This is a genomic window from Nocardiopsis salina YIM 90010, from assembly GCF_000341025.1.
Classification (GTDB): Bacteria; Actinomycetota; Actinomycetes; order Streptosporangiales; family Streptosporangiaceae; genus Nocardiopsis; species Nocardiopsis salina.
On sequence record NZ_ANBF01000190.1, the window covers coordinates 1 to 56612 of the forward strand.

At 68.7% G+C, this 56612-nt stretch carries 54 protein-coding genes, 1 tRNA gene and 1 pseudogene; 31 read left to right on the forward strand and 25 right to left on the reverse strand.

The genetic code is table 11. The features are described from left to right. The first annotated feature begins 311 nt into the window (after window positions 1-311). The 14 genes from D474_RS0121780 (at window position 312) to der (ending at window position 14525) form a co-directional block, all read left to right on the forward strand. Window positions 312-1307 (forward strand): GNAT family N-acetyltransferase, encoded by a 996-nt coding sequence (locus tag D474_RS0121780; protein ID WP_017615610.1) that lies wholly within the window; start codon window positions 312-314, stop codon window positions 1305-1307. Between the two features lie 96 nt (window positions 1308-1403). Beyond that, the gene (locus tag D474_RS0121785; RefSeq protein WP_017615611.1) at window positions 1404-2327 is read left to right on the forward strand and encodes a hydroxymethylglutaryl-CoA lyase; all 924 of its coding nucleotides are present in this window, start codon (window positions 1404-1406) and stop codon (window positions 2325-2327) included. Between the two features lie 269 nt (window positions 2328-2596). Continuing rightward, the gene (locus D474_RS0121790) at window positions 2597-4237 is read left to right on the forward strand and encodes a CTP synthase (protein WP_017615612.1); all 1641 of its coding nucleotides are present in this window, start codon (window positions 2597-2599) and stop codon (window positions 4235-4237) included. A 42-nt stretch (window positions 4238-4279) separates the two neighbouring features. After that, window positions 4280-4948, forward strand: coding sequence for an NUDIX domain-containing protein (locus tag D474_RS0121795; protein WP_017615613.1), 669 nt, complete (start codon window positions 4280-4282; stop codon window positions 4946-4948). Continuing rightward, the gene (locus D474_RS0121800; RefSeq protein ID WP_017615614.1) at window positions 4945-5940 is read left to right on the forward strand and encodes a tyrosine recombinase; all 996 of its coding nucleotides are present in this window, start codon (window positions 4945-4947) and stop codon (window positions 5938-5940) included. Before D474_RS0121795 ends, D474_RS0121800 begins: the two co-directional genes overlap by 4 nt. Window positions 5941-6203: 263 nt before the next feature. Then, window positions 6204-7166, forward strand: a complete 963-nt coding sequence (locus tag D474_RS0121805; protein ID WP_017615615.1) for a ParA family protein — start codon at window positions 6204-6206, stop codon at window positions 7164-7166. Next, complete coding sequence (locus D474_RS0121810; protein WP_026118698.1) at window positions 7163-7555, forward strand: hypothetical protein; 393 nt, start codon at window positions 7163-7165, stop codon at window positions 7553-7555. Before D474_RS0121805 ends, D474_RS0121810 begins: the two co-directional genes overlap by 4 nt. 127 nt (window positions 7556-7682) lie before the next feature. Next, a complete protein-coding gene (locus tag D474_RS0121815) occupies window positions 7683-8513 on the forward strand; it encodes a segregation and condensation protein A (protein WP_017615617.1) in 831 nt (276 codons plus the stop codon). Then, on the forward strand, window positions 8510-9103 hold the full coding sequence (gene scpB, locus D474_RS0121820) for an SMC-Scp complex subunit ScpB (protein WP_017615618.1): 594 nt from the start codon (window positions 8510-8512) through the stop codon (window positions 9101-9103). The genes D474_RS0121815 and scpB overlap by 4 nt, the downstream gene beginning before the upstream one ends. A gap of 544 nt (window positions 9104-9647) precedes the next feature. Further along, window positions 9648-10304, forward strand: coding sequence for a pseudouridine synthase (locus D474_RS34460; RefSeq protein ID WP_449289365.1), 657 nt, complete (start codon window positions 9648-9650; stop codon window positions 10302-10304). A gap of 106 nt (window positions 10305-10410) precedes the next feature. Then, window positions 10411-10773 carry a chorismate mutase gene (gene aroH, locus D474_RS0121830; RefSeq protein ID WP_017615620.1) on the forward strand — a complete coding sequence of 121 codons (363 nt, stop codon included), beginning with the start codon at window positions 10411-10413 and terminating at the stop codon, window positions 10771-10773. Between the two features lie 189 nt (window positions 10774-10962). Then, window positions 10963-12081, forward strand: a complete 1119-nt coding sequence (locus D474_RS0121835) for a prephenate dehydrogenase (RefSeq protein ID WP_026118700.1) — start codon at window positions 10963-10965, stop codon at window positions 12079-12081. An 83-nt stretch (window positions 12082-12164) separates the two neighbouring features. Further along, window positions 12165-12872, forward strand: coding sequence for a (d)CMP kinase (gene cmk, locus D474_RS0121840; RefSeq protein ID WP_017615622.1), 708 nt, complete (start codon window positions 12165-12167; stop codon window positions 12870-12872). Window positions 12873-13079: 207 nt separating this feature from the next. Continuing rightward, the gene (der, locus tag D474_RS0121845; protein ID WP_017615623.1) at window positions 13080-14525 is read left to right on the forward strand and encodes a ribosome biogenesis GTPase Der; all 1446 of its coding nucleotides are present in this window, start codon (window positions 13080-13082) and stop codon (window positions 14523-14525) included. A gap of 116 nt (window positions 14526-14641) precedes the next feature. Here the strand turns inward: der and D474_RS0121850 are convergent, their stop codons facing one another. Then, window positions 14642-15805, reverse strand: a complete 1164-nt coding sequence (locus tag D474_RS0121850; protein WP_017615624.1) for a DUF418 domain-containing protein — start codon at window positions 15803-15805, stop codon at window positions 14642-14644. A gap of 140 nt (window positions 15806-15945) precedes the next feature. Between D474_RS0121850 and D474_RS0121855 the strand changes: the two genes are divergently transcribed. Then, the gene (locus D474_RS0121855) at window positions 15946-16242 is read left to right on the forward strand and encodes an AbrB/MazE/SpoVT family DNA-binding domain-containing protein (RefSeq protein WP_017615625.1); all 297 of its coding nucleotides are present in this window, start codon (window positions 15946-15948) and stop codon (window positions 16240-16242) included. A 78-nt stretch (window positions 16243-16320) separates the two neighbouring features. On the opposite strand, the gene D474_RS0121860 is transcribed toward D474_RS0121855, so the two are convergent. Further along, window positions 16321-17766, reverse strand: coding sequence for an MFS transporter (locus D474_RS0121860; RefSeq protein ID WP_017615626.1), 1446 nt, complete (start codon window positions 17764-17766; stop codon window positions 16321-16323). Window positions 17767-17903: 137 nt separating this feature from the next. Here D474_RS0121860 and D474_RS0121865 point away from each other — a divergent pair, with 137 nt between their 5' ends. After that, window positions 17904-18407: a DUF523 domain-containing protein gene (locus D474_RS0121865; protein WP_026118701.1), complete on the forward strand. Its 504-nt coding sequence runs from the start codon at window positions 17904-17906 to the stop codon at window positions 18405-18407. Window positions 18408-18411: 4 nt separating this feature from the next. On the opposite strand, the gene D474_RS0121870 is transcribed toward D474_RS0121865, so the two are convergent. The 4 genes from D474_RS0121870 to D474_RS33615 all read right to left on the reverse strand — a co-directional run bounded on the left by D474_RS0121870 (window position 18412) and on the right by D474_RS33615 (window position 20370). Then, window positions 18412-18948, reverse strand: coding sequence for a dihydrofolate reductase family protein (locus D474_RS0121870; protein ID WP_017615628.1), 537 nt, complete (start codon window positions 18946-18948; stop codon window positions 18412-18414). Continuing rightward, window positions 18945-19886 carry a helix-turn-helix transcriptional regulator gene (locus tag D474_RS0121875; protein ID WP_017615629.1) on the reverse strand — a complete coding sequence of 314 codons (942 nt, stop codon included), beginning with the start codon at window positions 19884-19886 and terminating at the stop codon, window positions 18945-18947. The genes D474_RS0121870 and D474_RS0121875 overlap by 4 nt, the downstream gene beginning before the upstream one ends. 116 nt (window positions 19887-20002) lie before the next feature. Next, window positions 20003-20128, reverse strand: a complete 126-nt coding sequence (locus tag D474_RS33940) for a hypothetical protein (RefSeq protein WP_017615630.1) — start codon at window positions 20126-20128, stop codon at window positions 20003-20005. Next, entirely contained in the window at window positions 20125-20370 is a 246-nt protein-coding gene (locus D474_RS33615) for a hypothetical protein (protein WP_239647145.1), read from the reverse strand. Before D474_RS33615 ends, D474_RS33940 begins: the two co-directional genes overlap by 4 nt. A 407-nt stretch (window positions 20371-20777) precedes the next feature. Here D474_RS33615 and D474_RS0121890 point away from each other — a divergent pair, with 407 nt between their 5' ends. The 3 genes from D474_RS0121890 to D474_RS0121900 all read left to right on the forward strand — a co-directional run bounded on the left by D474_RS0121890 (window position 20778) and on the right by D474_RS0121900 (window position 23122). After that, entirely contained in the window at window positions 20778-21908 is a 1131-nt protein-coding gene (locus D474_RS0121890; protein WP_017615632.1) for an NAD(P)-binding domain-containing protein, read from the forward strand. A gap of 40 nt (window positions 21909-21948) precedes the next feature. After that, window positions 21949-22022 (forward strand) — tRNA-Pro (locus tag D474_RS0121895). Between the two features lie 734 nt (window positions 22023-22756). Next, entirely contained in the window at window positions 22757-23122 is a 366-nt protein-coding gene (locus D474_RS0121900; protein ID WP_017615633.1) for a SpoIIAA family protein, read from the forward strand. 574 nt (window positions 23123-23696) lie between these two features. Here D474_RS0121900 and thpD read toward each other — a convergent pair. The 4 genes from thpD to D474_RS0121925 all read right to left on the reverse strand — a co-directional run bounded on the left by thpD (window position 23697) and on the right by D474_RS0121925 (window position 29251). Continuing rightward, on the reverse strand, window positions 23697-24605 hold the full coding sequence (gene thpD / locus D474_RS0121910) for an ectoine hydroxylase (RefSeq protein ID WP_017615635.1): 909 nt from the start codon (window positions 24603-24605) through the stop codon (window positions 23697-23699). 677 nt (window positions 24606-25282) lie between these two features. Next, complete coding sequence (locus D474_RS0121915; RefSeq protein WP_017615636.1) at window positions 25283-26383, reverse strand: NAD(P)-dependent alcohol dehydrogenase; 1101 nt, start codon at window positions 26381-26383, stop codon at window positions 25283-25285. A 22-nt stretch (window positions 26384-26405) separates the two neighbouring features. After that, complete coding sequence (locus tag D474_RS0121920) at window positions 26406-27857, reverse strand: aldehyde dehydrogenase (protein WP_017615637.1); 1452 nt, start codon at window positions 27855-27857, stop codon at window positions 26406-26408. A 5-nt stretch (window positions 27858-27862) separates the two neighbouring features. After that, complete coding sequence (locus D474_RS0121925; protein WP_017615638.1) at window positions 27863-29251, reverse strand: MFS transporter; 1389 nt, start codon at window positions 29249-29251, stop codon at window positions 27863-27865. A gap of 174 nt (window positions 29252-29425) precedes the next feature. Here D474_RS0121925 and D474_RS0121930 point away from each other — a divergent pair, with 174 nt between their 5' ends. The 8 genes from D474_RS0121930 to D474_RS0121965 all read left to right on the forward strand — a co-directional run bounded on the left by D474_RS0121930 (window position 29426) and on the right by D474_RS0121965 (window position 38680). Then, window positions 29426-29971: a PaaX family transcriptional regulator gene (locus D474_RS0121930; RefSeq protein WP_449289366.1), complete on the forward strand. Its 546-nt coding sequence runs from the start codon at window positions 29426-29428 to the stop codon at window positions 29969-29971. After that, entirely contained in the window at window positions 29928-30227 is a 300-nt protein-coding gene (locus tag D474_RS0121935; protein WP_017615640.1) for a PaaX family transcriptional regulator C-terminal domain-containing protein, read from the forward strand. The genes D474_RS0121930 and D474_RS0121935 overlap by 44 nt, the downstream gene beginning before the upstream one ends. Window positions 30228-30630: 403 nt before the next feature. Beyond that, complete coding sequence (locus D474_RS0121940; RefSeq protein WP_017615641.1) at window positions 30631-32160, forward strand: FAD-dependent monooxygenase; 1530 nt, start codon at window positions 30631-30633, stop codon at window positions 32158-32160. Beyond that, window positions 32157-34223, forward strand: a complete 2067-nt coding sequence (locus D474_RS0121945) for an acetate--CoA ligase family protein (protein WP_017615642.1) — start codon at window positions 32157-32159, stop codon at window positions 34221-34223. Before D474_RS0121940 ends, D474_RS0121945 begins: the two co-directional genes overlap by 4 nt. A 4-nt stretch (window positions 34224-34227) precedes the next feature. Further along, a complete protein-coding gene (locus tag D474_RS0121950) occupies window positions 34228-35895 on the forward strand; it encodes a (2,3-dihydroxybenzoyl)adenylate synthase (RefSeq protein ID WP_017615643.1) in 1668 nt (555 codons plus the stop codon). A gap of 69 nt (window positions 35896-35964) precedes the next feature. Then, complete coding sequence (locus D474_RS0121955) at window positions 35965-37116, forward strand: cupin domain-containing protein (protein WP_017615644.1); 1152 nt, start codon at window positions 35965-35967, stop codon at window positions 37114-37116. Continuing rightward, window positions 37113-37937: a fumarylacetoacetate hydrolase family protein gene (locus tag D474_RS0121960; RefSeq protein WP_017615645.1), complete on the forward strand. Its 825-nt coding sequence runs from the start codon at window positions 37113-37115 to the stop codon at window positions 37935-37937. Before D474_RS0121955 ends, D474_RS0121960 begins: the two co-directional genes overlap by 4 nt. 2 nt (window positions 37938-37939) lie before the next feature. Further along, the gene (locus tag D474_RS0121965) at window positions 37940-38680 is read left to right on the forward strand and encodes a maleylpyruvate isomerase family mycothiol-dependent enzyme (RefSeq protein WP_017615646.1); all 741 of its coding nucleotides are present in this window, start codon (window positions 37940-37942) and stop codon (window positions 38678-38680) included. A gap of 198 nt (window positions 38681-38878) precedes the next feature. Here the strand turns inward: D474_RS0121965 and D474_RS0121970 are convergent, their stop codons facing one another. The 14 genes and pseudogenes from D474_RS0121970 to D474_RS0122030 all read right to left on the reverse strand — a co-directional run bounded on the left by D474_RS0121970 (window position 38879) and on the right by D474_RS0122030 (window position 52350). After that, window positions 38879-39577 carry an SDR family oxidoreductase gene (locus D474_RS0121970; protein ID WP_017615647.1) on the reverse strand — a complete coding sequence of 233 codons (699 nt, stop codon included), beginning with the start codon at window positions 39575-39577 and terminating at the stop codon, window positions 38879-38881. Continuing rightward, window positions 39574-40620 (reverse strand): cyclase family protein, encoded by a 1047-nt coding sequence (locus D474_RS0121975; protein WP_017615648.1) that lies wholly within the window; start codon window positions 40618-40620, stop codon window positions 39574-39576. Before D474_RS0121975 ends, D474_RS0121970 begins: the two co-directional genes overlap by 4 nt. Before the next feature lie 95 nt (window positions 40621-40715). After that, on the reverse strand, window positions 40716-41822 hold the full coding sequence (locus tag D474_RS0121980; protein WP_017615649.1) for a mandelate racemase/muconate lactonizing enzyme family protein: 1107 nt from the start codon (window positions 41820-41822) through the stop codon (window positions 40716-40718). Between the two features lie 11 nt (window positions 41823-41833). After that, window positions 41834-42553: an SDR family NAD(P)-dependent oxidoreductase gene (locus D474_RS0121985; RefSeq protein WP_017615650.1), complete on the reverse strand. Its 720-nt coding sequence runs from the start codon at window positions 42551-42553 to the stop codon at window positions 41834-41836. Between the two features lie 4 nt (window positions 42554-42557). Further along, the gene (locus D474_RS0121990; protein ID WP_017615651.1) at window positions 42558-42998 is read right to left on the reverse strand and encodes a VOC family protein; all 441 of its coding nucleotides are present in this window, start codon (window positions 42996-42998) and stop codon (window positions 42558-42560) included. 27 nt (window positions 42999-43025) lie between these two features. Then, the gene (locus D474_RS0121995) at window positions 43026-44429 is read right to left on the reverse strand and encodes a TRAP transporter large permease (RefSeq protein ID WP_017615652.1); all 1404 of its coding nucleotides are present in this window, start codon (window positions 44427-44429) and stop codon (window positions 43026-43028) included. After that, entirely contained in the window at window positions 44422-45000 is a 579-nt protein-coding gene (locus D474_RS0122000; RefSeq protein WP_083931914.1) for a TRAP transporter small permease, read from the reverse strand. The genes D474_RS0121995 and D474_RS0122000 overlap by 8 nt, the downstream gene beginning before the upstream one ends. Next, entirely contained in the window at window positions 44985-46082 is a 1098-nt protein-coding gene (gene dctP / locus D474_RS0122005) for a TRAP transporter substrate-binding protein DctP (RefSeq protein WP_017615654.1), read from the reverse strand. The genes D474_RS0122000 and dctP overlap by 16 nt, the downstream gene beginning before the upstream one ends. A 10-nt stretch (window positions 46083-46092) precedes the next feature. Beyond that, window positions 46093-46986, reverse strand: a complete 894-nt coding sequence (locus tag D474_RS0122010) for a LysR family transcriptional regulator (RefSeq protein WP_017615655.1) — start codon at window positions 46984-46986, stop codon at window positions 46093-46095. A 365-nt stretch (window positions 46987-47351) separates the two neighbouring features. Continuing rightward, complete coding sequence (locus D474_RS0122015) at window positions 47352-48125, reverse strand: SDR family NAD(P)-dependent oxidoreductase (RefSeq protein WP_017615656.1); 774 nt, start codon at window positions 48123-48125, stop codon at window positions 47352-47354. Window positions 48126-48233: 108 nt separating this feature from the next. After that, on the reverse strand, window positions 48234-49283 hold the full coding sequence (locus D474_RS0122020; protein WP_017615657.1) for a 2,3-butanediol dehydrogenase: 1050 nt from the start codon (window positions 49281-49283) through the stop codon (window positions 48234-48236). A gap of 31 nt (window positions 49284-49314) precedes the next feature. After that, window positions 49315-49977, reverse strand: a complete 663-nt coding sequence (locus tag D474_RS33945) for an aldehyde dehydrogenase family protein (RefSeq protein ID WP_275040807.1) — start codon at window positions 49975-49977, stop codon at window positions 49315-49317. A 28-nt stretch (window positions 49978-50005) separates the two neighbouring features. Next, window positions 50006-50656: pseudogene (locus D474_RS33950) on the reverse strand (aldehyde dehydrogenase family protein); the annotation flags it as partial. Between the two features lie 50 nt (window positions 50657-50706). Continuing rightward, a complete protein-coding gene (locus D474_RS0122030; RefSeq protein ID WP_017615658.1) occupies window positions 50707-52350 on the reverse strand; it encodes a flavin-containing monooxygenase in 1644 nt (547 codons plus the stop codon). A gap of 245 nt (window positions 52351-52595) precedes the next feature. Here D474_RS0122030 and D474_RS30610 point away from each other — a divergent pair, with 245 nt between their 5' ends. Together D474_RS30610 and D474_RS29625 are read left to right on the forward strand one after the other, a co-directional pair. Continuing rightward, window positions 52596-53786, forward strand: coding sequence for a sigma-54-dependent transcriptional regulator family protein (locus tag D474_RS30610; protein ID WP_017615659.1), 1191 nt, complete (start codon window positions 52596-52598; stop codon window positions 53784-53786). Between the two features lie 134 nt (window positions 53787-53920). After that, window positions 53921-54322 carry a helix-turn-helix domain-containing protein gene (locus tag D474_RS29625; protein ID WP_017615660.1) on the forward strand — a complete coding sequence of 134 codons (402 nt, stop codon included), beginning with the start codon at window positions 53921-53923 and terminating at the stop codon, window positions 54320-54322. Between the two features lie 123 nt (window positions 54323-54445). Here D474_RS29625 and D474_RS0122045 read toward each other — a convergent pair whose 3' ends face one another. Continuing rightward, a complete protein-coding gene (locus tag D474_RS0122045) occupies window positions 54446-55024 on the reverse strand; it encodes a TetR/AcrR family transcriptional regulator (protein ID WP_026118704.1) in 579 nt (192 codons plus the stop codon). Window positions 55025-55192: 168 nt separating this feature from the next. Between D474_RS0122045 and D474_RS0122050 the strand changes: the two genes are divergently transcribed. Next, window positions 55193-56050: an NmrA family NAD(P)-binding protein gene (locus D474_RS0122050; protein WP_017615662.1), complete on the forward strand. Its 858-nt coding sequence runs from the start codon at window positions 55193-55195 to the stop codon at window positions 56048-56050. Window positions 56051-56165: 115 nt separating this feature from the next. Continuing rightward, window positions 56166-56561: a DUF6221 family protein gene (locus D474_RS0122055; protein WP_017615663.1), complete on the forward strand. Its 396-nt coding sequence runs from the start codon at window positions 56166-56168 to the stop codon at window positions 56559-56561. Window positions 56562-56612: the final 51 nt, after the last annotated feature.

A 56612-nucleotide genomic window follows, 5' to 3' on the forward strand; every position in this document is an offset into this window, starting at 1 on the left:
CGGGCTCCTTTGAACCAGACACAACTCCAAAAACCGCGAAACACGAGAGCGCCGATATTGGCTCTGGTAGCAAGATCCCCGTCCTCCGCCCGACGGCGCAGCAGCCGGACGGAGCGGCCGAAGGCCTCCGCCGAACAGGTCCTGTACGCCACAACCCCTGCCACCGCGAAGGACCCGTTCCTGTCGGGCCATCGCCCCGCCGCCCGAGTGACACCGGGTATCGGTTACGGTGGTGCGGTCCCTGTGCGTGGTTCGAGGCACATCCCGCACCGCGCACTCGACGGAGCAGACCCGCCGAAGGGGAGGGGTGGATGAGCGGTTATGTCGCGCGTGTGCGGCATGAGGGGACGCCCGGTGGCGACATCGGGCTCGACCCGCTGGTGCGCTCGGCCGCCCAGCGCTGGAGCGAGGCCGACCCTCTCCTGCCCGAACCCGTCGGTTTCGCTCCCGATTCCTACCCCCTGCTGACCGTCAGTGACGAGGACAGCCGTGCCGTAGCCGCCGGGAGCATGCACTACACCTGGTACCAGCCGGGTGAGGTCGGCCGTATCTGGGGCGTGCCCGACCAGCACTGGCTGACCCCCGTGGTGGGCGGCCCCGACCCCGGCAGGGCGTTGGACTCGCTGCTGACCAGCTGGCGTGACCAGCTCGAGGACCTGCCGACGGGGACCGGCCCGGAGTCTGCGGCCCTGGTGAGCTGGCCGGCCAGGGACGTGGCCGGAATCATCCCGCTGCAGCGCCACGGTCTGCAGCCCTACACGGTGTTGGCCGCGCGCCCGCGCCGCCGCGGGGTGCCCCCGTCGCTGCCGCCGCACGACGTGACGATCCGTCTGGCCGACCGGGGCGACCTGGCGCAGGTGGTTGCGCTGCTCATGGAGGAGCACCGCTACGAGCAGAACTTCGGCGGGGTGTTCCTGCAGCCCGACACCGCTGAGCAGACCCGCAGGGTGGCGGCGCGGGCGTTGAACCGGTCCCGGTCGTGGATCTGGTTGGCCGAACGCCGCGGCCGTGCGGTGGGACTGATCTGGGTGTCGCCGCCGGAGCGTTCCCGGTGGGCCAAGTCGTTGGTGCGGGCGCGGCCGATCGCCCACATCGGGTACGGGGTGGTGGCCGCCGACGAGCGCGGGAGCGGGATCGGTACCGCCCTGGTGGGGCAGGCGCACCAGGCGTTGGATTCCTACGGGGTGTCGGTCTCGGTGCTGAACTACGCGGCGATGAACCCGCTCTCCGGTCCTTTCTGGCACCGCATGGGGTACCGGCCGGTGTGGACGACATGGGAGGTCCGTCCCGCCCTGGCGCTGCGCTGATCCTTCTGTGCTCGCCGCGGCCCCGGTGTGGTCCGCTTCACGTACTGGTCGCTACGCTGGCCGCGGCCGAGCGAGCGGCAGGAGAGGTGAGGTGCGATGACCACCATGGACCGTGGCCCCGAGGGTGGCGAGCACGTGCAGATCGTCGAGGTGGGTCCGCGTGACGGGCTCCAGAACGAGGACCGCACGCTTGCCGTGCACGACCGAGTGGAGCTCGTCGAGCGGGCCGTTGCGTCCGGGGTGGAACGTATCGAGGCCGTGAGCTTCGTCAACCCCGAGCGGGTGCCGCAGATGGCGGGGGCGGAGGAGATCATGGCCTCGCTGTCGGCGGCGGCCCGGGACGCCTCGATCGGACTGGTGCTCAACCGCAAGGGCCTGGACCGGGCCGTGGAGGCGGGGGTCGCCGAGGTCAACGTGGCCGTTCCGGCCACCGACGGATTCAGCGTGCGCAACCAGGGCACGACCGTCGAGGCGATGCTGGAGTCCCTGGAGGGCATCGACCGCGCTCTGGAGGGCGCCGGGATCCCGTTGAGCGTGACCGTCTCGACCGCGTTCGGCTGCCCCTTCGACGGGGAGGTGCCCGCCGGGCAGGTGGTGGAGGTGGTGCGGCGCGTGGCCCAGACCTCCGCGGTGGAGATCGCGCTGGCCGACACCATCGGAGTAGGGGTACCGCGCCAGGTGACCGACCTGCTGGAGCGTACGGCGCAGGTAGCGGGAGGGCGCGCCCTGCGTTGCCATTTCCACAACACCCGCAACACCGGTTATGCCAACGCCCTGGCTGCGGTGGAGGCGGGGGTGCGGGTTCTCGACTCCAGCCTCGGCGGGTTCGGTGGCTGTCCCTTCGCGCCGGCAGCCACCGGAAACATCGGTACCGAGGATCTGCTGTACATGCTGCACCGCAGCGGGCTGCGCACCGGGGTGAGCCTGTCCGGTGCGATCGGGGTGGCCGAGTGGATGGGCGAGCGCCTCGACAAGACGCCGCAGGCGTACCTGAGTCGGGCCGGCGCCTTCCCCTCCTGAGGGGTTCGGCCGAGGGGCCGGGGGAGGGCTGTGTTCCACCCGACACCGGGTCCTGCGGCCCCCGGGTGCGGCGATTCGGCAGGTCAACGGAGGGAACAGGCCTCCCGGTCCCGACGTTGCCGCGTGTGGACCGATCGGGGCCTGTTATCCTGGTGCCCCGTGGAGTCCGGCGGCCCGAGCGCGCTTCAGCAGCTCGGAACCGGACCACCGCACGGCCGCTCAGTGCGACCCGAGCCCGCCGTAGCCACTCAACCCACGGGAGCAACACTTTGGCATCCGCCGCGAGTACCAAGCACATTTTCGTTACTGGCGGCGTCGCCTCCAGTCTGGGCAAGGGTCTGACCGCCTCCAGCCTGGGGCGGCTCCTCAAGTCGCGTGGGCTGCGGGTCACCATGCAGAAGCTCGACCCCTACCTCAACGTCGATCCCGGGACGATGAACCCCTTCCAGCACGGCGAGGTCTTCGTCACCGACGACGGGGCCGAGACCGACCTGGACGTCGGCCACTACGAGCGGTTCCTGGACACCGAGCTGTCCGCCTCGGCCAACGTCACCACCGGGCAGATCTACTCCAGCGTCATCGCCAAGGAGCGTCAGGGCGCCTACCTCGGTGACACCGTGCAGGTCATCCCGCACATCACCAACGAGATCAAGGCCAGCATCTACGCGATGGACGCTGGCGACGCCGACATCGTCATCACCGAGATCGGCGGCACCGTCGGCGACATCGAGTCGCAGCCCTTCCTCGAGGCCGTCCGGCAGATCAGGCACGAGATCGGCCGGGACAACTGCTTCTTCCTCCACGTCTCGCTGATCCCGTTCCTGGGCCCCTCCGGTGAGATGAAGACCAAGCCGACCCAGCACTCGGTCGCGCAGCTGCGCAGCATCGGTATCCAGCCGGACGCGATCGTCTGCCGCTCGGACCGGCCCATCACCCAGAGCCTGAAGTCCAAGATCAGCCTCATGTGCGACGTGGACGAGGCCGGTGTGGTCTCCACACCCGACGCCCCCTCGATCTACGACATCCCCAAGGTCCTGCACCGCGAGGGTCTGGACGCCTACGTCGTGCGTCGCCTGGGCATGCCCTTCCGCGACGTCGACTGGACCGAGTGGGACGAACTGCTGCGCCGCGTGCACCAGCCCGACCACGAGGTCACCATCGCCCTGGTCGGCAAGTACATCGACCTGCCCGACGCCTACCTTTCGGTCAGCGAGGCCCTGCGCGCCGGCGGCTTCGCCACCAACACCCACGTCAACCTGCGGTGGGTGGCCAGCGACAACTGCGCCAGCCCCTCGGGTGCGGCCGCCGAGCTCGACGGGGCCGACGGCGTGCTGATCCCCGGCGGGTTCGGAGTGCGCGGTATCGAGGGCAAGCTCGGTGCGATCCGTTACGCCCGTGAGAACGGGATCCCGCTGCTGGGCATCTGCCTGGGCCTGCAGGCGATGGTCATCGAGTACACCCGCAACGTCCTGGGCCTGGAAGGCGCCAACAGCATCGAGTTCGACGACAAGGCGGCCGAGCCGGTCATCGCGACCATGGCAGACCAGACCGACGTCGTGTCCGGTGACCGTGACATGGGCGGCACGATGCGCCTGGGCATGTACCCGGCGGCCCTGGGTGAGGGCACCCTGGTGCGCGAGCTCTACGACAACGAGGCGCAGGCCTCCGAGCGGCACCGCCACCGCTTCGAGGTCAACAACGCCTACCGCGGCAAGCTCGAGGACGCCGGGATGGTGTTCTCCGGGCTCTCGCCCGATGGCAAGCTGGTGGAGTACGTGGAGCTGCCCCGGGAGGCGCACCCGTTCTTCGTGGCCACCCAGGCGCACCCGGAGCTGCGCTCCCGTCCGACCAAGGCCAACCCGGTGTTCAAGGGGCTGATCAGCGCGGCCCTGCGGCACAAGGAGGGCTGAGCCCGGAGGTCGGGTGGGAGCGGTCGTCGATGAGAGGCACACATGGGCACTGATACCCACCCGAGCGCGCAGCAGGATGCGGGGGCGTCCGCGCAGGTCGCGGACGTCCCCGCGTCGTGGCCGGTGGAGAGCACGCAGGAGCGCTACAGCGGTCCGGTGTTCGCCCTGACCACCGACCGGGTGGAGATGCCCGACGGCCCCGACGGGGGCACCGTCGCGGCCGCGCGTGACTACCTGCGCCACCCCGGGGCCGCCACGGTGGTGGCCCTGGACGAGTGGGGCCGGGTGCTGTTGCAGCGCCAGTACCGGCACGCGGTCCGGCACAAGCTGTGGGAACTGCCCGCGGGGATGCTGGACGTGGAGGGAGAACCCCCGGTGGCCACCGCCCGGCGGGAACTCGTGGAGGAGGCCGGGCTGCGCGCCCGCACCTGGAACGAACTCCCGTCGATGCTGGCCAGCCCCGGTGTGTCCGACGAGGTCGTGCACCTGTATCTGGCGCGCGGCCTTTCGGCGGTGCCGGAGGAGGAGAACGGGTTCGTGCGCCGGCACGAGGAGGCCGACCTCGTCGGCGCTTGGGTCCCACTGGAGGAGGCGGTCGACCTGGTGATGGGCGGGCACGTACGCAACGGCATCACGATGGTCGGGATCCTGGCCGTGCAGACCGCGGCCCGCAACGGCTTCGCCGACCTGCCGGACGTGTCCGAGCGGTGAGCGGCTCGGACGGGGGACCCCTGGCCCGGTTGTGCGGCGCCTACCTGGACCACTTGGCGGCCGAACGTGCACTGGCCGACAACACCCTGCTGGCCTACCGGCGCGACCTGCGCCGCTACGACGTCTTCCTCGCCGACGACGGCGTCGCCGGGCCTGCGGGGGTGGGGCCGGCGCAGGTTCGGGCCTTCCTCACGGCGCTGCGCGAGGGCGACGAGGAGCACCGTCCGCTGAGCGCCGCCTCGGCCGGGCGGGCCCTGGCGGCCGTGCGCGGGCTGCACGCCTTCGCCCTGCGCGAGGGGTGGTGCCGCACCGATCCGGCCGCGGAGGTCGCCCCGCCCGTGCCGCCGATGCGCCTGCCCAAGGCGGTGCCGTTGGAGGCGGGCGAACGCATCCTGGATGCCGCGGGGCCGGCGTCCTCGCCCGCCTCCGGTGCGCGCGCCGATCTGCTCGCCCTGCGTGACCGGGCGCTGCTGGAGGTGCTCTACGGCACCGGCGCGCGCATCTCCGAGACGGTCGGGTTGGACGTGGACGACGTCGCCGAGGCGGTGGAGTCCGGTGACGGCGGGGTCGGCCTGGTGCAGTTCCGCGGTAAGGGCGGGCACGAGCGCCTCGTGCCGCTGGGGTCGTACGCGAGCCGCGCCCTGCAAGCCTACCTGGTGCGGGTGCGCCCGTCGCTGCTGGGACGGTCCGGCAAGGGCGGCCCTGCACTGTTCCTCAACGCCCGGGGCGGTCGCCTGACCCGTCAGGGCGGATGGGGCGTGCTGGGAGCGGTGGCCGCACGCGCCGGTGTGGAGGGCGTCTCTCCGCACACGCTGCGGCACTCCTTCGCGACCCATCTGCTCGACGGAGGCGCCGACATCAGGGTGGTCCAGGAACTCCTGGGACACAGTTCGGTGACGACCACACAGGTGTACACCCTGGTCACCGTCGATCACCTTCGCGAGGTGTACGCGGTCAGCCACCCGAGGGCCCGCTACGCGGCCGCTCGGTGAGTGGACCCGGGCCGGGAGAACCGGGTGAGGCACCCGCGCCCAGTGTGTACTCTTTCCCTACGAGAAATGATGGTACGGACGGCCCCCAGGGCGGTCCGGCCGTGGCGGGGATCCTCGCAGGATCATGTTGAAGTGCGTCGTGTCGTCGTTCTAGAGTCGCCGCACAGAGGTACCTTGCTGTCGACATATTGAGTTTCCGACGGCGGCCCCGGCCCAGAGGAGCACTCTGCGGCCCGGGCGGTCCGTGGGGGAGGTCAAGGGTTGTGAACTGGGCGGAGAACGACGTGGATGCGCACACCGCACCCGTCGGCGAGGGGGAGCTCGCCGACCCGGTGACCAACCCCTGGGGAACGACACGCGACACGGGGGCCGATCTGCACACCGCAAGACCTGAAACGCAGGACTTTCCGGAGCCGGCGCCGGTCCACGAGCACGGTCCGGCACGGATTGTAGCACTGTGTAACCAGAAGGGTGGGGTCGGGAAGACCACCACCACCATCAACCTCGGGGCGGCCATCGCCGAGTACGGCAGACGTGTGCTGCTGGTCGACTTCGACCCGCAGGGCGCGCTCTCGGTCGGGCTCGGCCGGCTGGACCCGCGCGAACTCGACCTGACCGTCTACAACCTGCTCATGCAGCGCGACGTGTCGGTCGAGGACGTTCTGCTCAAGACCGACGTCGAGGGCCTGGACCTGATCCCGAGCAACATCGACCTGTCGGCCGCAGAGGTCCAGCTGGTCGGAGAGGTCGCGCGCGAGCAGATGCTCGCCCGCGCCCTGCGCCCGGTGATCGACGACTACGACGTCGTACTCATCGACTGCCAACCCTCGCTCGGCCTGCTCACCGTCAACGCGCTCACTGCAGCCGACGGTGTCGTCGTCCCGCTGGAGTGCGAGTTCTTCGCGCTGCGCGGGGTGGCACTGCTCATGGACACCATCCAGAAGGTGCAGGAACGCCTCAACGAGCAGCTGGTCATCGACGGTTTCCTGGGCACCATGTACGACCCGCGCACGCTGCACGCCCGTGAGGTGTTGTCCACCATCGTCGACGGGTTCGGCGACAAGGTCTACGGAACGGTCATCAACCGGACCGTGCGCTTCCCGGACGCCACCGTGGCGGGCGAACCGATCACGAGGTTCGACTCGTCCTCGGCCGGGGCCAACGCCTATCGGGACCTGGCCAAGGAGGTGCTGGCTAGGTGGCCTCTCAGCGGTCACGGCGCGTGAACCTTCCTGGGGCGGACGAGATGTTCTTCCGCTCCGCAGGTTCCGAGGACACGCCGGACACGGAGACCGACAGCCAGTACGAAGCACCCAGGCAGCGCAACGGGGACGACAGCGGCACTGCGCCTGCACCACGACGGGGAAAGAAGGCCACGGAGATCTCCCGTGCGCCCAAACCCAGCGGGCGGCAGCGCCACGACGAGAAGATCACCGTCTACATCTCCAGCCCTGAGCTGTTGGCCCTGGAACAGACACGACTGTCCCTGCGGGCCGAGCACGGGCTCAGCGCCGATCGGGGCCGGCTCGTGCGCGAGGCGGTCGCCGTCCTGCTCGCCGACTTCGAGCAGAACGGTGCCTCCAGCATGCTGGTACGTCGGTTGACCGAAGAATAAGGGCGCCGTCCCGCCGCCGGGAAAGCGGAGGGACAGGTGCCGAACGACGAATCCACGAGGGTGCCGTCCGCCGCTCCCGGCGGGGGGGACCCNAGTGACGAGACGCGGGGGCGGTCGGGTGTCCGGTATGGCGGTTGAGGAACACGCGGCCGAGGAGGTCGACGAGAACGCCTTCCAGGTGCACCTGGACAACTTCGAGGGTCCCTTCGACCTTCTGCTCGGGCTGATCTCCAAGCACAAGCTCGACATCACCGAGGTGTCCCTGTCGAAGGTCACCGACGAGTTCATCGCGCACATCCGCGCGCACGAGGAAGGTTGGGACCTCGACCAGGCGAGCAACTTCCTGGTGGTCGCGGCGACCCTGCTCGACCTCAAGGCGGCCCGTCTGCTGCCGCGCGGTGACGTCGAGGACGAGGCCGACCTGGCGCTGCTGGAAGCCCGCGACCTGCTGTTCGCGCGCCTGTTGCAGTACCGTGCCTACAAGGAGGTCGCCGCGATCATGCGTGAGCGCATGGCCGCCCAGGGCCGCCGTTACCCGCGTGCGGTGCCGTTGGAGGACCAGTTCGCGGCGCTGCGCCCCGAGGTGCTGTTCAAGCTGGGTCCGCAGGAGTTCGCGGCGCTGGCCGGCAAGGTCTTCACCCCCGAGGAGCCCCCGAGCGTTCCGGTCACGCACATCCACCAGACCAAGACCTCGGTCAAGGAACAGGGCGAGTTGGTGGTGGCCGCCTTGCGCGAGCACGGCACCCTGACGTTCGCGGAACTGACCGCCGAGTGTGACGGTACCTTCGAGGTCGTCGCCCGGTTCCTTTCCCTGCTGGAGCTGTACCGGGCCGACAACGTGGCCTTCGACCAGCCCGATCCGCTCGGAGAACTCTCCGTCACCTGGACCGGAGGAGAGGGCCAGGTCGTGGTCGACAGCGAGTACGACGAGACCGAGCAGACGGGGGAGTCCGCATGACCGCCGAGTACACCGCCGGAGCCGATGTGGGAGATCTCTCCGGGCGCCCCGAGCTGTACCGCGACCTCGAGGCGGTTCTGATGGTGGTCGACCAGCCCGTGTCCGAGTACGACCTCGCCAAGGGCGTCGACGCTCCCGTCGACGAGGTGACCAGCGCCCTCGAATCGCTGTCGCGGGAATACACGGAGCAGGGCCGTGGTTTCGACCTGCGAGCGGTGGCCGAGGGGTGGCGTTTCTACACCCGACCCGAGTGCGCCGACGTCGTCGAGCACTTCCTCAAGGAAGGCCAGGAGGTGCGGCTGACCCAGGCCGCGCTGGAGACGTTGGCCGTGGTTGCCTACCGCCAACCGGTCTCACGCGGCAGGGTCTCGGGCGTACGCGGTGTCAACTGCGACGGCGTGATGCGTACCCTCGTACTGAGGGGACTGATCGAGGAAACCGGACACGATCCCGAGTCCGGTGCCCTGCTGTATCGGACCACGACCTACTTCCTGGAACGGCTTGGACTGCGCGGTCTCGACGAGCTGCCCGACCTCGCCCCGTTCCTCCCCGACGACATCGAAGGTCTAGACGACACCGGTGAGTACTGACAACGCCCCGCGCGGTGAGCGCGGCGACCACAGAGACGACCGCGGCCCCAAGGGCCGCAACCACGGACGGGGACGCGATTTCCGCGGCCGTGACGACAGAGACTTCCGCGGCGGCCGGGGCGACCGGCGCCGTGACGACCGCGATTCCCGGGGAGGCCGGGACGACCGACGTGGCGGGGACCGCGACGGACGGAGGGACGGGCGCGACCGGGGTGACCGGCGCGACGACCGTCGGCGTGACGACCGTGACCGCCGCGGCGGCAACCGGGAGGACCGCAAGCACCGCGGCAACCGTGACGACCGCCGTGGCGGGCGCCCCCCCCCCNCCGAGCAGCGCTCGAACCAGGGCGGGGGGGTCCGCAACGAGGCTCAGCTGTCCCGCGCCGCGCAGGAGCGCCTGCGCACCCTGCGCAAGGACTACGAGCCCAGTGACGAGGACCGTCGCGACAAGGACCGTGACACCTACAACGACGTCCCGGGCGGGATCCGGCTCCAGAAGGCCCTCGCCGCCGCTGGTGTCGCCAGCCGCCGCGCCAGCGAGGACATGATCGCCGCCGGTCGCGTCAGCGTCGACGGTGAGACTGTCCGTCGTTTCGGCGCCCGCGTGGACCCGGAGAAGTCCGAGATCCGCGTGGACGGTATGCGCGTGGTCACCGCACCCGACAAGCTGTACTTCGCCCTCAACAAGCCGCGGGGCGTGGTCAGCACCATGTGGGACCCGCAGGGGCGCCCGACCCTGGCCGACTACACCGGCCAGACCTCCGAGCGCATCTTCCACGTGGGCCGGCTGGACACCGAGACCGAGGGCCTGATCCTGCTGACCAACGACGGGGACCTCGCCAACCGGCTCACCCACCCGCGGTACAAGGTCGTCAAGACCTACATCGCCAAGGTGCCCGGCCCTGTGTCCCAGTCCGTGGTGCGGCGCCTGCGCAAGGGCGTCGAGCTCGACGACGGGCCCGTGGAGGTCGACTCCTTCCGCGTGGTCGACGACGCCGAACCCAAGTCCATGGTGGAGATCCGCCTGCACGAGGGGCGCAAGCACATCGTGCGCCGCCTCATGGAGGAGGTCGGCCACCCGGTCTCGGACCTGGCACGCACCCAGGTCGGCCCGATCGACCTCAAGGCCCTCAAACTGGGCACGATGCGCGCGCTGACCTCACGAGAGGTGAGCGAGCTCTACCGGGCCGCGGGCCTGTAGATACAGTTGACGGCGGTCACGGCCCGAACCCTTCGGCCGTGGCCGCCGTCGCTCGTTCCGGGTGACGGCCCCTCATTCCACAGCGACGTATAAGGCGGGATCGAACGTGGCGGTACGTGCCATCCGGGGTGCGGTTCAGGTCGACGCGGACGAACGCGAGCAGGTGTTGGAGGCCACGGCCGAGCTCGTCGCGGAGGTGATGCGGCGCAACGCGCTGACCACCGACGACGTGATCAGCGTGCTGTTCACCGCCACCCCCGACATCAACAGCGAGTTCCCGGCCCTGGCCGCGCGCAAGGTGGGCTTCTCCGACGTGCCGCTCATGTGCGCCACCGAGATCGACGTGCCGCACGCGCTTCCCCGCGTGGTGCGGCTCATGGCGCACGTGGAGACCGGACTGCCACGCTCCGAGGTCCAGCACGTGTACCTGCGCGGCGCCCAGGCCCTGCGCCTGGACATCGCGCAGTAGCCCGCTCCCCGGGCCCCTGGGCCTGCTCGGCGAACACCGGCCCACACCGTCACCCGCCACCGACCCTCGAACGACGCCTCACGGCGCAGTAGTCGGTCGAAGCGACGGAAGGCGTCCACCAAACAGGCCCTAAGCTGGGAGGACAACCGGGGTGGGCCGGGAGCAGGAAGTGCAGTACTGGAGGAGACGGTGACCACAGACCACGGGGGACGGCCGGACGTGGAACGTGTCGTGGTGCTCGGGACGGGCCTGATCGGCACCTCGATCGCGCTGGCCCTGCGCTCGCACGGGGTGGACGTGGCCCTGTCCGACCCCGACCCCGCCTCCCTGCGCATGGCCGCCGATCTGGACGCGGGACGTCCTCTGGAGGAGGGCACCCCGGCCGTTCCGGCGGACGTGGCCGTGGTGGCCGCACCCCCGGAGGCCGTGCCCGAGGTGTTGAAGGAGGCCCAGGACCGGGCACTGGCGCAGGTCTACACCGACGCTGCCAGCGTCAAGTCCAGTGTGGTCGCCGGTGCCGAGCGGCTCGGATGCGACCTGGCCACGTTCGTGCCCGGGCACCCCATGGGAGGCCGGGAGAAGAGCGGCCCCGGCGCGGCCCGCTCCGACCTGTTCCTGGGGCGTTCCTGGGCGCTGTGCCCCACCGGCAAGGCCGACGCGGGGGCCGTGACCGCGGTCTCGCAGGTCGCGCGCCTGTGCGGTGCCGACCCGCTGGTGCTGGAGCCCTCCGCACACGACCGTGCCGTGGCCCTGGTCTCCCACGCCCCCCACATGGCCGCATCCGCCATGGCCGCGCGGCTGTTGGAGGGCGACGCGTCCGCGTTGGCGCTGGCCGGTCAGGGCGTACGCGACGTCACCCGGGTGGCCGGCGGCGACCCCGGCATGTGGACCGCGATCCTGAGCCACAACGCCGCACCCGTGGCGGGTGTGCTGCGTGAGATGGCCCGGGACCTCACCGGCACCGCGCGTTCCCTCGAGCAGGCGCAGGGGCCCGACACCGACCTTGCGCCCGTCCGGGACGTGCTCGAACGCGGGCGCACCGGACAGGGGCGCCTGCCCGGCAAGCACGGAGCGGCGCGGCGTCCGTCCTGGGCCGTCCTGCCCGTGGTCGTCTCCGACGAGCCCGGTGTGCTGGGCCGCCTCTTCGCGGCCGCGGGTGAGGCCGGTGTCAACATCGAGGACGTGCGTATCGAGCACACCCCCGGGCTGCCCATGGGCACGGTGTCGCTGTCGGTGCTCCCCGAGGCCGAGGACACCCTCGTGCGGGCCCTGTCCGCGGCCGGGTGGTCGGTGCACCCGGGGCGCTGACCGGAACGTCCGGAGTGCCACCGCGTCGGGGGTACGCTGTGGCGGATCCGTTTTACACCTCCGGCGACCGGGAGTCGACAGCAGTGAACGCGCAGGGCAACACCGAGGGCATCGTCATCGCGATCGACGGTCCCTCCGGGTCGGGCAAGTCGAGCACCTCCCGTGGTGTGGCCAAGGCGCGCGACCTGCGGTACCTGGACACCGGGGCGATGTACCGGGCCCTGACGTGGTGGATGCTGGACCAGGGCGTGGACGTGGCCGACGCCGCCGCCGTGGCTGCGGTGGTCGACCGCCCCGAGCTGACCATGGGCACCGACCCGAGCGCTCCCACCGTCGCCGTCGACGGCCGCGACGTGGCCGCCGAGATCCGCGGCAAGGACGTCACCGGCAACGTCAGTGCCGTCTCGGCCGTGCCCGAGGCCCGCGAGCGCCTGGTGCGTACGCAGCGGGAGATCATCGCCGCTGCCCGCGCCGAGAGCGAGGGCATCGTCGTGGAGGGCCGCGACATCACGACCGTGGTCGCCCCCGACGCTCCGGTGAAGCTGTTCCTGACCGCTTCGGCCGAGGCACGTGCCTCGCGCCGCAGCAAGGAGGTGCGCACCACGGACGTGGCCGGCACCCAGGCCGACCTGGCGCGCCGCGACGCGCTGGACTCCAGCCGCAAGGACTCCCCGCTGACGCAGACCGCCGATGCCACCGAGCTCGACACCACCGGTCTGGATCTGGAGCAGGTCATCGCGCTGGTCGTCGGGTTGGCGGACGAGGCGCGCGCCGCCGTCACCGCCGAGTAGCACCACCGCCGCCTGCACCGACCAGCGGTTCCGCACCCGTGCGGGAACACAACAGCACCTGACGGGGTTGTTCCCCGTGGCCGCGGGGCGCCTGTCCGGGCGCCCTGCACGACCGTGCCCGGAGTTCTTCCTCCGGGCAGCGCAGTTTTCCATTGTCCTCGCGGCACGCATCCTGGGCGCGTGGGGACCGAGTACCGGGAGCAGTACATGAGTGAGTTCGACGTGACCGACGTGGTCGACGCACCAGAGGGCGAGGAGGAGACCCCGGTCCCCGTCGTCGCGGTGGTCGGCCGCCCCAACGTGGGCAAGTCCAGCCTGGTCAACCGGATCATCCGCCGCCGTGAGGCCGTGGTCGAGGACGTGCCCGGCGTGACCCGCGACCGGGTCGCCTACGACGCCGAGTGGCAGGGCATCCCCTTCACCCTCGTCGACACCGGCGGGTGGGAGACCAGCGTCAGCGGGCTGGCCGCCATGGTCGCCCGCCAGGCCGAGTACGCCGCCCGGACCGCAGACGTGGTCCTGTTCGTCGTCGATGCCACCGTGGGCATCACCGACGCCGACGCCGCCGTCACCCGTGTGCTGCGCAGAGCCGAGAAGCCGGTCGTCCTGGCCGCGAACAAGGTCGACGGGCAGATGCAGGAGTCCGACGCCCTCGAACTGTGGAACCTGGGTGTGGGCGAGCCCTACACCATCAGCGCCCTGCACGGCCGCGGCACGGGCGACCTGCTCGACGCCGTCGTGGAGTCCTTCCCCGAGAAGCCCGAGCCGGTCTTCGACCATGACGAGGAGGCGGGCCCGCCCCGCATCGCCCTGGTGGGCCGTCCCAACGTGGGCAAGTCCAGCCTGCTCAATCAGGTCGCCGAGGAGGACCGCGTCGTCGTGGACTCGGTGGCCGGCACCACCCGCGACTCCGTGGACGAGCTCATCGAGCTGGGTGGACAGACCTGGAAGTTCATCGACACCGCCGGTATCCGCCGCCGCTACCGGGCCCTCCAGGGCGCCGACTACTACGCCACGATGCGCACGGGCCAGGCGCTGGAGCGTGCCGAGGTCGCGGTCGTTCTCATGGACGTCAGCGAGCCGCTGGCCGAGCAGGACATCCGCGTCGTCGAACAGGTCGTGGAGGCCGGGCGCGGTCTGGTGCTGGCCTTCAACAAGTGGGACGTGCTCGACGACGAGCGCCGTTACTACCTGGAGAAGGAGATCGACCGCCAGCTCTCCCGCGTCTCATGGGCCCCCCGCGTGAACGTGTCCGCGCGCACCGGGCGCCACATGGAGAAGCTGGTCCCGGCGATCGAGACGAGCCTGGCCGGATGGAACCAGCGCATCTCCACCGGGCAGCTCAACAACTGGATCAAGGAGCTGGTCGCGGCCACGCCCCCGCCGGCGCGCGGCGGAAAGCAGCCCAAGATCCTGTTCGCGACACAGGCCGGTGCGCGCCCGCCGCACTTCATCCTGTTCACGACCGGGTTCCTCGAGGACAACTACCGGCGCTTCATCGAACGCAAGCTGCGTGAGGACTTCGGGTTCGAAGGCTCCCCGGTGCACATCAGTATGCGCATCCGGGAGAAGAAGAACGCCTCGGGTTCGCAGCTGCGCGCGTCGAAGGGCAGCCGGCGCAACGAAAGCAAGCCGCGGGGCGGACGCCGCTAGGAACCGCTCGCCGAAGGCTGCGGCCCGGGGCCAGGTCCGTGGTCGGAGAAGTACTGAGGGGGTGCTCCGCACGGGGCACCCCCTTCTTCGTGCGGTGGACGGGAACCGTTCCGCGGTCAGGCCTGGAACGGTGTCTGCTCCCGTGCCGCCGATGGTGCGCGGTCGGTGAGGCGGCGCAGAAGGATCTCCGCGGGGCCGCGATGGTTCCCGCGTCGCATCAGGTCGGCGGCCACGACCGAGACGGCCCAGATCGCGGCGGCCACCCCGAAGGACCCGGCCAGTCCCATGCGGTCCTGCAGACCCAGGGCCGGAGGAGAGAAGACCGCCACGAACACCGCGCTCTGCAGCAGGTAGAAGGTCAGTGAGCGCCGGCCCAGCGCCTGGATCGCGGTGGTCGCGGGGCCGGGTGAGCGTGCCGCACGGATCGCCACCAGGGCGATCAGCCCGGCCGTCCCGAAACCGCCGAAGTAGCCGGTCAGCGGTTGGAGCAGGGCCGTCCCCCACACGGCCGCCGCCGAGGAGGCCTCCCACAGGCCGGTCCGGGCGAGGATCGACGGCAGGGCACCGAGGGCGGAGACAGCCATGGTGAGCACGACGGCCCACACCAGGAAGGTCCGGTTGCGCTCGGGCTCCTCCAACAGGCGTCGCCGGGCCGCCCACAGACCCGCGATCACCCCCGGCACCACCATGATCGTCGCGACGGCCGCTCCGATGGGTGCGCCCGGTAGCCGTTGGAGGTGGAGGGCGCCCGGGTCCGTGCCGGCCGGAACGGCCAGGCTGCCGATGTCGAACGTGGACACGCCGTTGGACAGGGCCAGTACCAGCGGCACTCCGGAGAGCAGGGTGCCGGGGACCAGCGTGAGGCCGCCCACCCACAGCAGGGTCCGGTCACGTGCGCGCAGGAGCCCGAGGAGCAGGAGTGAGGCCAGCCCGTAGGCGGCGAGGATGTCGATGGGCACCAGCAGCGTGTGGACCAGTCCGAAGACCACGAGCCACAGGCCCCGCCGGCGCAGCAGGGAGCGGACGTCGGCCGGGTCGGCGCCGCGGGCGGTCCGCTGCTCCACGATCTGGACCAGGGCGTAGCCGAACAGGAACGCGAACATCGGCCGGGCGTGGTTGCCGACGAAGAGTTCGTGCAGCGCGAGGGAGATGTGGTTGGGGACGGCAGGACCGTGGTCGACGGCCAGGACGAACAGCGGGGCGTGGGCGCAGGCGATGGCCAGCAGCATGGCACCCCTGGCCAGGTCCGGTGCGAGTGCTCGCGGCGCGGTGGTGCTCACGTGTCCTCCTCCGATGGGGCAGCTCCCCGCATGCTACGACATGTAGATCATGTAAATCATGATCGAGGGATGCCGCCATCGGCTGCCGACATGATCTGCTTGATACGTTGTGTGAAACATGCGTGGAAGGCGGTGTCCAGGTGGACGATCGAGAGGACGGCGCACCTCACGGCCCCGGAGGCCGGGGTTTCTACGGTGCGGTGACGGTGAGTGAACGGGGTCAGATCTCGCTTCCGGCCCAGGCCCGTCGTGACCTGGGTATCTCTGCCGGCGACAAGCTGCTCGTCCTCGGCGACCCGGAGCAGGGGCTCGCCCTGATGAGGGTCGACCGGCTCCTGGCCAACATGGAGTTCTCCCCGGTCCTGAAATCCGCGGTGAAGGAGCGGATGGCCGAAGAGGAAGGCTCCGGGACCGCAGGCGGGGACGCGGCCGAGTGACCGCACGGTGGCACACGTGAGGGGCGCCCCGGAACCGGATCCGGGGCGCCCCTTTCTTGTGTGCGTCGGTCGGCGCGATCAGTCGGAGGGCAGGCGACGCACGTTGCTCGGGGGTACGTGGTCCCCGCTCTCGCCGGTCCTGCGCGGGTAGGGCAGGCCGCGTCCCTCGTTGCGGTCGGGGACCGGGATGGACGGGGCACCGGGCAGCGGTTCCCCGGCGGACTCCTTCATCCGCCAGACCACGATGAGCCCCACCACCCCGGCCAGCATGACCAGCAGCGCCGGAGCGTACAGGTTCTGGGTTGCCTGGATCAGCGACTCCGCGGCCAGCGGGGTGGTTCCGCCGAACAGCGCCACGGAGACGTTGAAGCTGATCGCCAGCGCGCCGTAACGAACCGCGGTGGGAAAGAACGCCGGCAGCGTCGACGGGACGGTGCCGGAGAAGTGCACCAGTGTGATCGCCAGGAGCACCACACCGAAGGCGACTGCGGCGGTGTTGCCCTGTTGCAGGAGCCAGAACGCCGGCAGGGCCAGCACGATCGCGAACAGGCTCCCCGAGGCCAGGACGGGACGGCGCCCCACCCGGTCGCTGAGTCGGCCGAAGAAGGTCACGCTCGCCAGCATCAGGACCATGGCCCCCAGAGTGAGGACCAGGCCCGTGGTCTCCGAGTAACCCAGTTCTGCGTCCAGGTAGGTCGGCATGTAGGCCGTGACCATGTAATTGTTGACGTTGAAGGCCAGCACCAGGCCGATGCACAGCAGGATCGGGCGCCACTGGTCGATGATGGTGGCACGGAACTGCCCCTTGCGCCGCTGCCCCTGGGTGTCCTTGGCGAAGCCCTCCGAGTTCTCCTGGAAGACCGGGGTGTCCTCGAGCCTGAGGCGCAGGTACAGACCGATGGCCCCCAGGGGCAGGGCGAGCAGGAACGGGATGCGCCAACCCCACTCGAGCATCGCGTCGCTGCCGACGAGCAGAGTCATGGCCGTGACGACCGAGGCTCCGCCGACGTAACCGGAGACGGTCCCGAACTCCAACCAGGAGGCCAGGAAACCGCGGCGCCTGTCCGGGGCGTACTCGGCGATGAAGGTGGTCGCACCGCCGTACTCGCCGCCGGTGGAGAAACCCTGCAGCATGCGGGCGAACAACAGCAGGACCGGTGCGGCGATCCCCAGGGTCTCCGCCGATGGGATGAGCCCGATGGAGAAGGTGCTCACCGCCATGAGCAGCATGGTGAGCGCCAGGACCTGTTTGCGGCCGATGCGGTCGCCGAGCGGCCCGAAGAACATGCCGCCCAGCGGACGGACGAGGAAGGCCGCGGCGAACGTGGTGAACGTTGCGATGAGTTGTACGGCCCCGGACTGCGCCGGATAGAACACCAGGCCGATGGTGACCGCGAGGTAACTGTAGACACCGAAGTCGTACCACTCGGTGGCGTTTCCGATCGCCGCTGCCGTGACGGCCTTGCGGGTCGTCCGGTGGCTGGTCTTCAGGGACGGGGCCGTCCCGGGATCTTTCTCGCTCACGTCTCCCCCTCAGTGGAACCACCCCAGTATCACCCAGAGGGGTCGAGCATGCGCTTTTAGTGACCATCTTCCGTGGTTCGCCACTCGGAAGGGCCGCTACCGTTGACAACAGTGGGCGTCGAGGGAAGGGGGTGGCCGTGCACAAGGTTCTGGTCAGCGCCTGCCTGCTCGGCAGCAGGGTGCGTTTCGACGGGCGTGCCAAGGAGGTCTCCGACGGCACCGTCGACCGGTGGTACCACGAGGGCCGTATCGTACGGCACTGTCCCGAGATCGCCGGGGGGCTGCCCGTGCCCCGGCCGCCCGCAGAGATCGAACCGGGGGCCGGGGCCGCCGACGTCCTGGCTGGGCGCGCCCGCATCCTCACACCCGACGGCCGCGACGTCACCGAGCACTTCGTCTCCGGGGCCCGTGCCGCCCTGGCCACCGCGCGGGCCACGGGGGCGGCGGTGGCCGTACTCAAGGAGTCCAGTCCCTCGTGCGGGCTCCGGCAGATCTACGACGGCACGTTCAGCGGAACCAAGGTCCCCGGCAGCGGTGTCACCGCGCAGCTGCTCACCGAGCACGGGATCGCCGTCTTCACCGAGGACGAGATCGCCCGGGCCGACGACCGCCTGCGCGCGGGCGAGCAGCAGGACGCGTGACGGCTCAGTCCTTGACGACCTCGTAGCGCAGCAGCGCGAAGTCGCCCGCGCGGACCACCTTCACCGGGCGCAGGTCGACCCGCCCCGCGAGCAGGGGAGCGCCGGCGCCCAGCGTGACCGGGGCCAGGGACACCTCCACGATGTCCAGCAGGCTCAGTCGGGCCAGATCCGCGGCGATCTGCCCACCTCCGACCAGCCACACGTCGCGTCCGTCGGCGGTCTCCACCAGGGTCCGGTGCAGCTCGCGCAGTTCCTCGTCGGTGTCGGCCGAGGCGAAGCGCACGTCGCCCTCGACGTGGGGCAGCTCCCGGTGGGTGAGCACCCACGTGGGGGCGGCGTAGGGCCACTTCTCCGGCTTCTCGTTGCGCATGACCCACTCATAGGTGGTCGCGCCCATCAGGAGCGCCCCGGCAGAGGCGACGAACTCCTCCGTCTCCTTCTCGGCCTCGCCCCCTTCGGCTGCGAACAGCCAGTCCAGGGACAGGTTCTCGTCGGCGATGAAACCGTCCACGCTCGTGGCCGTCATGTACACGGTGCTCATGGTGCCTCTCCTCGTTCGTGTCCTGCGTTGCGGACCTGCAGCCACTCGAGCGGATCGCCGTGGTCGGCCCCGGCCCCGCATGCGCGCAGCATGTGCCGCACCAGAAGGCGGCGGTGCGCGGCGTAGGTGAGCACGTGTGCGACGATCCCGCCCAGAAGGAAGCTCTCCGGCGGGTCGCAGATCGCGTCGACGATGCGGTCACCCCACGCGCCGCGGCGTTCGATGCCAGCGGTGGTCGCCACCCAGCGCTGCGCGGCCCGGGTGTGGCGTTCCCGTAGTTCCTGGAGGCCGTCGCCACCCGGGTCCGGAAGGTCGGCGCCCTCGATGGAAGCCAGCCAGACCTCCTTGGCCGCGACGAGGCGGTGCAGGCACGCCGCGATCGATCCCTCCTGCCCGTCCCACTCCAGTACGGTCAGGCCGGGGAACCACTCGTGCCGGTACTGTTCCTCCGACAGTTCGGCGGCCCGCCCGATCAGCGCCGCGGTGTCCTCCACGTCGTGGTGCACCTGGAGCGCGGTGACGTCCAAGCCCGTGTCCCTCCTCGGAGTCTGCTCCACCCACAGGTGGACCGGTGGGTGGAAGTGGATGCCGTTCGGTGCCGGCACCCACGTGGCGCTGCCCGGGCCGGTTGCGCTCGGCGGGTGGCCGAACGTGCGGGTGAAGGCCCGGGTGAACCCCTCCAACGACCCGTAACCCGCGCCGAAGGCCGCGTCGGTGACGCTCGTGCCGCGGGCGATCTGCCACGCCGCACGTTCCAACAGCACCCTGCGCCGCAGCGCCACCGGCGACTCGCCCGCCTGCCGAGACAGGGTTCGGGTGAAGTGGAACGGGGAGCTGAAGGCCCGGTCGGCCATGTCGGCCAGGGTGGCGTTGTCGTCGTCCAGGACCGCGTCCAGGAGTTCGCGGAGTCGATCGCGTCCGCTGTCCGCCTCGCTCATGGCACCAGTATGTGGCGCGGGGCGGTACGGGCGCTTGACCGTTCTTGCCCGGTCGGGGCTGCACACGAAAATGGCCCGGCTGTCCGGACCGGCCCTGCGGCCGGACCGGAGGATCGTCAGGGTCGGGGCGCGCCGGGCGGGGGTGTGGCGCGGACGTTCTCCTTGCGGCCGCGCAGGAACGTGCCCAGCGCCAGGCCCGCGGCGAGCAGGACGGCCACGGTGGGTACGCCGAGCGCGGTCACAGTCCAGATCTGTTGCCTGTTGTCGGCCGCGTCGACCGTCGTGGCCGACGGGGCGAGACCGCCCTCGATCCCGTCTGCACGCAGGCACCTTCGTAGTCGGGGGTGAACATGGCCACCTCGCCGAGCGGTTCGTCCCCTTCGACCTCCACCTCGATGATGTCGTCGTCGGTGACGTCGGCGACGATGTCCGGCTCGGGGTGGCCGATCCGGGCGCCGACGGCCATGACGACCACGACCATCACCAGGGCTACTGCCAGCGAGGCGAACGCGGCGAGGTAACCGGGGCGCAGGCGGCGCTGCTTCGGGGCTGCGCGGGCGAGGGAGGCTTCTGGGGGCCGGGGACAAAGTGTGCCGGCGGGGGAGTGTGGTCTGACATTGTGGCAGTTGTTGTCACTTTTCGTCGGCGGAACCCGGTCTCGTACCGCCCCGGAGAGCTCGGCCGGGCCCACGCCACGGGCGACAGCCGGTGCGACGGTGAACGCCGTTGCGGTCGTGTTCGCAGTGTCCGGGGCCTGCCCTTACCCGGCCCGTTGCGGAGCCCCGTGCGACACACCCGCGAGACGCATCACCCAGCGGTCAACGGAAAACGCGCGCGGCCCGCGTTGTTGTCATCGGGGAGCCACCGCCGAGGGCACACGAGGGAGAGCCCATGAGCACTGCGGAGACCGGGAGGAGGCTGCCCGAGTCCGTCGGAGTCACCGTCGTCGGGGCGGGTCAGGCCGGGCTCTCGGCCGCCTGGCACCTGCGTCGCCTCGGGCTGGTCCCCGGCTCCGACCTGCTCGTGCTCGACCGCGGGCCCGGCACCGGGGGTGCCTGGCAGTTCCGGTGGGAAGCGTTGCGCCTGGACCGGGCGCACAAGGTCGACGACCTCCCGGGCCTGGGCGAACTCGGCCTCAGTTTCTCCACCGCCGACCCTGCACGCCCCGCCCGCGACGTCGTGCGCGAGTACTACGACCGCTACGAACGCCACTTCGGGCTGGAGGTGCAGCGGCCCGTGCACGTCCACCGGGTCTCCGGCGGGGGAGGCGACGGCGACCCGTTCGAGGTGGAGACCGACCGCGGGACCGTGCGCACCACCGTGCTCGTCAACGCCACCGGGACCTGGGCGCGGCCTTTCCGCCCGCACGTGCCCGGCGCCGCGAACTTCGCCGGGGTCCAGATCTCCACGCCCGAGTACCGGGCCGCCGAGGACTTCGCCGGGCACAGGGTGCTCGTCGTGGGCGGGGGAACGTCGGCCGTCGGGTTCCTGCGCGAGCTCGAAGGCGTGGCCTCCGACACCCTGTGGGCAACGCGGCGGCCCGTCACCTTTGCGGACGTCCCCGATGCCGGGCGCCGAGCAGTGCGGCAGGCCGACGAAGCCGCGCGCGACGGAGCGCGCCTCCCCAGCATCGTCTCCGGTACCGGTCTGCCCGCCACCCCGGAGAACCTGGCCGCGCGGGACCGGGGGCTGCTGGTGGCGCGCCGCATGTTCAGTTCTGTTGAACCCGGCGGCGTGAGCTGGGACGACGGCACGTTCGAACCCGTGGACGCCATAATCTGGGCCACAGGGTTCCGCGCCGAACTCACCCACCTGGTGCCGCTGCGGTTGCGCGAGCCCGGCGGCGGCCTCCGGGTGAAGGACGGGCGTGCGGTACTCGAACCCCGCCTGTTCCTCGCCGGGTACGGGCCCCAGGCCAGTACCATCGGCGCGAACCGGGCCGGGCGCACCATCGCCCGCGGGGCCCTCCGCGAGTTGGAGCGCGCACGGCCCGATGCCCGCTCCGGCGCGGGAATGCGGTAAGGTCTCCTGCGTCGGCGACGCCAGGGGCGCGCTCGGCATACGGGACGTGGCGCAGTTTGGTAGCGCACTTGACTGGGGGTCAAGGGGTCGTGGGTTCAAATCCCGCCGTCCCGACACAGAAGCAGCAGGTCATCGAAGGGTCCACCGTCCGGTGGGCCCTTTTTCGCGGCCCAGGTGGGGTAAAAGTGGGGTAGAACCGGGGTCAGTGGGCCCTCAGCCCAGGTCGTGCAGGATCTCGTTCATCGCTGTCGCTGCGGAGCGGCGCACCGGCCGCAGCTGGCGGCGGTGGACACGTTCGGTGGTGTAGGGGCCTTGTGGCCGGCCGACAGGAGGTCGCTGCTCACGTCGTGGCAGTTCTCGTGCGGCCCATTCCTTGTCGTTGGAGCCCGCCTTCTCTCGATCGTGCGGACGCCCTCGACGCCGAGCGGAAGATGGTCGGTCGGCTCCTACGGTCCACACCTGCCCTACTCACGCACGGGAAACGTTCGTTCCGTGGCTCTGGTCGCTGTCACTTGAACTCTGATCTGCTAATGAAAACGCACCGAATGAGGTGACCTATTAGGCAAAGTCTCGGTGCAGGTCAAGATGAATGTGTGGAGCAGGGGTTCGCCATCCGGGGGTCAATGGCCTCGGATGGCCGTCACGAGGAAGGTTGGACTGAAGGAAAGGGAACGGACCCCTGGCGCGATAGCGTTGCGATGCGCTCCCGTGGCCCTCGGTCGTCGGCCAGGGGTCTCATTATCTGATCCTTCTCAACACGCCCAGAGGCAACCCATTCTGTTCGGCCCGATCCGCTAGGGTCCAAGCTGGAAGAACGATCGGATATGCCCACACGAGGGAGGTCTGGCATGCTCCAGGAGCTTTCAGTAGCTGATGGACTGGTTTCGATCGGTGTCAGGGGCAAGGTCGAAAAGCAGGAGTGGGAACAGGTCACAGGAACCGTGAATGAGGCTCTTTCTGAGTACGAACGAGTCTCCCTGTATGTCAACCTGTCCGGCCTTGAAGGAATGAGCGTCGGAGCAGTCCTCGAAGATGTACGTTTTTCGCTGAAGAATCTCAGCAACATGGACCAGCTGGAACGCGTGGCAGTCGTCACCGACTCGACGTGGATCGAGAAGGCCACTGACGCAAGCGCAAAAATCTTCTCCGACCTGGAAGCACGAGTCTTCAGCCAGGATGAGGAGGCCGAAGCCCGCCAGTGGGTGAAACCTTGACCTGCTTGCTCACCCAGTGAGGTGAACTCAGCGGGCAAGGGTGCGAACTCGCCTCACGAAGTCAGGTGGTCCCGTGCGTCGGTGTGGCCGGCCACCGTCGCACAGTGTGCGCAGCAGAAGACGCCTGTCCCGGCCTCGATGCCGTGGCCGACGACCCGGATGCCGCAGTTACCGCACACGGGCGCCAACCGGTGGATCGCACACTCGAAGCTGTCGAAAGTGTGGACCCGGCCTGCCATGTGTACTTCGAATGCGCGCAGGTATTCGTTTCCACAAACCTCGCAAGTAGCCATGGGTGCCTCCGTTGTAGCTGGTCATCACCTTGTGGTCACACCACCTGCCCGTGCCACTGGCTGAGCAAACGCATTCGGGCACGCTCGGCGTCACGATCGGCGGCCAGGGGCGATGCCGGTCCTGGTCCCTGAGATGGGACTGTTCGGCTTGCCCCCATGTCCCGCCCACGGAGCTCGAACGGGCCGTCCTCCATCGGCAGGAGCCCGGCTCGATCGAAGACGGCGCGTTGCTTCAGAGCCTCCGACGGGCAGGAAGGAGACCGTCGGCGCGCCGCCTGCGTTCAGGGGCGCAGTGGGGTGAAATCGCGGGCGGCGACGAACTCGGGTCGGGCTTCCCTGGCTGCGAAGGGCTCCACCAAGGCATTGTCCACTCTGTTGAACACGACGAAGATGTTCGAACGTGGGAACGGCGTGATGTTGTTGCCCGAGCCGTGCATGCTGTTGCAGTCGAACCACAGCGCGGAGCCGCTCGGACCGGTGAACTGCTCGATGCCGTGCCGACGTGCCAGCTCGGTGATGTCGTCCTCCTGCGGGACACCGACCTTCTGGGCCCGGAGCGAGGACTTGTAGTTCTCGTCCGGGGTCCGGCCCAGGCAGGGCACGAACGTCCGGTGCGCTCCCGGCATGAGCATCAGCCCTCCGTTGAAGGCGTAGTTGTCGGTCAACCCGATGGACAGGCTGACCGCGCCCATGTTCGCCATGCCGTCCTCAGCGTGCCACGTCTCGAAGTCCGAGTGCCAGTAGAAGCCGCCACCGCGGAAGCCGGGCATGAAGTTCACGCGGCTCTGGTGGACGTAGACGTCGCCGCCGAGGATCTGCCGTGCCCTGTCCAGGATGCGGGGCTGCCGGAGGAGCCGGGCGACGTGTTCGCTGAGCAGGTGGGCGTCGAAGACCGAACGTACCTCGTCGGACGCCGGCTCGGTGATCGTACGCTCGTCGGCGCGGATCTCCGGGTCTTCGGCCATGGCCTGGATCTCTCTCGAGCACGCGGCGACCTCCTCCTCGGACAGGAGATCACGTTGGACATGGAAGCCGTCGCGCGCGTGCGCAGTGAGCTCGTCGGGCTGCGCCGGCCCCTTCCGTGCTCGGAGGCCCACCGTCGGTTCCTCACGGGGGATCCACCCCCGGCCCCTCTCGGGTTCCACACGTGTGGGGTACCGGTCCTGGGTGCGTGCGTCAACGATGGTCATGGTCGACCGGTCCTTCCTCGATGCGCTCTGCCATGTGCTTGCAGGCCGCCGGTGGCCCGGTTCTCCGCACCGGTGTGCTGGGACGAGAGCCGTGGATGGATCGGTACAACAGCGGGCGGTGTCCGTCGGCCCACCACCGTGAACGGGCGGCCCCCGTGATCTCCCGTACTGCCGACGCTCTCGAAATCATCGGTGCAGTCGGTACCGGGCTCGGTCATCGTGGGCTCGCGTGCACGGGTCGCGGTGTCGACATCCGCTGGTCCCACGATTCGTCCTGTGGGATACGCACTGCCCCGCCGGAGGCATCGGTAATCAGGACCGGACTGTTCGGAGCGGAGAGGCGGCCGTCCGGGAACGAGAAGTTCGACGGTAGGAGTCGGTCCGTCCGCGGGTGGTCGGTAGACGGCCGTGCCCTGACACCGCATCCGAGGAGCGGGTGTATCCGGCATCCTCAGGATCGACGGGGCCACCGTCACCGCGTACCTCGGTGCCCGAGGTTCGTCCGGTTCGAGCTGGTGAGTGGTGAACGGGTCGCCGCTCGAGCGCAAGTGCGCCCGACGCTAGCGGCGTGGATCGGGAGGCGGCCCGCACCGTTCGAAGGGCACGAGCCGCCGGGAAGCGATTCAGCCGGGAGAAGTCCGGGGTCGGCGGCGCAGGAGGCCTTCTGCAGACCAGATCTAGTAGACGACCACAGGTTTGACGGTGGCGCTGGATTCCGAATCCCGGAAGCAATTGTTGATCTCGCCGAGGTCGTAATGACCGACCAGCTTGTCGAAGGGGAAGAGGCCCTGCTGCCACAGCCAGATCAGCCGCGGGATGAAGACCTGTGGGACAGACCCTCCCTGCACGATCGTCTTGAACGTCCAGCCCTTGACCAGTGACTTTCCGATCTCGAAGGGAACCTCGGTGCCGGGCGCGGCCGCACCCACGAGCCCGAACGTGCCCCGGTGCGCCAGGGCGTCGGCCCCTTGGCGCATGACTTCGGGGCGAGCGGTCGTGTCGAGGACGTGGTCGGCGCCGAGGCCGTCCGTGATCCGGAGGATTTCCTCGGTGAGGTCGGTCTCGCGTGTGTTGACAGTATCGGTGGCGCCGAACTCCCGTGCCATTTCCAGACGTTCACTGTGGATGTCCACGGCAATGATCTGTTCGCAGTGCGCCACTGCGCCCGCCATGACCGCTGCAGCCCCCACAGCGCCGGTCCCGATGACCACGAGCGAACTTCCGGGGTTCGGCCGGAGTTCGTTCAGGACGGCTCCTGCTCCCGTCTGGATTCCGCACCCCAGAGGTGCCGCAGTCTCCAACGGGACGTCAGGGGAAACCTTGACAAGGCTCTCCTCCACGACATTGGAGTACGACGAGAAGGAGGATTGTCCGAAAAAGTGCGACGAGATCGTTTCCGTGCCGGCGCTGAATGCGGTCGACCCGTCCGTGCGACGGCCACCGAAATCCGCAGCGAAGAGGTTCTCGCAATAGGCGACCTCGCCCGAACGGCACCTGCGGCACTTGCCGCAGAACGCCGCTGCCAGCAGGACGTGGTCACCTGTTTCAACGGTGGTCACGGCCGACCCGACGGCCTCGACGATCCCGGCCCCTTCGTGGCCGAGCACTGCCGGGAGCGGGGTCGGGTAGACCTGGTCCCTGACGAGCTGGTCGGTGTGGCAGACCCCTGAGGCCACCATTCGGACACGAACCTCGTTCGCCCGCACGTCGTCCAGGGTCACCTGTTCGATCGACAAATCCTGGTGAGGAGCCCGTGCCACCGCAGCAGTGACGTCCATGGGAACAGCCTTTCCATTCGGATCAAATCGGGTACTGCTGTCCAGAAGGCTCGACGGTGATCCACTTGAGCTCCGTGAATTCATTGATGACAGCCCTGCCGTCGAACCGTCCGTAACCGCTGGACTTCATTCCACCATAGGGAGCCTGTGCTTCGTTCTGGACAGTTGCACCGTTGACGTGCACGTGTCCGGCGTCGATACGAATTGCGGCCTGGAGGGCGCGGGTGCTGTCGCGTCCGAAGACTGCGGCAGCCAGACCGAACTCGGTGTCATTTGCTGTTCTGACTGCGTCCTCGAAACCGGACACACGGACAATGGTCGTGATCGGGCCGAAAGTCTCCTGATCGTAGATATCCATGTCAGGTCGGACATGGTCGATGATGGTCGGCTGCATGCTCGCGCCGTCAGCCCTGCCACCGGTCACGAGGGTCGCGCCCTTGGCGAGTGCGTCATCGATCAAGCGGTTGATCCGTTCACCCGACTCGGGCTCGTACATCGGCCCGATCACGCAGGAAGGGTCCTCCGCGGGGTCGCCGACGGGCAGTTGGGCGGCCCGCGCCGCGAAGGCGGAGACGAACTCCTCCGCAACGGCTTCGTCGACGACGAAGCGCTCGGTGGACATGCAGATCTGGCCTTGGTACATGTAAGCGCCGAAGACCGCCGCGTCGACGGCGTCGCTGATGCTCGCATCGTCCAGGACGACCATGGGCGCCTTCCCGCCGAGTTCCAGGAGGGCAGGTTTGAGGTGGCGCCCCGACTTCTCACCGATGATCCGACCGACGGTGGTCGAGCCCGTGAAGTTGACCCTGCGTACGGCAGGGTGGGCGATCAGCGACTCGATGAGCGCTGCCGAGTCCTCCGGGGCGTTGGTCAGGAAGTTGAGGGCGCCCGGAGGCAGGCCGGCCTCGTGCAGTACCTCGGCGATCAACTGGTGAGAACGCGGGCTTCCCTCCGAGGCGCGGAACACCACGGTGTTTCCGCACACCAGCGGATAGGCGATGGCGCGGGCCGCCAGAACGCCGGCACCGTTCCAGGGGGCGATGCTCAACATCACGCCCGCCGGCTGCCGGACGGTCATGGACAGGGCCCCGGGCTTGTCCGTGGGAACGGTCTCGCCCTGGATCTGTGTGGCGAGGCCCGCTGCCTCCCGGAAGAGCTGGGCCACCAGGTGGGTGTTGAATCCGGACCACAGAGGCGCGGCGCTGACCTCACGGGTCATGGTCTCGGTGAACTCTGCCGCCCTGTTCTCCATGATGTCCGCTGCCTTCAGGAGCACGGCTCGGCGCTCACTCGGGCCGGTCAGGGACCACGTCGCGAAAGCCGCATGGGCCGACTCGACCGCGGCGATCGCGTCGTCCGACGTGGCCGCCGAGCCCTCGGTGATGACCGCATCGGTCACTGGGTGCCGCCTGGTGAAAGTCCTGTCGGCACTGCTGTTCTTGGCTTCGTTGTCAACGATGAGGTGGGATTTCATTGCCTTCACTCTTTCGTTCGGTTCTTGTGGAGGTCGGGAGAGGAGGGGTCGGTGTTTCCTCTCATCGCGGGAACGGTCAGAACTGCGATGACGCCGACCAGAGCCGCTGCTGACCACACCGCGAAATTGTTGAAGTCGGAGAGCTCGGCGGCCACGAGTGCTCCACCGCCGGAGATCGCGATGACTGCACCGATTCGGCCGATTCCGAGTGTGACGCCGAGCGCGGTGGCCCTCGTGGTGTCGGTGTAGTACGTCGCCACGAAACCGTTGATGAGGATCTGAGCGCCGATCGAACCGAAGCCGACAATGGCGACGAGGACATACATGGCCCACAGGGGGAAGATTCCGGTCCCCATGAGCAGGAGCGCGGACCCCGAGAACACGAAGGAAACGGCAGTGACGTACCTGGGGCCGAAGGTGTCGGCCAGACGCGAAGAGAGCACTGCACCGATGACCGCGCCCATGTTGGTCGTCAGGAGGAAGCTCAGGGACGAGGTGAGGGAGTAGTCGGCCAGGACGAGCAGGGTGGGCATCCACGTGTTCAAGCCGTAGACCAGCGTCTGCCCTGCGATGCCCGCCAGGCAGAAGAGCACCGTGGCCAGGGCCCAGCGGCCTCTGAGGACCGCCTTGAACTGGTTGTCCTTCCTGGGCGTGCCCTCGGGAGGACCGGCCGCCCCCGCAGGTTCCGTCGCGGGGGAGAGGCCGTAGTCCTCGGTGATCCGGGCGGCCTCCTCGGGGCGGCCGCGTGCCCTCAGATAGGCGGGGGACTCCGGAAGGAGTATGTAGAGGAGCGGCACCACCGTGACGAGGGGCAGCCCCCCGATCGCCAGCAGGCCCCGGAAACCGATGGCCTCGAGGAGTGCCATCGCGCAGAGCGCGGAGAGGATGCCCCCTACCGCGTAGCCGGAGAACATGAGCGCGTTGTTCAGGTTGCGGCGCTGGGGACGGGAGAACTCGACGGTCACGGCGATCGCTGTGGGGATCACGCCGCCGAGCCCGAGGCCTGTCAGGAAGCGGAAGAGGCCGAAGAGCTCCGGTGTCGGCGCGTACGCGGTGGCGACCATGAGCAGGGAGAAGGAGGTGATGCTCCCGAGCATCACCTTGCGTCGGCCGATCACGTCGGTGAGGTAGCCCGCGACCAGAGCTCCGGCGAACATGCCGGCCAGCGCGTAGCTGCCGTAGGCCCCGGCCTGTACCGGGGTCAGGCCCCACGGCTCGTACTCCAGCAGGGAGGGGACGATCGCTCCGTAGATGACCAGGTCATAGCCGTCGAAGACGATGGCCACGAAGCACAGTGCGATGACCGCGGCGGCGGACTTCTTGGGAGACCGTGCGCCGTTGCCCGCGGAGTCGGGTCGCCGCTGAGCTGAGGGGCCGCTCGGTGTGGTGGCCATGATGCTCCTTGACGCACTCAATGTGTGACACTTGGTCGTCGATACACATGAAATATGTATGACTTGTGATGGAAGCACAGTGTGACCGGTAGCACAAGTAGTGCGCCGCGATAGATTTCCGTCGGTCACGTGAGCGAGTTGAGAGGGGTAGGTGTGCGTCCGAAAGACCTGGTGATGGACCTCTTCGGGGACTACGTCCGCTATATGGGCGGCAGCATCCGGCTGGGTCAGATCGTGGAGCTCCTGGCGCTCTTCGAAGTGGAGCCGGCAACCACTCGCGTGACCTTGTCCCGCATGCGCAAGGACGGGTGGGTGGCTGCTGAGCGGCAGGGCAGGGAGATGCTCTACTCGGCGACGCCGAAACTCCTGAAGGTGCTCGACGAGGGGCGGGAGAGGATCTTCTCGCCGTCGCGTTCGCCCTGGACGGGTCAGTGGACCATGGTGCTCTACCAGATCCCGGAAGCCCGCCGGCGCCAGCGTGAGCGGCTCAAGCGCACGCTCGCCTGGGAGGGGTTCGGCCAGTTGAACTCCACTACGTGGGTCTCGCCCCACAGCGTCCGGGAGCAGATGTACGAACTGCTGGGCTGCGAGAACGATCCGACGATCCACGTGGTCACGATGTCCACGGGAAGCTGGGCCCGTGACAAGGAACTGGCAGCGAAGTGCTGGGACCTGGATGAACTGGCGGTCGCCTACCGCCNAGGCGCAGCAGGTCAGTGACGAGGAGGCGTGGCGGCTCCGGGTGAAACTCGTCTGGGACTACCGCCACTTCCCCTTCCGCGATCCGAACCTCCCCCAGGGGATTCAACCCCCGGACTGGCCCGGGGACGAGGCCTACGCCCTGTTCGTCCGGGTGCATCAGCAGCTGACGGCCCAGGCGAACGCGCACATATCAGCTGTGGTCTTCGGCGGCGGGGCCCCGATGCCGACGCGCAGCGGGCAGGGTCCGACGGGGGACCCCTCGGGCAGGGCCTGACGCCCGGCCCGCTCCCGGTGCCGGGGCCCGCTGGTGCCGGGCGGGCCGCTCCGTGCAGCGCCGGTGTCCGCAGCCTCTCCGGTCTCCCGCCGCTGCGCACCCCTGGCGAGAGAGCGCTGTCACTCGTGTGCGGGCGCAGCCCGGGTCCGAACGTCGTCGAGCCCTGCTCCGACGGAGGGCCACGGGCAGTCGACCGAATGAGTCCCCCGGTTCCCTCTGCCGCTTCCCGCATGACCCTGCCTCTCGGAGAGCTGCTCGGGACGGCCCGTCAAGGGGGCGGCCTGTAACAGGGCCGGAACATGCAGCGATACAAGTGACAGTCTTTCTACGGATCACGTCAGAGTGTTACAGTTCGCGTGTAAGTGCGATCACACTGATCTTTCGAGCAAGGACGTGACCCACCATGAGCATTCGGATTGCGTGCATCGGAGGCGGTCCCGGAGGTCTGTTCTTCACCACCCTCGTCAAGCGGGCGCTGCCCAGCGCCGAGGTGGTCCTCTTCGAGAGGAACCAGGCCTCCGACGCCTTCGGGTTCGGGGTCGTCTTCTCGGATGCAACGCTCCGCCGCATCACCGAGGCCGACCCGGTCCTCCAAGAGGCGCTCGAGCGGCACGGTTGGCGCTGGGAGGCCATCCAGGTCCGGCTCAAGGGGCAGCGGCACGAGTTCCACGGCAACGGGATGTCGGCCGTCCACCGGCGCGTACTGCTCACCGAGCTCCAGGGGAAGGCGGCAGAAGCAGGCGTCGACATGCGTTTCGGAACGTTCGTGCGAGACCTGCACGAGCTGGACGGCTACGACTTGGTCGTGGCGGCCGACGGAGCCAACTCGAACACACGGCGCCAGGTGGGCGAGGACGTGCTCGGCCACGAGGTCGTCGAGGCCGGCGCGAAATTCATCTGGTTCGGTACCACGTACATGTTCGACGGCCTGACCTTCGTGCACCGCCGCAACGAGCACGGGAACTTCGCCGCCCATGCGTATCCCATCAGCACCGATCTCTCCACCTTCATCGTCGAGGCCGACGAGCAGACCTGGCGCAACGCCGGGTTGGACGAGTTCGACACTTCGCAGCCCGCAGGTGTTTCGGACATGAAGTCGAAGAAATACATCGAGGAGCTCTTCGCGGAGGACCTCGGGGGCCACGAGATCGTGGTCAACAACTCCCGTTGGGGCAACTTCCGGACGCGGAGCACCCGGCGCTGGCATGCCGGAAACGTCGCTCTGCTGGGGGACGCGATCCACACCGCCCACTTCTCCGTGGGGTCAGGAACGAAGATGGCCATGGAGGACGCGATCGTCCTGGCTCGCACGGTCGCTGCCGATCCGGAAGACCTGCCGGCAGCCCTCGGGGCGTACGAGCGAGAGCGCCGGCCCGAAGTCGAAAAGGTCCACAGCGCTGCAGGTCCTTCACTGAGCTGGTGGGAGAACTTCGGGAAGTACCACAACTCCCTGGACCCGTTGCAGTTCACACTGCATTTCTTCTCGCGCTCGATCGGCCTCGACAAGATTCGTCAACGGGACCCGGAACTGGTCGCAGCAGCCGAACGCGAATGGTACGCACGCCACGGAGCTCCCCCGCTGGAGGCTCCGCTGGCCATCGGAGAGTCCGAGTTCGCGCAGCGGATGCTCGCGTTCGGACCGGAAGGCCTGTCGGAAGATGGTCGCCCTCTTCCTCTGGACGCTCCTGGAATATCACTCGTGAAAGCCCCGGAAATGGAGGAAGAGATCGACGAGGCGGAGCGGAAGTTGCCGGATTCCGGGGCAGTTCTGATCCATTCGGGAAGCCCGCTGACCCGCAGGCTCCTGTGCGAGGAGGCGCGAATGGCCCGAGGACTGACCGCGATCCTGGTGGAGGACGCTGACCGGGATGCGGCCGAGACGGCCGTGTTGACCGGCCGCGCCGACGCCGTGGCAGTGGGGAGCGTCGCATGAGCGCCCTGGTGAACGAGTCCGGGCCCGGGACCGGTCTGGAACCGCTGTTCTCCCCCCGTGGGATCGCCGTCATCGGAGCCTCGTCGACACCCGGGAAACTGGGCGCGACGATGGCTGAAGCCCTCGCGACCCATGCAGCACCGGTCGCGCTGGTCAATCCGCGCGGTGAGGGCATGCACGCCTCGGTCGGAGAAGCGGCCCGGGCACTGGAGGGCGCCCTCGACCTGGCGGTCCTGTGCGTCCCGGCCGGCGCCACCGCAGAGTCCCTACGCTCCGCGGCGGAGTCGGGAGCACGGGCGGCACTTGTCTGCGCGGGTGGTTTCGCCGAAGCAGGAGAGGCCGGTTCTGAGTACCAGCGGCAAACGGAGAAGGTGCTCCGGGAGACCGGTATCAGACTGCTCGGCCCCAACACGTCGGGGTTCTTCGTGCCCCCAACGGGGCTCCACGCCAGTTTCGTGCCCGGTGTCGCGGACATCGGTGCCGGTTCCGTGGGTGTGGTCTCGTCGAGCGGCGGGGTGAACCACTCCGTCAGCTTCCGTCTCCGTAACGCCGGCGTCGGTGTGAGCCTGGGAGTCGGCCTCGGAGCCGGTATCGACGTCAGTCCCCCCGAGGTCGTGGACCATCTGGCCGACGACCCCAGCACGTCCGTCATCGCGCTGCACATCGAGACCGTGGCGGACGGTCCGCGCATGGCGGAGGCCCTTCGGCGGGCGTCGTTGCGCAAACCCGTGGTGGCACTGGTGGTGGGGCGGAACGACGTCTCGGAGTTCGCCCGGTCCCACACGGGATCCCTCGCAACGACCTGGAAGACCAGCCGCGCGGTACTGAGCCAGAACGGGGCCGTGTGCGTCGAGGACGAGACGGAACTCGTCGATGTCGCGGCGACCTTGGCCAGGGGCAGGATCCCCGCGAACCCGGACCCGGGCGTCGGGCTGATCACGGGGCAGGCAGGCCCCGGCCTGATCATGGCCGACCACCTGAGCGGGGCCGGTGTCGCTACGCCTGCCCTCGCGGACGGGACCACGGCCAGGCTCACGGAGCTGCTGCCGCCCCTGACCTATCAGAAGAACCCCGTGGACACCGGTCGCCCCGGGCCGGATTTCCCGGAAGTGGTCCGTGCCGTGGCCACGGATCCGGAGGTCGACGCCGTGGGTGTCTACGGGATCCTCGAGCCCGTCGTCGACCTCCCCGACGCCGTGGCCAAGGGACGCTCCGCGGGGGTGCCCGCCGTCATCGGCGTGGACGGCCTGAGCAGGGAGGCCTTCGACGTCGTGCTCGCGGGTGCCGATCATGATCTGCCCGTGTTGAGCGGCCCCACCGCCCTGGCGCGGGGTCTGACCGCCCTGGTGCGCGACTCGAGGAGCCAGCACGCGATGAGCCGGCCGGTGTGCTCGCCCGCCCCCGTGGTGGTCGGCGAAGGGCCCTGGGACGAGTACCGGGCCAAACAACTCCTCCGGGCCGCGGGGATCAGGGTGCCGACGAGCGTCAGGGCTGCGAGCCACGAGGAGGCACGAGCCGGCGCGGAACGGATGTCGGGCCCGCTGGCGGTCAAGCTCGTCGACGGCGCGGTGCTCCACAAGACCGAGATCGGCGGAGTACATCTCGGCATCAGCACGGATACCCAGCTGAGGGAGGCGCTGGCCGCCCTCGACCGGGCCGGGGCGACCGAATACCTCATCGAAGAGATGGCTCCCGACGGTATCGACCTGCTGGTGGGTGCCCACCGTGACCCCGTGTTCGGCCCCGTGGGGGTACTCGGACTCGGAGGTACGGCGGCGGAGGCACTGAGGGACGTCTCGATCCGGTCCGCCCCGATCCGTGAGGGCACGGCGGTGACGATGACCGACGAACTCCTGGGAGGCGCTCTGCTCCGTGGCTGGCGCGGAGGCCCTGCCGTGGACCCTGACGAACTGGATCATGTGCTCGCCGTGATGACGGCGACGCTGGAGAGCCAACCGCATGTCAGGGAGATGGAGATCAACCCCCTTCGACTGACCTCGGAGGGTCTTGTCGCCCTGGACGCCGTGATCGTTTCGAGCGGCAGCTCGGCTGAGGAGGACTGAGGACGTGGTCAAGCACAGCAGCGAAGGGATCGTTCCCTGGCCCGAGCAGGACGCGGAGCGCTACCGCGGGGCGGGCTACTGGGAGGACCGGCCGCTGGGGACACAGATCCTGGAGGCAGCAGACCGGGTTCCCGACCACATCGCGGTGGTCGACGCGGCCGACGGAACACGCATGTCCTATGCCGAGTTGGTCGACCGGGCGGACGCCGCAGCCGAGCGGATGCTGGCGATGGGGCTGCGGCGCGACGACAGGGTGATGGTCGTGCTTCCCAACGGGTGGCAGTTCATCGTGTTCACACTGGCCTGCCTGCGATCGGGGGTCATCCCCGTCATGGCGCTGCCGGCCCACCGTCAGTACGAGTTGCGTTTCCTGAGCAACCTGGCCGAGGCCAGGGCGTTCGTGGCGGCCGATGCCGTCAAGGGGTTCGACTACCAGGACCTGGCCGAAGAACTCAGGGCGGAAGTCCCGACGTTGGAATGGGCGGTGATCTCAGGGGCCGCCCGGGGCGGCAACCTCACGTTGGAAGAACTGCTCGCGCCCGGGGACGACCCCGAAGGGGCCAGGGCACGGCTCGACAGGGATCGGCCCGAGGGCGATGACCCCGCCCTCTTCCTCCTTTCCGGCGGGACCACAGGTCTGCCGAAGCTCATCGTCCGCACGCACAACGACTACGTCCACAACATCAAGGCCACTACCGCGGTATCGGCGCTGGACGAGGACTCCGTGTATCTGGTGGCGATGCCGGTGAGCCACAATTTCCCCCTGGCGTGCCCGGGTGTTCTAGGAGCGCTTCTGCTCGGAGCACGGGTGATCTCCGTGCCCAGCCCCAACCCGGCCAAGATCTTTCCCGTGATCGCCGCGGAGTCGGTCACGGACACCGCAGTGGTGCCCGCGGTGGCCCAGAAGTGGATCGAGTTCGAACAGGAACACCGGACCGGGAACCTCGAGAGCCTGCGAGCGGTCCAGGTCGGCGGCTCCCGCATGCCCGACGAGCTCGCACGGAAGGTCCGGTCCGTTCTGGGCTGCACGTTGCAGCAGGTGTTCGGTATGGCGGAAGGGCTGATCAACATGACCCGCCTGGACGATCCCGAAGAAGTGATCTGCACGACCCAGGGCCGTCCTGTCTCGGAGGCCGACGAGGTGAGGATCGTCGATCCGCTCATGGAGGATCTCCCGGACGGATCACCCGGTGCGATTCTGACTCGCGGTCCCTACACCCCGCGTGGGTACTATTCGGCGCCCGAGGCGAACGCCAAATCCTTCGCGCCCGGCGGTTGGTACTCGTCCGGAGACATCGTCGAGAGGCGGTCTGACGGCAACCTCGTCGTGCAGGGCCGGGACAAGGACATGATCAATCGCGGGGGAGAGAAGGTCTCCGCGGAGGAGATCGAGTCGCTGGTCCACCAGATCCCCGGGTTGGGCATTGTCGCGGCCGTTTCGATGCCCGACGAGGTCCTCGGGGAGAAGGTCTGTCTGTACGCCCAGGTACCCGCCGGTGGAACGTTGACCCTGGAACGGGTTCAGCGGCATTTGAAGGACATCGGTGTTGCTGAATACAAGATCCCCGAGAAGGTCGTCGTCGTCGAGGAAATCCCGAAAACAAAAGTCGGAAAGATCGACAAGAAGGCCCTGCGCGTCGACGTCGCAGAACGCATGTCCGACGAGTCATAGGGGCTTCCGCAACGACCGATGGCACGGAATGAAGGTCGACAGCAATGCTCGCGGCGATGGAGAGGACCGATGACCGACAAGGCGAACGTACCCGGGGGACCGGGGCCCGACGACCACGACCTGCCACGGGGAGCGGGAGAGGACGGCATGCTCCCACCGCCCCCCGACGAAGAGGAGCTCCGCAAGCTGTACGCCGACTTCGAGGCGGGGCACATGATCCCGCTCTGGACGGAGATCGGCGACCTCATGCCGCCGGAGCCGCGCCCTTCCGCGGTCCCCTACCTCTGGCGCTGGAGGGAGCTCCTCCCGCTCGCAGAACGCGCCGGCGACCTGGTCCCCGTGGGCCGGGGAGGGGAGCGCCGCGCGATCTCGCTGGCCAACCCCGGGCTCGGAGGGCGTCCCTACACGACACCGACGCTGTGGTGCGCGATCCAGTACCTGGGAGGCCACGAGGTCGCCCCCGAACACCGACATGCACAGAACGCGTTCCGCTTCGTCGTCGAGGGCGAGGGCGTGTGGACCGTTGTCAACGGTGACCCGGTGCGCATGTCCCGTGGCGACTTTCTGCTGACGCCCGGATGGAACTTCCACGGGCACCACAACGAGACCGATCAGCCGATGGCCTGGATCGACGGTCTGGACATTCCGTTCGTCCACTACACCGACACATCGTTCTTCGAGTTCGGCATCGACCGGGTCACCGATGACTCCACCCCGGACGTCTCCCGCGGGGAAAGGCTGTGGTGCAATCCCGGGCTGCGCCCGCTCTCGGGGCTGCGCAACACGGTCTCCTCGCCGATCGGGGCGTACCGCTGGGAACACACCGACCGTGCCCTGAGGGAGCAACTCCTGATCGAGGACGAGGGCCATCCGGCAACCGTCGGGCCGGGCCATGCCGCGGTGCGGTACGTCAACCCGACCAACGGCGGGGACGTGATGCCCACGATCCGGGCCCAGTTCCACCGTCTGCGCCCCGGGGCGGAGACGCGAACGACGCGAGAGGTCGGCTCCAGCGTCTACCAGGTCTTCCAGGGGCGCGGCCACGCGACCGTCGGGGACCGGCAGTACGACGTCGAGACGGGCGACATCTTCGTCGTCCCTTCCTGGGCCCCGTTCAAGCTGCAGGCCGAGACCGAGTTCGACCTGTTCCAGTTCGGCGACCACCCGATCATCGAGAAGCTGCACTTCCAGCGCACCCAAGTCGAAGGAGAGAACGAATGAAGCTTGCAACGCTGCGCCATCGCGGTGGGACCGCCCCGGCGCGCCGCAACGACCACACGTGGACCCTGATCGAGGGATACGCCGACCTCGGCGCGCTGCTCGCGCGGCCGAACTGGCGGGAGTTGGCGGAGAACGCCGACGGAGCCGAGGTGAAGGCCGAGGAAGCCGAACTCGAGACCGTCGTGCCCTCTCCCGGCAAGGTCGTCTGTGTGGGCCTGAACTACGCTTCGCACATCAAGGAGATGGGCCGCGACCTGCCGAGCCACCCCACGCTCTTCGCCAAGTACGCCGAGACCCTGACCGGTCCCTTCGACCCCGTCACCGCGGTCGCGGAGGACCCGGAACTGGACTGGGAGGGTGAGCTGGTCGCCGTGATCGGCGCCGAGGCGTACCGCGTCTCCGAGGAGGAAGCCGGTACGAGGATCGCCGGCTACACCTCGGCCAACGACATCTCCATGCGCGGGTGGCAGTTCCGTACCAAGGAATGGCTCCAGGGCAAGATGTGGGCCAGGTCGACCCCGGTGGGTCCCGTCATGGTCTCGGCCGACGAGTTCGATTACCGGTCCTCCACGCTGCGCACCCGGGTCAACGGCGAGATCATGCAGGAGCACTCGACCGCAGACCTGGTCTTCACACCCGAGCAGCTGGTCTCCTACATCTCCACGATGATCCCGCTGAAGCCGGGCGACATCGTCCTCACCGGAACCCCGGGCGGTGTGGGACGCGCGCGCGATCCGCAGGTCTTCCTGAAGCCCGGCGATGTCGTGGAGGTCGAGGTCGAGGGGATCGGTCCGATGCATTCGGACATCGTGGAGCCCTGAGCATGGTCGTCAGAACTGATCAGGCAACAGACCCGCAGCTCCTCGAGGCACTCCTGACCGTGCGTCGGGGTACCGCGTTCTGGCACCGCAAGGTGGAGGAACTCGGCGACACCGAACTCGACCGCCCCAGCCTGTTGGACGGATGGAGCCGTCGGCACCTCATCGCCCATGTCGGCTACAACGCCCGGGCGATCTCCCGTCTGGTGTTGTGGGCCAACACCGGGGTCGAGCATCCGATGTACTCGTCGCCGGAGGAGCGCGAGCGTGAGATCGAACTAGGGGCGACGATGCCCGCGCGCGCTCTGCGGCACCTGAACCACCACGCCGCCATTTCACTCGACGTCGAATGGCGGGACACCCCGGAAGACCGCTGGACCTATGAGGTCAGGACCGCCCAGGGCCGGACCGTGCCGCTGAGCGAGACGGTGTGGATGCGCACCCGCGAGGTGTGGCTGCACGCGGTGGACCTGGACAACGGGGCCCGGGTCTCGGACCTTCCGGAGGACGTCCTCGAGCGTCTGCTGGGGGACATCGCCGGAATGTGGGCCAAGCGGGGGACCGACCCGGGCTTTGCGATCGGCGTCGACGGCCGGGAGGATCTCGGGGTGCTGGGGGCAGGAGCGAAGGCGGCCCCCGCGGCAGTGGTCCGAGGCAGTCTTGCGGCCGTGGTCGCCTGGGCCTCCGGAAGAGGCGGTTCCGCACTCGCGCAGGGCAAGGACGTGACCGCGCCTCGGTGGCTCTGAAGCGGGGCCGGCACGCGGCCCGACAACGGTTCCGCGGGGCCGGCGCCCGTTCGCGTCCTCCGGACCAGGGCCGGGAGAAGTGTTCGCCGGCCCGAGCCGTACCGGTTTGCCGGGCGCCTGGTGCGCAGGCGCGCACCAGGCGCCCGTCCGGTCAAGCACCGTCGGGCGAACGGCCTGATCGGGGCGACCGCGCTCCTGTCATCCGCTCAGCCCCACGGTGATGCCTCCGCAGACGAACAGCGTCTGTCCGGTGACGAAGCCGCTGCGCTCGTCGAGGAGGTGGGCGGCACTGTGGGCGATGTCCTCCGGCCTACCCACCCTTCCCACGGGGACCGAGTCCAGGATGGCCCGGGTCCGCGCGCTGCCGGGCGGGTTGGCCTGTTCGAACAGTTCGGTCGCGATCGGGCCGGGCGCGATGGCGTTGACGGTGATGCCGTGCTTCCCCAGTTCCAGGGCCCACACCCGTGTCAACCCGATCTGGGCAGCTTTGGTGGCGGCATACGCCGTCCGCAGTTCCTTGCCGAGAGCGGCACGGGAGGAGATGTTCACGACGCGGCCGAAGCCTTCCGCCTTCATCCCGGGCAACAGGGGTTGCAAGCAGGTCAGGGCGGTCCGCACGTTCAGGTCCCAGGCTGCGGTCATCCGACCGTGGCTCTGCTCGTCGACCGGGCCGGGAAAGACCGCCCCGACGTTGTTGACGAGCCGGGTGATCGGCCCGTCCTCCAGACACTCGTGCAGCGCTCCGGTGGTGGCCTCGACGTCGGTCAGATCGACCTCGATGTCGCCTCCGAGACGGTCGGCCGTGATGACCTCCAGTCCCTCTCGGCGGCACCGTTCGGCGATGGCGGCACCGATACCGCCGGCCCCTCCGGTGATGAGGACTCGTTCGTTGATCACAGTGTTGCCACCGGTGTGAGAGGAGAGCCGACCGCGCCGGGCAGGCGCAGCGGCGGGGCGGTCAGGAAGAAGTGTGAGCGTCCCCGTTCGGCCAGCGCTGTGGCCAGCCCGTCCAGGTACCAGAGCTCGCCCAATGGGACGCCGAGGCGGAACAGGCAGTGCTCGTGGAGCGGGAGCATCGAAGAGGGCGGGAGCGAACCGGCCGCGGGGTGGTCCTCCACCGCGTAGTTGTCCGCGGCGATGGCCGCGATGCCCGAATCGGTGATCCACTCCTGAAGTCGGGTGTCCTTGCCGTCGAGGGCTGCACCGGCGGCGGCGAGGACGTCGGGGTCGGGCCGCCCGTCCATTTCCATCAGCCGTGTCGCGAACCCCGTGTGGAACAGGACCACGTCTCCGGCTTCCACGGTGATGCCGTCGCGGTCGAGGATGTCCTCCAGCACGTCGTGGGTGACGGTCACACGTTGTTCGCCCAGGTGGCGTTCGAGGTCGATCAGCACGCCCCGCCCCTGGACACCGTGCCCGGCCATACTGTCGATGCCCAGACGTCCGGCCGAGCTCGTGGATCCGTCCCCGGGACCGGGGGGTCCGGCCCCGTCCACCGACTCCGGGCCGACGACGTCCACACCCGCCCGGAACCCGTTGTAGTAGACGGCGACGGGCCGACCCGACCCGTCCACGTCGAACACGGACCCGACGTGCGCGAGCGAGTCCCACTGGGTCGAGTACTGCGTGTACAGCAACACCAGGTCGTCGCTGAGGACATCGGTCGTGTGCGGATCGAATTCGGACATGACACAGTTCATGTTGACCCGGCCCCGTCGCAGGTTCGGCCTGAGGACCGGCGGGTGGCGGTTCGGGTTGAGAACCGAGCCGCCCGGCAGGTCGAGCGGCAGGCTGAGAGGCAAGCTCAGTCCGTCCCGGATCTCTGCTGCGCCACGTCGGACCCGTGCCGGCGTGAGCAGATTGAGCCGTCCCAGGAAGTCGTCGGGACCGAAGTCGCCCCAGGTGGAGCCCTCGGGACGCACGGTCCAGCGCGGGGACACCGGTCACCACCTGCCTTTCTCGTCCGCCGGTGTTCCCCCGCCAACGGGTCGTCCTGGCTGCGCGGGCCCGCCGCGCGGACTCGAACCCCGGGGGTTCACGAGTCGGTCCTGTAGAAGGCGAGCTTGTCCTCGTCGATCTCCGCGCCGTAGCCGGGCCGGTCCGGCACCAGGGCACAGCCGTCCCGGATCTGGAGAGGCTCGGCCTGGAGGTCGTCCTCCATGTCCAGGAAGTTGGACACTTCGGCCGCCATTGCCGAGGTCTCTCGGAACGCCGCACCGAAGGCGACGGTGGCCAAGGAACCGACCTGGGTGTCGATCTGGTTGCCCATGACCGTGTCCACGCCGGCGCTGGAACACAGCCCCCAGATCCGTAGCGAGTCCGTGAAACCGGTCCGGGCCGTCTTGATGGAAACCGCGGTCCCGTCTCCGTCCTGCAGCGATCTCCAGACGTCGGACGGTGTGGGAGCGGACTCGTCGACGACGAACGGCATGCAGGCCGCCCGCACGATTCCGCGCCGTCCGAAGGCCTCGCTGGCGGGGTTGAGCTCCTCCACGAATGCCAGCCCGAGCTCGGAGAGCGCGTCCATGACGAAGGCGCTCTCACGAGCGTTCCACCCGCGGTTGCCGTCGGCGTACATGGTGATGTCGTCGCCGAACTTCTCGCGAAGGGCCCGGCAGACGTCGATGTCCTGCTGTACGTCCGGACGTCCCACCTTGACCTTGAACGCGGTGATCCCGTAGCGCTCGATCAGGGAGTCGACCTCGGCCAGGACGTCCCGGGTCTCCGCGAACCCCACCATGTGGGCCACCTGGACCCTGTCGGTGAACCCTCCCAGCATTCTGGTCAGTGTCGTCCCGTAGGTCTTTGCCTTGATGTCCCAGAGGGCGATGTCGATCGCCGCCTTCGCGACGTTGTTGTTGACCGTCCGCTTCAGGACCTCGTTGGTGCGTGCCGTGTCGTCGGCCCGTGCCCCGATCAGCTGCGGCGCCAGAACCTCGTCGATGATGGCCCGGATCGACCGCTGTGTCTCCCCGTAGGTGTAGGGGCGCGGCGGAGCGTCCGCGATCCCTTCGACCCCGTCTTCCGTTCGGATTCTGAGCAGGATGTGGTCGGCCTTGTCCACATGGCCCGAGGCGAAACGGAGGGTCTTGGCGTAGTCGATGCAGTAGGGGATGGCTTCGATTGTTGCGATGCGGCTCATGAGAGTGCCCCTTAGCGGAGGTAGACGCCGCCGTTGACGTCCAGGGTCGACCCGGTGATGTATCCGGAGTGGTCGGCAAGGAGATTGGAGACCGACGCGACGATTTCGCGTGTGTCGCCGAACCGGCCCAGCGGGATACTGCCCACGACCTGCTCGCGCTCTTCGTCGGTGAGGTTTTGCGTGACCGGACCGGCCAGGGCTCCGGGCGCCACGGCGTTGACCGTGATGTTGTCGGGCGCGAGCTCTTTCGCCAGGACCTTGGTCAGGACGATCACCCCGGCCTTGGAGACCGCGTAGTCGGGTCCGCCCACGAGTCCGCCGATGTAGCCGGCGACAGAAGAGATGTTGACGATCCGGCCCTCCGATGACTCCTTCATCAGCCGTGCCGCCTCCCGGGACATGTTCAGGGTGCCCCAGGTGTTGACGTGCACTGTGTGCAGGAATTCGTCCTGGTCCATCTCCCAGAGTCCGGCGGTGGGGATCACCGCGGCGCAGTTGACGAGGCCGTACAGGGACAGCCCCCGGTCCGCGATGTCCGACAGGAGCGCGACCACCTGTCGGGTGCTGGTGATGTCGCAGGCTTCCACCCCGACGCCCTCGGGTGTGGCGGCCGCTTCACGGTCGAGGCCGACGACCTCGTACCCCGTCGCTGCCAGGTGCCCGGCCAATGCACGGCCCAGTACCCCGTTGGCCCCCGTGACGACGACCGTCCTCTCCGAGTTGCTCACCATGCCGTCACCAGCCCTTGTCGACCTGGTGGATTTCGATGATGTTGCCTGCGGGGTCGGAGAGGAAGACCTGTCGCCATCCTTGGATTGCCCAGTAGCCGTAGTCGGAGTAGGGGATGTTGTGGTGGTCGAGTCGGGTGAGGATGTCGTCCATGGTGTCGGTTCGGAAGCAGAAGTGGCCGTTGGCGAGTGGGTTGATCGAGTGTTTGTGTTGGTGGCCGGCGTAGGGGCGGCGGAGTGTGGCGTGGATCTGTAGTTCTGTTTCGTGTCCGGCGGTGAAGAAGGCGGCGGAGTCGCCCCATTCTTGGGAGCCGTCCTGGTCGGTCTCGGTCGTGCCGACCATCGGTGGTTGTGGGAGTCGGGTGAGGTCGAGGACGTCTCCGTAGAACCACCGGAGCTTGCCCATGTCGTCCGAACAGACGTTCGTGTGGTGCAGGCGCAGTGCCATAATGTTTCCCACTTTCGTGTCGTGTAACTAGCTGCCGACGAGTGACGGCAGGAATGAGGTCAGGCTCGGGAAAGCGATGAGAAGGAGGATGACGAATATTTCGGTTCCGATGAAGGGGAGTACCGACCGGAAGATCCCGTCGAGGGTGGTTTTTCTGGAGGTTCCGAGCGCAACGAAGACGTTGATCCCGAAGGGGGGCGTCAGCAGGCCGACCTCGATCGCCTTCACCGTGAGAATGCCGAACCAGATCGGGTCGAGCCCTTCTGCGGAGATGATCGGGTACATCAGGGGGATGGCGATGATCAGGATGGACAGGGAATCGAGGAAGAAGCCCAGGACCAGCATGATGAGTAGTGCTGCGGCGAGAAGCGCATAGCTGCTCAGTCCGGCGTCGTCGACCATCTGGGCCGCGGTCGAGGGAAGGCCGGATTTCACGAGGAAGTAGGAGAACACCGAACCGCCGATGAGCAGGCCGAAAATCATGCTCGACATCGCCGTCGCCTCCTTGAAGGAGTCCAGGACGGCCGACGCCGTCCTCCGGGCTCCCCGCTGGTGGGTTCTGACGACGAGGATCACCACGCCGGTGGCCGCTGCGACGGCGCCCGACTCGGTGGCAGTGAAGATCCCGGAGTAGATCCCGCCGATCACGATCGTGAACAGCAACAGGATGTACCCGGTTCCGGCGATGCTCTTCCGGGGCACCCGGGTCCTCGGCTCGACGTCGGACCGAGCCGACGCGACGCCGCTCTTCCAGCGGGCGGTGTCCGCCCCCGCAGTCCCCGAAGGAAGGTCCGTCGGATCCGAGCGGTCGTCCAGGGTCAGCCTTCCGGCCTTGTGGAGGACGACGACCGTGACCGCATAGGCGGCCAAGGTGAGAAGCCCCGGGACGACTGCGCTCAGCAACAGGGTCGCGATGGACTGGGTCGTGAGTGACCCGTAGACCACCAGGATGATGCTGGGAGGGATCAGGACACCGAGGGTTCCGCCCGCCGCGACCAGGGCTGCGGAGGGGTCGGCCCGGTAACCGTTGCGCGTCATCTCCCGGACGGCGACCTTGCCGACCGTGGCGACCGTGGCACCGCTGGAACCCGTGACGGCGGAGAACCCGCCGGCGGCCAGGACCGTGGCCACACCCAGCCCGCCGGGGACTTTCTGCGTCGTACGGCGGGCCACGTCGTAGATGTCGAACGCGATGCCCGAGTTGCTCGCCAGGACGCCCATCAGGATGAACATCGGGATGACGAAGAGGGAGTAGTTCGAGACCATGCTGAACGCGGTGGTGCCCAGGGCATCGGCGGTCAGGGTGAAGCCGTCCAGCAGGAGCAGCCCGACCGCCCCGGAGGACAGAAGGCCGACCCAGACGGGGACTTCCGAGACGATGAACAGCAGCAGGACGACGATCGCGATCGCCACGACGATGCCTTCAGGCATTTTCGGCCCGCTTCGCCTCGTGCTCGAACTCCGAGCGCCCTTCCTCGACGAGTGACAGGCGAGAAGGGCCGCGATGGATGGTGCGCAGGTATTCGCAGAGGTAGATCCCCAGGCCCACCGCCACGGCGAGCCGAGCAGGCCACAGGTCCATCCGAGCGACGCCCAGGGCGTACTCGTTCGTCGCCAGCGAGTGCAGGAAGCGGTCCCAGGACGCCCAGACGGTGATCGACAGCACGAGGGCTCCGATTCCGCCGACGACGGCGTTGAGCGTTCGCGCGAGTATCGCTGAGACGTTGGAGGTCACCACGGAGGTGGCGATGTGGGCGCCGGTGCCCTGTGCATGGGCAAGGGAGGCGAATACACCGATGACCAGCAGCGTCTCGGTGTATTCGAGTGTGCCGTCGATGCCTCGCCCGAGGAGCGTCCGCAGAGCGACATCGGTCAGGGTCAGCACCAGCAGTGCTGCCGTGACGAACGCGGCGAAGCAGCCGAGGGGGACGGTGGTGTACCGGCTCACCAGGGTGCCGACGCAGCGTGCGCGCCCGGGGCGGAGGTTCACTGGTTCGCGCATCGGTCCAGGGCCCCTTCGCCGTCGGTGGGATTCGCTTCGATCGCCCGGGCGTACGCTGCGGCGAACTCCTCGCCCTCGGTACCGGCCCCGGTTTCGGCGACATCCGACTCCCAGTCGTTCATCAGCTCGTCACCGACGAGGTCCCGCCACGCGTCGACCTCGGGCCCGTCCCAGACGGTGACGCTGCCGCCGGCCTCCCTGATGGTCGAACAGGCCTCGTCCTCGACGCGCTCGACGGTTTCGAGGTAGTTGTCGCCCAGGTCGCGTCCGGCGGCGCCGAGCGCTTCCTGGTCTGCTCCGTTCAGGCCGTCGAAGGTCTCCTGGTTCACGACCAGCCCGACGATGGAGTAGATACCGAGGCCCGGGTCCGCTATGTGCGGGGAGGCTTCGTGCAGGCTGAGGGAAGGAACGGTGCCCAGGTTCATCGACGTGTAGCTGTCGATGACCCCGCGTTCCAGGGATTCGTAGAGCTCGTTGATGGTCAGTCCGACGGGGCTGCCACCGGCCAGCTGGACGGCGCGGGCGGTGTGGCCGGTGGCCCGGACCCGCTGTCCCGAGAGCTCTTCGATACCCGTCGGTGTCTCCGGGCCGCTGATGATCATGGGCGTGACGGACTGGATCCCCAGGTTCACCACGTTGTTGGACTGCCACTCCGCGGCGAAGGCTTCGTCGGTCTCGAGCAGCTCGTTCCAAGCGGCTTGGGCGGTGGCGGTGTCGCCTGTCTGGAAGGGGACCGAAACCAACTGAGACAGAGGCAGTTCGGTCGGGTGGTAGGACGTGTTGACGTAACCCATGCCCACGCGCCCAGTGCTGACCCCGTCCAGGATCTCCTCGCCGGGGAGCAGGGAGCCGTCCCAGAAAATCTTCAGGTCGACCCTTCCGTCCGTCTCCGCCGAGACCTGTTCGGCGAATTCTGTCAGCGCCTCACCGTAGGGGGTGCTCGGCCCGACGAACGTGGCCAACTCGATCTCTGTCGTGTTCGTTCCGTCGGACGCAACGCCGTGCGTGCAGGCGGTCAGGGCCGATATTCCCGCCATGGCGGCGGCGAATCGGGCACACCTCTGCCGGGGCTTCGGTGCCATGTGAATGCTCCTAGGGATGATCCGAGAGTCGAGGGATTTCGACTGATTCGATGACCTCGACCGCTGCGCGCACCAAGGGCCTCATTTCCCTTCTGCGGAATGCGGCTTCGAGGCCGATTCGGGGGAGCCCTCCTGCACGGGCGTAGCGCACGCCGGGGAGCTGGAGAACGGTCGCGGATTCGGGGATCACCGCGACACCGACGCCGGCGGCGACCATGGCCAGCATGCTGGAGGTGTGCGGAACCTCGATGAAGGTCGGCGGATCGGTGGAACCGTCCTTCAACGAGTTCTGGACCAGCCGCCCGATGACCGACTGGTCCGCCGGGTAACACAGGACGCTGCGGCCGCCGAGCTCCTGGCGTGTGGCGGTGTGGCCCAAGGTGTCGTCGTCACGCACTGCCACGGCGAGCGATTCGTAGCCGAGGAAGGCCGTGTCTATGGTGTCGTCGGGGGCCGAGTTGCGGACGAGCCCGATGTCCAAGAGGTGGTCGCTCAGCATCCGCATCTGGGGCGAGGTGAAGTACTCGGGCACAACCTGGATCCCGGCCTCGGGCAAGGCGCCTCGGAGTGCGTGCACGACCGCTGGTAGCTGCAAGTACATGGCCGAGCCGATGACTCCGATCCTGATCGTGCCGCGGGACCCCTCGGCCATCTCCACGACCTCGCTCCTGGCGGCTTCGGCGAGCCCCAGGATGTCCTTTGCGTGGGTCTGGAGGGCCTGGCCTGCCTCGGTCAGTTCGACGCGACGGGTGGTGCGGTCCAGGAGAGTGACGTGGAGTTCTCGCTCCAGCGCAGAAATCGTCTGGGACAGCGGTGGCTGTGTGATGTGCAGTTCCTCGGCCGCGCGTCCGAAGTGCCGGTGCTCGGCGACTTTTGCGAAGTACGCGAGTTGACGCAGGTCCATCTTCAACCCTCCTTTCCTGTTAATTCCAGGTGTCCTGGGCCGACTCTTGGAGCCTAACCAGGAGTGTCATACGGCACAATGTCCAAATATCACTTGATTCATTCGGAGGGTGAATCAATGGGAAGTCCGGTCACGCGCTATGGGCAGGTGCGGACGCCCCGGACACGGATGCTTTCCCGACCGGGTGGAGAACCGGTGCGCCCGGTGAGCCGTTCATTCGCATACCGGCTCACGTACGGGGAGCGCGGTGCCGTGGTGTGCGGGCGCGGCGGTCCGCCGACGGCGGGTCGGGGCCACGACAGGAGGGAGCGGGACACCCGACCCCTCCGCCGGGTGCCCCGCTCCCTCCACTCACCGCTGCGTGCTCAGGTGAACAGCATCCCGCCGTCGATGAGCACGGACTGCCCCGTCATGTAGTCGGAGTCCGGTCCGGCCAGATAGGAGACCAGACCCGCCACGTCGGCACCGGTGGAGACACGTCCGAGGGTGATGCCCTGTGCCATGGCCCGCATCGACTCACCCCTGCCCACGTTGTTGATGGCACCGAGGTCGCGGTCCACCTCGACCCACATGTGCGTGTCGACGATGCCGGGGCAGTAGGCGTTGACGGTGATGCCGTGCTCGGCCCATTCCTGGGCAGCGGCCTGTGTGAGTGCCCGGACGCCGAACTTGGAAGAGCTGTAGACACCCAGCAGACCGAACCCCTTGTGCCCCGCGATCGAGCAGGCACCGATGATCTTGCCGCCGTTTCCCTGACGGATCATCTGGCGAGCGGCCTCGGTGTAGGACAGGAAGATGCCGCGGCCGTTGACCGCGTGCACGCGGTCGTACTCGTCCGGAGTGACGTCCAGCAGTGCCTTCGTCTGTGCGACCCCCGCGTTGGCCACCATCACGTCCAGCGAGCCGAGTCGGTCCGCGGTGTCGCTGACCAGGTCGGACACCGATGCGGCTTCGGCGACGTCGCCGGTCAGGGCGATCGAACGCACACCCAGGGCGGAGATGTCCTGGCTGGTGGCTTCGAGCAGGTCCTGCTTGTCGGGCAGGTCCGAGACGGCCACGTCGTGGCCGTCCCGGGCGAGTCTCAGTGCGATCGCCCTGCCGATGCCCTGGGCGGCACCGGTGACGTGTGCAGCGGTCATGGCCTTCTCCTGCCGGATCGGGTGGTTCTGGAACGTTCGTGCGGACTCGGGCGCGGCGCCCCGGGAGCGACCGACAGCGCCGGGGGCTGAACGAGGAAGCTCGGCGGCTCAGCCGGCGGGGTCGACGAGGAGCTTCATCCGCCGCCCCGCCCGCAGCTCCTCGAAGCCCTGCTCCACCACGTCGCTGAGCGGCACGGTGTCGACCCAGCCGGTGGTGTCGTAGTGGCCGCGGGCCATGAGGTCGATGACGGCGCGGTAGTCGTCGCGCGTGTAACAGAGGGTCCCCTGGATGCGGCGCTCCCGCAGCACCAAGTGGATCAGCGGGGTGACCAGCGGTTTGTCGTATATCGCGACGCTGACCAGCGGCCGGTGCTCGCCCACGCACTGCACCGCCGACTCGATCGCGGGGGCGACACCCGCCGCGTCGAAGGCGGCGTCCACGCCTTCGCCGTCCGTGCGGTCGGCGATCAGAGCCGGTACGTCCACGTCGGACGGGTCGAGGGTCCGGGCACCGAGCGCCTCGACCGCCTTGCGGCGGGTGGCCGACGGTTCGACCATGTCGATCTCGGTCAGCCCCATCCCGCGCAGGGCGAACCAGATGCCGATGCCGACCGGCCCGGCTCCGTAGACCAGTGCCCTGCTCCGGTCGTCCACCTGCCCCTTCACGGCCGCGTGGTGGGCGACCGCCATGGGCTCGACCAAGGCACCCGTCTCGACCGGTACGCCGTCGGGCAGCACGTGGACCTGGTGCTGGGGGACCACCGTGTACTCGGCCATGCCGCCGTCGGCCATGAGCCCGTGGAAGGCGATCGTGGCGCACACGTTGTAGCTGCCGGTGCGGCACGCCCTGCACTGCTCGCAGCGGTAGATCGGCTCGATGGTGACGGGGGTACCTTCCTGTACATCCGTGACGCCCGGCCCGATCTCGGTGATCACACCGGAGAACTCGTGCCCCATGACCAGCGGCATGCTCCTGCCCGTCAGCGGGTGCGGACCGGACGGTGGGACGAAGACCGGCCCGTCGTAGTACTCGTGCAGGTCGGTGCCGCAGATGCCGTTGCGGCTCACCCGCACCTTCACCTGTCCTCGCCCGGGGGCCGGTTCGGGGACGTCCTCGATCCTCAGGTCACCGTTTCCGTGGTAGACAGCTGCGCGCATGTCTCCTCCTGCCGTCGTTGCCGAACCGTCTTCAGGCGATCCGGATGAGCTTCTTGTTCGCGAACTCGTCGAGACCGAAGCGGCCGAGTTCGCGTCCGATCCCGGAGTTCTTCACCCCGCCGAAGGGCAGGTCCGGGGCGCTCTTGACGGTGGTTCCGATGCCCACCATCCCTGCGTCGAGCCGGTCGGCGATCGTGTCGGCCTGGGCCTCGTTCCGGGCGAAGACGGTGCTTCCCAGTCCGTACGGTGAATCGTTGGCCAGTTCGACGGCCGCATCCGTGGACTCCGCCTCGTGCAGCACGACCGCCGGGCCGAACAGCTCCTCGTGGTAGGCGCGCATCGAAGGATCGACCCCGGAGAGGACCGTCGCGGGATAGAACGCGCCGTCGCCGTCGGGGACCCTCCCTCCCATGTGGAGTGTGGCCCCCCGGGCGACAGCATCGGCGACCTGCTCGGCAAGCACTTCGCGGGCCGACAGCGAGGACATCGGACCGAGCCGGGTCCCGGGGTCCCTCGGGTCCCCGGTCTGCCATCTCCCGGCCTCGGCCAGGAAAGCCGGTAGGAACTCGTCCCACACCGAGGCCTCGACGATGATCCGTTTCGCGGAGGTGCAGGCCTGCCCGGTGTTGGCGAAACGCCCCGTGGCGGCAGCCGAGGCCNAGGAACGGGTCCGATCCCCCCAGCTCCAGGACACACTTCTTCAGGTGTTTGCCGGCCAGTGCGCCGACGGCGCTGCCGGCCCGTTCGGACCCGGTCAGCGATACACCCTGCAGCCTCGGGTCGGCGATCATGGTCGCGACCTGGTCGGTGTCGGCGAAGACGTTCTGGTAGACGCCGTCCGGTGTCCCCGCCGATTCGGCGATCTCCTGGATACGCAGCGCCTGCTGCGGGCAGTTCCCGGCGTGTTTGAGGAGGACGGTGTTTCCCAGCAGCAGGTTCGGCGCCGCGAACCGGGCCACCTGGTAATAGGGGTAGTTCCACGGCATGATGCCCAGCAAAGGCCCGATCGGGGCTGTGCGCACCACGGCTCTACCGGATCCGGCGATGTCGAGTTCTTCGTCGGCGAGGAATTCCGGGCCGGTGGTGGCGTAGTAGTCGAAGATCTCGGCCGACAGTTCGACCTCGCTCATCGCCTGTGCGATCGGCTTGCCCATCTCCGACGTCATCAGCTCGGCCAGATCGGTGGCGTTCTCCCTGTAGAGCCGGGCCGTACGGGCCAGCACCGCGGCACGTTCGGTGAGTTCGGTCCCGCTCCAACCGTGGTAGGCGTCGGCGGCACGTTCGAGCGCCTGCTCGGCCTCGGCGTCGGAGGCGACGGGGAATTCGCGCACCAGCTTGCCCGTGGTCGGGTCGACGGTCGCGTACCTGGTCACTTCTGTTCCTTTCGTGGCGCTTCTGACGCGTCGGCTGCTCGCGCGGGGGTTCAAGCGGGTCCGGATGCGGCCGGTACGGGAGAGCAGGTGACTTTGGCGAAGCCCGGATAGGCGGCGGAGGACTCCTCGGCCAACAGCGCGCGGTAGTCCTTCAGCCCGCCCAGGTAGAACATGACGGTGCGCTTCTTGCCGGGGACGTTGGCACCGAAGATCCAGGAGGCGGCCTGCGGGAACAGTGTCTGGCCGGCGATGTCGGCGCAGGTTTCGGTCCATGCGGCCTCGGTCTCCGGGTCGACGTCCATCCAGGAGATGCCCGTGTCGAGCATGTGCCGGACGGTCTCGGTGATCCAGTCCACCTGTGTCTCGATCGAGGGTGGCAGGTTCGTGAACGGGCCGTTCGGACCGAGGATCATGAACATGTTCGGAAACCCGCTGGTGGCGAGACCGAGGTAGCTGGTCGGCCCGTCGGCCCAGCTGTCCTTGAGCAGTTTCCCGTCCCGGCCGCGGATGTCGACCCGCTTGTAGTTCCCGTCCACGGCGTCGAACCCGGTGGCGCACACCAACACGTCCAGCTCGTGCACGGTGCCGTCGTCGGTGACGATCCCGTCGCGGGCCATGCGGACGATCGGTGTTTCCTTGACGTTGACCAGGCTGACGTTCGGGCGGTTGAACGTCTCGTAGAAGCCGGAGTCGCACAGCGGCCGGTGCGCGTAAACGCCGGTGGGGGTGAGTTTTCGCCGGACCTCGGGGTCCTCGACGACCTCTGCGATCCTGCGGCGGATGAACGCCGCCGCTTCCTCGTTGGCGGCCGGATCGGTGGCGATGTCGCTGAACGTCTCGAACATGAAGCGGAAGCCGCCGCCCTCGTCCCAGGCCCGTCGGAAGACCCGCTCCCTCTCCTCGGCGGAGACGCTGAAGGTGGGGACCGCGCTCTCCTCGAAGCCCATGGCGACGCTGGAGTTGCGTACCTGCTCCCAGTTGTCCTCGAAGTTCTCGCGGTGTGATCGTCTCTCCGCGGCGGTCAGTTCCCTGTTGCCTGCGGGCACGGTGTACTGCGGCGTGCGCTGGAACGAGGTCAGGTGCTCGACGACAGGGGCGATCGCCGTGATCACCTGGCCTCCGGTGGACCCGTTGCCGATGACGCCGACGCGCTTGCCGGTGAGATCGAGGTCCTGCGGCCAGGCCCCGGTGTGCACGACCCGGCCCCGGTAGTCCTCGATGCCGGGGATGCGGGGCAGGTTGGTAGCGGAGAGCAGGCCCACCGCGGTCACCAGGAAACGGCATCGGAATTCCAGGTCGCGGTCGGTGCGTACGGTCCAGGTTCCGGAATCCTCGTCGAACTCGGCCCCTGTCACGCCTGTCTCGAATCGGAAGTGCTCACGCAGCCGGTAGCGGTCGACGACCCCGTTGAGGTATTGGAGGATCTCGGGCTGGGTGACGTACTTGGTCCTCCACGGATTCTGTTCGTAGAGGTCCCTGTCGAACGAGTACTGGTAGACGAAACTCTCGGAATCGGACAGCGCACCCGGGTACCGGTTCCAGTACCAGGTGCCGCCCACCCCACCGGCCTTGTCGACGGCCACCGCGTCGAGGCCGAGTCGGTTGCGCAGCTTGTGCAGCGCGTAGATGCCGCCGAAACCCGCGCCGACGACGAGTGCGTCGATGTGGCGAGTCCGGCCGGGACTGTCTCCCATGGTGCTTGTCTCCTCTGACCTGATCGGTCCGTGTGGCGCGGATCACGTTCGTGGCACCATGGTGGGAGAGCAAGCCGGAGGGGTGGTGTTCCGATCTGAAACACAGCCCGAAACGTGCTGTTCATCGCGCTGATACCCGGAATGAAATATTCCCCGGCACATCGCGTATTGGAGCTGCGTCGGCTCGGAAGGCACAGTTGCCCAAAGGCCACGTGCAGAGTTGAGCCGGCACAGGAGGAGGTTCGATGCCAGACGTGGTTCGGGAGACCCGGCAGGAACTCATGCGCGCCGGGCTCCGCGGCGAGGTCCGGGCCGAGGGTGTGGTGCCCGACCTGATCCTCCGGAGCTGGCGCAGGTCGATCGGTAACAGCGTCGACACCACAGGACTCTCCCGGCGTTACCGGGACATCGACACCGAATCCATCCTGTGCCGGGCCGCGGCGCCCGTACTCGACCGCTGGCAGCACCGACTGGCCGACACCGGTGCCACCGTCTTCCTCAGTGACAGCGCCGGCAACATCGTTTCCCGCCGTGCCGGCGACAGCAGCGTGCTCAGGCGTCTGGACCGGGTGCACGCGGCGGAAGGGTTCGACTACTCCGAAGACTCCGTCGGGACCAACGGTCTCGGGACCTCGATGGTCGAGCGGAGCGCCGTCTACGTCGAGGGAAGCCAGCACTACAACGAAGCCCTCGCAGACCTCGCCTGTGCAGCGGCTCCTGTGTGCACTCCTGCTGGGTCGGTGCTGGGCTCGGTCTCGGTCGGGGGCCCGATCGAAGTGGCCAACCCCATGATGTTGTCGCTGACCCTGGAGATCGGCAACCAGATCGAGGAGCGGCTGCGGAGCTCGGCCCGGCCCCAGGACCTCGCGCTGGCCATGTCGTTCATGCGGTTCAGGAGCTCCGACCGGCCGACCGTGGTGATGGATCACGAGTCCATACTGGTCAACACGCCGGGTCTGCCGTACGTGAGCGTCGATTCCCACGTCACGCTCTGGGAACTGGTCAATGCCCACGACTGGTCGAGCAGCGAGACCGCACGTTTCTCGCTCGACGGGGCGGCCTCCCAAGTGCTGGCACGAAGGGTGACCGGTGGCCCGCGAGCCCACTTCGTCCTCCACTTCTCCGCCCCGGACGAAGCAGGCGGGAACCGTACCTGCTCGGTTCGTCAGGGTCCCGCCCCCGCTGCAGCCGCGGACGAACCCATCGACCACGGGTTGTTCATCGTCGAGGGGCCACGCGGTTCGGGCCGCGCCACGGCCGTCGAGGAGCTCCATGCGAACCAGGGGAGTGGAGGGGGCTTCGAGAGCGTGACCGTCGCGCAAGGGACGCCCACACCTTGGCCCGAGATCTCCGATCTCCTTGCAGACGGAACAGACGTACTCGTCCGGCGCTGTGAGAACGTGCCCGAGCACGAGTACCGCCGTTGGCGCACCTGATCAGCCGACACCGGGCGGCCTCGTCCGCAGGGCGCCGCGCAAGCACCCTTTCCCTGACGGTATGCCGCGAACAGGCGTGCACAGCCGTCCGCGCCCTGGTCGACGAGATCGGGCCGGCAAGACGTACCACTGCCTTGTCCCGAGCCCCGGAACGGATCCCCGGCCTGGTCAAACAGGTCCTCAGTCGCGCCGACCCGCACGGCCGGCACACCCTGACGCCGGCAGCGTTGCAGGCTTTCGTGCAGTGGAGCTGGCCGGGAAACCTCGCGGAACTCTCCGACACGATCGCGGCAGTGGTGGGCGATGCGCAGGCCCCGCTCATCCAGCGCCGACACCTTCCGCAGCACCTCCGGCAGGCACCGCCGCGGCGCCGGCTCACTCCGCTCGAGACGGCCGAGCGCGAGGCCATCATCAGGGCTCTCAGCACTGCCGAGGGGAACAAGTCCGAGGCCGCAGCGGCGTTGGGTATCGGAAGGACGACGCTGTACCGGCGCCTCCGTCGGCTCGGGATCGATGCCGACGAGCGTTTCCTCTGAGCCACGTCGTCCCTGTTGCGAGTCAGGGCGGCAGGGGGTCGCGGGTGCCACGGAGTGGACGGCTCAGGAGGGAGGGGTGCCTGGGTGGTGGCCCGGGCCCTGGCTCCCTGCAGCGGGTGGCTCTCACCCGCGGATGCCGTCGAGAAGGAAGCCGGTTCGGCGGTCGTAGGCGTCCCGGGGCGGGAGCGCACCGTGTTTGAGGGCGAGCGCGTTGTCGACCATGAGTGCGTGCAGGTCGTCCGTCGTGAACTCCGGGTGCAGGGTGCCGGACGCATGGCCCGCCTCGACGAGCTCGCTGCTGATCTCGCCCGCAGAATCGCAGATGTCCATGAGCTGCTGTGAATGGGGGTATTCCTGCAGCAGCACGTCGTTGGCCGTGGGCCGGCGGTACTGGAGGTCGCGGATCGCGGTGAAGTAGTACGTCAGCCTTTCGCCGGCGTTCTCCAGGGCCCGTGTGCGGTCGATGAGGGCGTAGAAGTCGTTGGCGACCACTTCTTCGATGACGGCCTCGATGAGCCCGACCCGGCCGCCGAAGCGGTTGAAGATCGTTGCCTTGCTCACCCCCGCCGCCCTGGCCACCTCGTCCAGCGGCACCGTCAGGCCGCGGCCCTGGAAAGCGCCGATCGCCGCACGCCGGATCTGTTCGGCGTTGCGCCGGGCGTCGGCGCGCAGCCCCGACCTCCCGGGTGTCGCACCGGCCATGGTCCGCACCGTCCCTCACTGTCGCCACCACAACTTGACTCGTTGGGTCAGTTTATCTACGGTCGGCGGAACCAGTGAAACTGACTCCGGCGGTCAATTTATGATTCTCCGGGTCAGCCGTCAGCACGGGCAGCGCCACCAGCGCGGAGCCCGGGGGAGGCCACGAACATGATCGTCGTCACCGGCGCCACGGGCGCCCTCAACGGAGCCACCGTCGAGCACTTGCTCGAGCGCCTTCCTGCCGACCGGATCGGCATCAGTGCGCGCGACACCGCCAAGGCCCAGCACTTCGCGGACCGCGGCGTGCGCGTTCGGCAGGGCTCCTACGAGGACCCGGACGCCCTGCGGGACTCCTTCGCCGGCGCCGACCAGGTGCTCCTGGTCTCCGGAAACGACCCCTCGGCCGACATGGTGGCTCTGCACCGCAACGCGATCGAGGCCGCAGTCGCAGCCGGCGCCCGGCGGATCCTGTACACCAGCCAGCAGGGCGTTGCGACCGACGGCCCCTACCCTCCGGCGGCCATCCACGCCGCCACCGAGGAGATCCTCGCCGATTCGGGGGTCGGGTGGACCTCACTGCGCTACGGGTTCTTCGGCCACAGCTTCGCCCCCTTGCTCGGTCCGTGGCAGGAGACCGGGGTGATCGCCGCCCCGGCGGACGGGCCCGTCCCATGGACCGCCCCCGCGGACCTGTCCGAGGCCACGGCGGTCCTTCTCACGGGCGAGCGCTCCTACGACGGAGCCATCACCCTGATCGCCGGCGAGGCCGTCACGCTCGACGACTTCGCCGCGATCGCCTCCGGACTCAGCGGCCGCACGATCGAACGCGTCGTCATGGACGACGAGGAGTGGGTCGCCGATCAGACGGCCGGCGGTGTTCCGGAGCCGACTGCCCGGTTCATGCTCACCATGTTCCGCGCCACCCGCGCGGGTCACTTCGCGCAACACGACCCGCTGCTCGCCGAGCTCCTGGGCCGTGAGCCCCGAGGGGTCGCCGACCGCCTCGCCGAGCAGACCGGGTACTGAACGGCACGCGGTCGGGGCCGTCGCGTCGGGCTGCCCCGGCCCCGGAGGGCGGCCCGCTCCGGTGCTCTGCTGGAATCAGGGGACACACACAGTCGGCAGCCGGAGGGGAAAAGGCGTGGATGCACTGGTCTCGTTCGTACGCGCGCGCATCGACGAGCGCTGGCGGGGCGCCCTCGACGCGGGCCCGAGCGCCGCTGCCCGTGCATGGTCGGCCTGGCCCGATCGTGTCGACAGCGCAGCGGGTGCGTGTGTCGCGCGGACCGGCAGCGGCGACGACGCGGCCGACCGCGCACGGTCCGAGCACATCGCGGGCCACGACCCGGACCGGGTGCTCGAGGCCCTGGAGTGCGAGCGGCGCCTGCTCGAACGCTACGAACTCCTGAACGCCGGTCTGGTCGAGAGCCCGGACCGCGACGCCCTGCTGTCGGAGTACCGGAACCTCGTGCTGCCGCTGCTGGCCCTGCCCTTCGCCGACCACCCCGACTACCGCGAGGCATGGCGGCCCCGGTAGCAGGGCCCGAAGGGCCCGTCCTCGCGGGCGTGCGAGCCGTCAGTCGGGGCG

Excerpts from the sequence above, each read along its gene's own strand:
- D474_RS30610 (WP_017615659.1), top strand. The coding sequence starts at position 52,596 with ATGCCAGACGTGGTTCGGGAGACCCGGCAGGAACTCATGCGCGCCGGG.
- D474_RS0121945 (WP_017615642.1), top strand. The coding sequence starts at position 32,157 with ATGAGCGCCCTGGTGAACGAGTCCGGGCCCGGGACCGGTCTGGAACCG.
- D474_RS0121795 (WP_017615613.1), top strand. The coding sequence starts at position 4,280 with ATGGGCACTGATACCCACCCGAGCGCGCAGCAGGATGCGGGGGCGTCC.
- scpB (WP_017615618.1), top strand. The coding sequence starts at position 8,510 with ATGACCGCCGAGTACACCGCCGGAGCCGATGTGGGAGATCTCTCCGGG.
- D474_RS0122000 (WP_083931914.1), bottom strand. The coding sequence starts at position 45,000 with ATGCGCGAACCAGTGAACCTCCGCCCCGGGCGCGCACGCTGCGTCGGC.
- D474_RS0121980 (WP_017615649.1), bottom strand. The coding sequence starts at position 41,822 with ATGAGCCGCATCGCAACAATCGAAGCCATCCCCTACTGCATCGACTAC.
- dctP (WP_017615654.1), bottom strand. The coding sequence starts at position 46,082 with ATGGCACCGAAGCCCCGGCAGAGGTGTGCCCGATTCGCCGCCGCCATG.
- D474_RS0122045 (WP_026118704.1), bottom strand. The coding sequence starts at position 55,024 with ATGGCCGGTGCGACACCCGGGAGGTCGGGGCTGCGCGCCGACGCCCGG.
- D474_RS0121965 (WP_017615646.1), top strand. The coding sequence starts at position 37,940 with ATGGTCGTCAGAACTGATCAGGCAACAGACCCGCAGCTCCTCGAGGCA.
- D474_RS0121960 (WP_017615645.1), top strand. The coding sequence starts at position 37,113 with ATGAAGCTTGCAACGCTGCGCCATCGCGGTGGGACCGCCCCGGCGCGC.
- D474_RS0121875 (WP_017615629.1), bottom strand. The coding sequence starts at position 19,886 with ATGAGCGAGGCGGACAGCGGACGCGATCGACTCCGCGAACTCCTGGAC.
- D474_RS0121815 (WP_017615617.1), top strand. The coding sequence starts at position 7,683 with ATGGCGGTTGAGGAACACGCGGCCGAGGAGGTCGACGAGAACGCCTTC.
- D474_RS0121780 (WP_017615610.1), top strand. The coding sequence starts at position 312 with ATGAGCGGTTATGTCGCGCGTGTGCGGCATGAGGGGACGCCCGGTGGC.
- D474_RS34460 (WP_449289365.1), top strand. The coding sequence starts at position 9,648 with ATGATCGCCGCCGGTCGCGTCAGCGTCGACGGTGAGACTGTCCGTCGT.
- thpD (WP_017615635.1), bottom strand. The coding sequence starts at position 24,605 with ATGACCATCGTTGACGCACGCACCCAGGACCGGTACCCCACACGTGTG.
- D474_RS0121955 (WP_017615644.1), top strand. The coding sequence starts at position 35,965 with ATGACCGACAAGGCGAACGTACCCGGGGGACCGGGGCCCGACGACCAC.
- D474_RS0121990 (WP_017615651.1), bottom strand. The coding sequence starts at position 42,998 with ATGGCACTGCGCCTGCACCACACGAACGTCTGTTCGGACGACATGGGC.
- D474_RS0121915 (WP_017615636.1), bottom strand. The coding sequence starts at position 26,383 with ATGGACGTCACTGCTGCGGTGGCACGGGCTCCTCACCAGGATTTGTCG.
- D474_RS0121925 (WP_017615638.1), bottom strand. The coding sequence starts at position 29,251 with ATGGCCACCACACCGAGCGGCCCCTCAGCTCAGCGGCGACCCGACTCC.
- D474_RS0121785 (WP_017615611.1), top strand. The coding sequence starts at position 1,404 with ATGACCACCATGGACCGTGGCCCCGAGGGTGGCGAGCACGTGCAGATC.
- D474_RS0122050 (WP_017615662.1), top strand. The coding sequence starts at position 55,193 with ATGATCGTCGTCACCGGCGCCACGGGCGCCCTCAACGGAGCCACCGTC.
- D474_RS0122010 (WP_017615655.1), bottom strand. The coding sequence starts at position 46,986 with ATGGACCTGCGTCAACTCGCGTACTTCGCAAAAGTCGCCGAGCACCGG.
- D474_RS0122020 (WP_017615657.1), bottom strand. The coding sequence starts at position 49,283 with ATGCGCGCAGCTGTCTACCACGGAAACGGTGACCTGAGGATCGAGGAC.
- D474_RS0122030 (WP_017615658.1), bottom strand. The coding sequence starts at position 52,350 with ATGGGAGACAGTCCCGGCCGGACTCGCCACATCGACGCACTCGTCGTC.
- D474_RS0121870 (WP_017615628.1), bottom strand. The coding sequence starts at position 18,948 with ATGAGCACCGTGTACATGACGGCCACGAGCGTGGACGGTTTCATCGCC.
- D474_RS0122015 (WP_017615656.1), bottom strand. The coding sequence starts at position 48,125 with ATGACCGCTGCACACGTCACCGGTGCCGCCCAGGGCATCGGCAGGGCG.
- D474_RS0121890 (WP_017615632.1), top strand. The coding sequence starts at position 20,778 with ATGAGCACTGCGGAGACCGGGAGGAGGCTGCCCGAGTCCGTCGGAGTC.
- D474_RS0121995 (WP_017615652.1), bottom strand. The coding sequence starts at position 44,429 with ATGCCTGAAGGCATCGTCGTGGCGATCGCGATCGTCGTCCTGCTGCTG.
- D474_RS0121985 (WP_017615650.1), bottom strand. The coding sequence starts at position 42,553 with ATGGTGAGCAACTCGGAGAGGACGGTCGTCGTCACGGGGGCCAACGGG.
- der (WP_017615623.1), top strand. The coding sequence starts at position 13,080 with ATGAGTGAGTTCGACGTGACCGACGTGGTCGACGCACCAGAGGGCGAG.
- D474_RS0121940 (WP_017615641.1), top strand. The coding sequence starts at position 30,631 with ATGAGCATTCGGATTGCGTGCATCGGAGGCGGTCCCGGAGGTCTGTTC.
- D474_RS0121900 (WP_017615633.1), top strand. The coding sequence starts at position 22,757 with ATGCTCCAGGAGCTTTCAGTAGCTGATGGACTGGTTTCGATCGGTGTC.
- D474_RS0121920 (WP_017615637.1), bottom strand. The coding sequence starts at position 27,857 with ATGAAATCCCACCTCATCGTTGACAACGAAGCCAAGAACAGCAGTGCC.